This window comes from Acinetobacter sp. YH12201, from assembly GCF_013418145.1.
GTDB lineage: Bacteria > Pseudomonadota > Gammaproteobacteria > Pseudomonadales > Moraxellaceae > Acinetobacter.
In genome coordinates, this window is the sequence record NZ_VPCP01000004.1 from 1 (window position 1) to 57,671 (window position 57,671).

Sequence of the window (57,671 nt, forward strand, 5' to 3'; positions counted from 1 at the left end):
GAAAATGTATATCGTTGGCAGAAGAAATTATTTAGACCAATGATCAAAAACTTCATTGATGACTTTATTCTCGATAAAAATCATCTGCTACCACAGAGAATCTATAAATAATACTGCGTAAGTCCTAATATATTTGGCGACTGCAGTAAGCTCTGTCATGGCAACCAGAACGTACAAAATCCAGTAATTCCAGCCCGCCAGGAAGCCCGGGAATTTGCCCCAATATTTATTGGCAAAGTGGCTAAATGATCCTGCTACAGGCTCATGAACAATCATTTCACCCAGTTGGCGCATGATTAAAAAGGCGATTAAACCACCAATGGCGTAACCCAAGATGATGGAAGGACCAGCAGATTGGATGACCTGTGCGGAACCTAAGAATAAGCCTGTCCCAATTGCACCGCCCATGGCGATCAGTTGGATATGACGGTTCTTTAAGCCACGCTGAAGTTTGGAAGACTCGTTGTTCAAAGTATTCAGCCCGACAATGTGTAAGGAAAGGATTGAAATGGATTGTAATAGATTGAAATGTATAAGCCTAGTACGGGCTCTAGAGAGGGATTGTTAAAAAATAATCATATAAAAAATATTTTATATATTCCTATTTTGAATCAATAAATTAATTTTATTTTTTAATACATAAAATAAAATGATGTAAATGATGAAAAAAAGTTTGGTATTCGTTTTTTATACTTAAGTCAAGAAAGCATCTATTTCATAAAAAATCGCTATGATACTTTTTAGCATTTTGCTGACGGCGATGTACAACAATGATAAATGAAAGGATAAAAGAGAAATGAGTTTTGCTCCACAAATCAAGATTCCAGCAACTTATATGCGTGGCGGTACCAGTAAAGGGGTGTTCTTTAAACTGGATGACTTGCCACAAGCTGCACAGCAGGCTGGAAAAGTGCGTGATCAGTTATTGCTGCGAGTGATTGGAAGCCCTGATCCATATGGCAAGCAGATTGATGGCATGGGTGGAGCAACTTCAAGTACCAGTAAAACCGTGATTTTGGCCAAAAGTGCCCAGCCAGATCATGATGTCGATTATTTATTTGGACAGGTTTCGATTGATCAGCCTTTTGTGGACTGGAGTGGCAACTGCGGTAACTTAACGGCTGCAGTCGGCTCATTTGCCATTTCCAATGGCCTGGTCAGTGCAGAACGTATTCCTGAAAATGGCATTTGTACAGTCCGTATCTGGCAAGCCAATATCCAAAAAACCATTATTGCCCATGTGCCGATCACCAATGGACAGGTGCAGGAAACAGGTGATTTTGAGCTGGATGGGGTGACTTTCCCGGCAGCTGAAGTTGCCATTGAATTTCTGGACCCGGCTGATGATGGTGAAGAGGGCGGAGCCATGTTCCCAACGGGGAATGTCGTAGATACCCTGGAAGTGCCAGAAATCGGAACTTTCCAGGCGACCTTTATTAATGCTGGTATTCCGACCATCTTTTTAAATGCTGAAGATATTGGCTATGAGGGTACAGAATTACAGGATGCTATCAATAGCGATGCTCAGGCACTGGCACGTTTTGAAACTATCCGTGCTTATGGCGCAAAACAGATGGGTCTGATTCAGGACATTTCTGAAGCGGAAAAGCGCCAGCATACCCCGAAAATTGCCTTTGTATCGAAACCTAAAGCCTACACATCTTCAAGCGGTAAAGACATTCAAACCACTGATGTTGATTTGCTGGTTCGTGCCTTGTCGATGGGCAAACTGCATCATGCCATGATGGGAACGGCTGCAGTGGCGATCGGTACAGCTGCTGCGATTCCTGGAACTTTGGTTAATCTGGCAGCAGGTGGCGGAGTACGTGAAGCGGTACGCTTTGGACATCCATCAGGTACCTTAAGAGTCGGCGCACAAGCTGTGCAGGAAAATGGACAATGGGTGGTCAAAAAAGCTGTCATGAGCCGCAGTGCGCGGGTACTGATGGAAGGCTGGGTTCGAATTCCGAAAGATAGCTTGAAATAGCAAACAAGATAGAGAATCTTGCGAGAAAGCAGTATCATGCTGCTTGTCATTGATCAATAAGTTAGCCTGATTAAAGCTTAAACGATGATGACGGTTCAATTCTCATGTAGATGAGGAATCGCAAGTTCTCTGTCGAAGGTGACAAGAGCGTTGTATATTAGATCGGGGTCATTTTTAATTTTCCCGATCTATTCCCAAAGCAAAGTATTCGAGGCGAATGTGTCATCTTTAACTGACGTGCAAGCAAATGCATTAACTCAAGCACAGCAACGTATTCAACAAGATTTATTAACGGCATTAGACGCATTTTCCATTCCGGAGCCGCTTAAAGGGGCTGTGTATCATGCGGTCATGCTGGGTGGAAAACGGGTACGTCCTGCACTTTGTTATGCCACCGCTGCTTTAAAACCGAATGCAAATTTTGCTGCCGTACGCCGTGCTGCAGTCGCCATTGAAATGATTCACTGTTATTCACTGGCCCACGATGATTTACCCTGTATGGATAATGATTCCTTGCGTCGTGGTCAACCAACCTGTCATGTCGCTTTTGGGGAAGATACGGCATTATTGGCAGGGGATATTTTGCAGTCGATGGCCTTTGAAATCTTGGGCAGTCGCCTGTTTGATCAGGGCCCGGCAGTTGCTCCGACCATTGTTTTAAAACAGATGCAAATTCTGGCGACTGCCAGCTCGAAAATGGTCTGTGGTCAGGTGCTGGATTTACAGGCTGAAGGCAAGCGTGTGGATCAGGATGCTCTGGAAAATATTCACCGCAATAAAACCGGTGCCCTGATTTCTGCAGCCGTGATGATGACAGCCGTGACCGTATTTGAAGGCACAGATCCTGCTATTCCTAAACTGCGTGAATATGCGCAAGCGATTGGACTGGCCTTTCAGGTGCAGGATGATATTCTGGATATTATTTCCGATACGGCAGTACTGGGGAAAACTGCGGGTAAGGATGAGCAAGTAGATAAATCAACTTATCCTGCACTCATGGGGCTGGAAAAAGCTCAAGCCTATGCCAAAGAGCTGCATGATCAGGCCTTTAATGCTTTGGAGATGTTTGCTGAAAATGCAGTTGAATTGAACCAGATTTCAGAATTTTTATTGGCGCGTAAAAGTTAATTTGATTCAAATACAGCAGCCAAGACTAAAAAAAGAGGATCATAAATCCTCTTTTTTTATAAGCTTAGACTGTAAAAATTATTTAGATGCTTTATATAGGCGGTCACCTTCATCGAAACGGGTGGTGACTTCAGCAGAAGGGGCTTTACCCAGCAGGCTGACCACGACAATGGCAATGATTGAAGCAATGAAGCCGGGAATAATTTCATAAACACCGGTATTGCCCAACAGGTTTTTCCATAGAATCACCACCACAGCGCCGACCAGCATACCTGCAAGTGCGCCATTTAAAGTCATACGACGCCAGAACAAAGACAGAATAATCAGTGGACCAAAGGCTGCACCAAAACCTGCCCATGCATAAGCCACCAAACCTAAAACTTTGGATTCAGGGTTTCCAGCCATCCAGATGGCAAGCAGGGCAATCAGTAACACCATGAGGCGGCCAATCCAGACCAGTTCTTTTTGTGTGGCATTTTTACGCAAGAAGGATTTGTAAAAGTCTTCGGTCAAGGTACTTGAGCAGACCAGTAACTGACAACTCAGGGTACTCATCACCGCGGCTAAAATGGCAGCCAGTACAATACCTGCAATCCACGGATTAAACAGAATTTTGGTCAGTTCCATAAATACAGTTTCAGGATTGGCCGTCACAGCACCAGCCAGTTCCGGATGCTGCTGGAAGTAGGCAATCCCAAAGAAGCCTGCTGCCACCGCACCACCTAGACATAACGTCATCCAGGTCATACCGATACGGCGTGCATTGGGAATGGATTTCACCGAATCTGCTGCCATAAAGCGCACCAGAATATGTGGTTGACCAAAGTAGCCTAAGCCCCAGGCAAGTAAGGACATAATCGCCACAAAGCTTAGATCACCCATGATATCCATCGCTTGTGGACGTGCAGCTTCAAGTGCCAGAGTCATTTGCGACAGGTCGGAGAAGCTCAGAATGGTCACAATAGGGGTGAGCAACAAAGCAAAAATCATCAATGACGCTTGAATGGTGTCGGTCCAGCTGACCGCGAGGAAGCCACCGATAAATACATAACTGATGGTGGCAATCGCACTGATCCACAGTGCCGTGCTATAGGACAGGTCAAACATGTTTTCAAACAGGCGCGCACCAGCCACCATGCCGGAAGCACAATAAATGGCAAAGAAAATCAGAATAATGAAAGCCGATGCCACACGTAAAATTTTCTTCTGGTCATTAAAACGGTTGGAAAAATAGTCCGGCAAGGTCAGGGCATTGTGCTGTACTTCGGTGTGTACACGTAAACGTCCGGCCACCAGCAGCCAGTTGAGCCATGCACCAATAATCAGGCCAATTGCAATCCACATTTCAGATAAACCTGAAAGATAAATTGCGCCGGGAAGGCCCATCAGCAACCAGCCACTCATATCTGAAGCACCGGCAGAGAGCGCTGTCACGAAACTACCTAAACGACGACCCCCTAAAATGTAATCAGAGAAATTGGCTGTCGCGCGATAAGCCATAAGGCCAATCGCGATCATGGCGACAATATAAAAAAGAAAGGTAATCAGGGTCGGATTCAGGGAGTTCATACGGTATCCATTTACAAGGTGGACAGTAGATCGAAATACAGGCTTTTAAATAAAAAGCACAAATCATTTCAAAAAATAACGCGAAATTTAACCATAGATTAAAAAAAATTGCAGAGTTTTTCTCAATGTAAATAAAAATAGACAGCAAAGGCTGTCTATTTTTTAATATAAAAGAGTAGCTTACTGGTTGCGTCCCATTACTCCACGGATGGTGTTCAGGATGTCGGCAGGTAAGACTACAGTTTTGGCATTGTTGGACTTCGACATGTCCTGCATGGCTTTGACATATTGTTCACCAAGCAAATAAGCAACTGGAATTTCCTTATCACCCACGGCTGAAGTCACCATCTCAATGGCTTTTTGTGAGGCTTCAGCCAAGACGACTTGTGCTTCTGCATCACGGCGTGAAGCTTCCAGACGACCATCGGCCTCTAAAATGGCGGCCTGTTTTTCACCATCTGCCTTGGTCACGGTAGCGCGACGCTGACGCTCGGCAGCCGCTTGTGCTTCCATTGCAGCCTGCATGGTAGATGAGGGTTGAATATCCTGAATTTCCACAGTTTTCAGGGTAATGCCCCAATCGGAAATATCATCGGAAATGGCGGCTTTCAGTTTTGCTTTAATGTGATCACGTGAGGATAGCGCATCATCCAGATCCATTTCACCGACAATTGAACGAAGTGAAGTTTGCACCAGGTTCTGAATGGCCCAAGTATAGTTTTCAATGCCGTAAACCGCTTTTTCCGGGGTAGTGATATTAATGTACGCCACTGCATTCATCAGCAGTACCGCATTGTCACGGGTAATTACTTCCTGTGAAGGAATATCCAGCACGATATCTTTGGTGGTGACTTTATAAGCCACTTCATCAATATACGGAATGACAAAACTGAGTCCCGGTCCCAAAGTGGTATGGTATTTACCCAGACGTTGCACGATCCATTTATAACCCTGCGGGACAATGCGCACCCCTTTAAAAATGGTCACGCCGGCAAAAACCAGCAGTGCTAAAACAATAATTGTTCCACCAGACATGTTATTTCCTCACTTATATATTTTCGTTATTGGGATGGTGTGGTTTAACCACCAGATCATTGCCGAGAATATCGACCACGCGAACTCGATCACCCACTTCTACCGGAGACAGAGTCCGACAGTTCCACTCATCTGACCCCAAAACCGGCATGGGAAAACGCACCGTGATCAGTTCATGTTGCATATGAGTCTGAATGACCATGCCCACCTGACCAATAGTCGCTTCACGAGATAATCCGGCTTTGGTTTTATCAATAGAAAGTGGTTTGATAAATTTGAACCACAACAAGGTGCATAGCACAGATAGGATAATCCAGGTGACAATCTGGGTGGTTAAGCCCATCATCGGAAACATCCAGAATAAAACACCGACCATGATGGCTGCGATGCCAAACCATAGTGCAGCAAAAGCGGGGATTACCAATTCAGAAAGCATCAGTAATACCCCGAGTACAAACCAATGCCAAGGTTCGAATGCAAATTCCATACATCTACTCGTGTATTGTCAAAATAAAGAGAGACTATAAGGCCTCCATATCAATTTAGCAGATGAATAAGTCTTTGAATATTAAAAAAGCATATTTTTTAGATTCTGGATTTTGGCGCGGATTTAAAGGCTGCGGGTGATTTTTTAAAGTCGCTGATTGCCTTTTTAATGGCGATGATTTTCAGCTGGGTCGCTTTTTCGCCTTCTAGAATGGATGCATTGCTGGCTTTTAAATCCAGCGTGCCTAAATGTCCTACTTTAGGCTGAATGATCACATTGGCCTGATTCAGTTCTTCATGAATGCTTTGTTGACCCATAATATTAATGGTCTGGTCCAGCAGGCCCCACATATTCATCGGTTGATTGCCACTCGGTCGTGCAGAAATGTCGACGGCAATAACAATATCTGCACCCATCGCTTTCGCTGTTTTCACCGGAATCGGGCTGACCAGCCCCCCATCGACATACTGTTTCCCACCGATGGTAGCGGGAACAAAGACATTGGGGATACTGCAGGAAGCACGCACGGCCTGACCGGCATTGCCTTTAATAAATTCAGCTTTAGTGCCGGTGTCCAGACGGGTCGCAACCGCTGCAAAGCGAATCGGGAATTGCTCAATCGGTTTATTAGCAATATGCTGGTTCACATAATTCTGCAATTTTTGACCTTGTACAACACCTTGACTGTTTAGGGTTAAATCACGGATATCTGATTCTTTTAAAGTCAGTGCTATTTGCTGTAGTTGATAGGGCGTTTTACCACTGGCATAAATACTGCCGACAAAACTTCCGGCACTGGTTCCGGTAACGATTTTTGGCTTAATGCCGTGCGATTCTAAAACTTTTAGCACACCAATATGGGCAAATCCTTTAGCCCCACCACCCCCAAGCGCAATGGCAATGACAGGTTCACGGGCCTTGATGGCTGTGGTTTGCGGTGGGGTTTTGGTGGTTTTATCACAGCCAATCAGTCCAAGACCTAGTAGAGCAATGAAAGAATATTGCACAAGCTTCATGGTTGAATTTGTATATCAATTTGATGAAAAGTTGCGCACATGACAGCAGATAATTGCTATTTTGACTAGCTGTTTTTTAAACGTTTTTGTAATGGCTTGGCTAACCAGTCCGGATTTTTGGCTGAAAATTTGCCGGTATAGTGATCCAAAATCTGTTCTACATCCTGCGCGTAATTTCTTGTTGGCTGAAACACGCCCAGACAGTGTATCGCCTTGTTTTTATAATCCAGTGAAAACATCACAATCGGGATATGCGCACCCACGGCAATGCGGTAAAAACCACTTCTAAACGATTCAGCCTGTTTGCGTGTTCCTTCCGGTGCCATACCGACCCAGATCTGCTGTTGCGTATTAATGAAGTCGATAATTTGCTGAGTGGTACCTTGTTGGATACTGCGATTGACCGGAATCACCCCAATCCATTCAAGTATGGGTTTCAGCGGTGTGTTAAATAGGGTGTGTTTGCCAAAAACCGTGATCTTGATGCCCAGTCCAAGCAGTGCGGCAAAACCGTGCCAGGCATCGATATTCGAGGTATGTGGAGAAATAATGGCGACCGCTTTCGGTAGGTTGGGAAAATCACCCTCAAAACTCCAGCCTTGGGCAAGAAATAATTTTTTGAAAATATTTCGGCTTAAGTGACCACTACGGGCAGGCACCTGATCGGGTAAGATCGGAAAGTGTTGAGTCATGGTGTCTGATTGCACTCCCGGATAAATTTATCGGCTTTTAAACATGTTAAGCTTTTGTAAAATAAGATTCATTGGCAAAATATCAACTGTCATTCAGCTTGCCTGATCAAAACAGTCAATCCGGTTTTGACCCGAAGGGCCCACTATGCCGAGTACACGTAACATCTATCTCTTGTTGTTCTCTTTATATTGGGCCCAAGGTTTACCGGTTGGTTTTATGACCCATGCCTTACCCGTTATTTTACGTGCCCAAGGGGTATCGCTGGCACAGATTGGCGGTTTTGGCTTATTGATGTTGCCCTGGTCAATCAAAATTTTCTGGGCACCATGGGTTGACCATTTTGGCTATGCAGCATTTGGACATTACCGTAGCTGGATTATTCCGACCCAGTTATTGAGTGTGGTGGTATTGACTGGCTTATCTTTTCTGCCGATTCAGGCTTTAAACCAGCCTGAATATTTGCTGGCTTTTTTTGTGGCTTTACTGAGCATGAATCTGGTCGGTGCAACGCAGGATATTGCTACCGATGGTCTGGCAGTCAATATGCTGAACAGTCAGCAGCAACATTGGGGTAATACCTTTCAGGTCATTGGCTCACGACTAGGCTTTATTGTCGGTGGAGGGGCTATTTTATGGGCACTGGACTGGCTGGATTGGCAAAGCACATTTTTAATCTTGGCGGGACTGGTGCTGTTGAATACTTTACCGATTTTATGGCTGAAAGAACCGCAACGATTAAAGCATATGCCGTCCAGTACCGAAGCAGGAACATTTCGCTGGCAAAAAATAAAAGATTATCTGGCTTATTTTTATCGAGAGCAAAATCTTGCTGCATGGTTAGCGGTGCTCATCACCTTTAAAATTGCCGATGGTTTAGCTGGGCCTTTGCTGAAACCCTTAATGGTGGATTTAGGACTGACATTTTCCCAAATTGGCATTTATGTGACCATGCTTGGCGCTGTGGCTGCACTCATCGGTGCAGGGCTTGCAGGGTTCAGCCTGAAGTATGTGTCCCGTGAGCATGCTTTACTCGGTTTTTCTATTCTGAAAATTTTCACTTTGGCTGCCTACGCATGGCTAGCTGTTCAATATGAGACCCAAGGTCCTATTGAAACTTGGATGATCTATCTGATTAATGCTGCTGAAGACATGATTTCCGCCATGCTGTTGGTGGTGATGCTGACTCTGGTCATGCAATACAGCCGCAAACATTTGGCAGGAACAGATTTCACTTTCCAGGTGGCGTTGATGGCAACCGTGAGCGGTGGACTGTATAGCCTAAGCGGGATTTTAGGCGATCTCCTGGGTTATGCGAGTTATTTAAGCTTGATTACTGTGTTGGCATTGCTCTGTATTTTCCCGATTATGAGATGGAAAAACAGTTTGCTTTAAACCCTAAAAGCTTTTTAATTCAATTCAATATACATTTAAAACCTAAGGATTAAATAAGATAACTAAATAAAAATTAAATCATTTTTTTAAATATTTCTGAATTGTAACATCTGTTACAGAATAACTTAGGGGTATTTATAGATGAAAACCAAATTAGCAGCAGCGATTGCATTAAGCCTACTGGCAGCACCAACTTTTGCAGCGCCAACTCTTTATGGGGAAATTGATGCAAGTATCGATTACTTACCAGAAGATAATGCGTCACCTGTTTCTGATCGTGACGTTGTTGAGGTAAGTTCTAACAGCTCTTTCATTGGTTTAAAGGGTGAAGAAAAACTGAACGATCGTCTAAATGCAGTTTATGCGATTGAATGGGGGCTCAGCGCAGATGGAGATAGTACAGACTGGACTACGCGTAACCGTTTTGTCGGTTTAAAAGATGCTCAGCTCGGTACTTTAAAAGTGGGTGCACATGACACGCCATTGAAGCAACTCTCAAGTCCAGTTGATACATTTAACAACTACGTTGCTAACAAAGCAGATGTAAACGGTATTTTCACTGGCGAAGCCCGTATATCGAATGCAGTCATTTATGAATCTCCAGCAATTAAATTGCCTACAGGTGCCATTAAAGTGAATGCGTTGTTGGCCTCTGGTGAAGATTCAGGCATTGCGAAAGGTAATGGCTCGTCTAAAACTGCTGGTCGTGGTTTAGGCGACGCATGGTCTGCATCTGTAGTCTATGACAGCCCAGTCGTTGTGGCGGGTATTGCTTATGATAAAGCTATTCCAAGTAATTTTGCAGGACGTGGTTTTGTCAATGCATCTACTCCCGAAGTAACTGCTGGTGCTGCAGGCAGTGCGTTTGCCGCAGCAAATACACTACGTGCCATTGGTCGTGTAAACATTGATGGTGGTTTGGCATTAAAAGCACTTTATCAGACTTCTGAAGTAGAAGATGCAGCCGGAAATGAACTACCAGCAGCAGATATCGACGATTCACAAGGCTGGTTGTTGGGCGCAGAATATAATCTTCCAACTGCGAAGGCCTGGACTGTAAAAGCGCAATATAGCCAAAATACCACCAGCTTTAAATCAGCAAAATCAGACTTTGATGCGCAACAAATTTTTGTCGGTGCAGATTATGCATTTAACAAACAGGTGAAAGCTTATGGTTATGCCGGTTATCTGACTCTTGAACAAGGTTCGAATGAAACTAAACAACCTGTAGTCGGTACAGGATTAGAATATAAGTTCTAATCTGTCCATTGTTTTTTTCTAAAAGGCGATGTTTTACATCGCCTTTTTTATTACTGTTTCTTATATTAACCCGAATCCTGCTTAAGCCAATGATTTCATAATTTGAATTGTTGGCTTATTTCGATGGGTTAATTGGTATGCACATAAAGAAGCATAAATCCCACTTAGAAATCCATGAATACTACGAGCTTTACTCGTCACTAAATTAATTGTCCTTTCAATAAACTGAATAACGTTTCTATTTTATTGCGCTGTCTTAAGTGATATTCATCTGATGCACAAAGTTGAACAGACTGCATGTTCTTTCGATGATAGGTAATCAAATCAATACCTTGGTCTTTTAATTTACTTTTTAATTCCTGGCTGATATAGCCACGATCACCATAAAGCTTTGCTTCGAAACCCTCAATCAAATGTTCAACCATTTTTATGTCAGCAATATGCCCATTGGAGAAAGCAGAACGAACGATTTCACCGAATTGATTCATAACAATATGTAACTTACAGCCATAGAACCAGCCCATTGAGCTTTTACCACGGGATGCAATTTTGGCTAATGATTTATGACATTGAATACGTTGATTTTTACAGACTGGTAGAGTCGTTGAATCAATCCATAAATATTGTTTATATTGACCTTTCATTACAGATACATGTAAAGCATGTAGTGCTAATTGATGCATATTGATCAGGTGAATCATCCTTTGGTAACAGGGTAAGCTTTTAAATAAATGACTTTTATCCTGCTTCAACCATGAGAAGAATGCTTTGAAATTAATGAAGTGGGAGCACTTATACCAAATAGCAATAAATATAATTTCAGAAAGTGTAAGTTGTGCAGTTCTGACTCTTAACGAATGACGGCTTTGTTTGAGAAATTTCCAATAAGTTGCTTCAAATTTCAGAAAGAAATCATCAATTACGCAGAATAATTCGGTACTATTGAACATCAGGACTAGGGCTTTAGGTTTTGTGTGGTAACTCAACTGATGGCTCTAGTCCTCTTATTTTTCAAGTCATTTTCTTATCCGCGATTCGGGTTATATTAAGTGAATTTTAAGTTTGGTATTCTACATTAAGACAACAGTAGAAAGATTAACCAATAGTCATGTCAAATATCATCAGTCCTATACGTGATAAAATAAAGCCCATTTCGTTAAGCCTGTTTAATTTATTGCTGGCAATATGGTTGGGCTTGGTGCTGAATTTTGCCTTTTTTCAAAAAATACAAAGTTTGACCCCTTATCAGGGCAGCAAAGCCTATTTATTTTTAATCGCGACCGTATTGGTGATCGTGGCGGCCTATAACCTGATTTTTCAGCTGCTGCAATGGCGCTGGAATGCAAAAATACTGGCTTCAATTTTTTTAGTAATTGGGGGCTTTACGGCCTATTTTGTCAATAGTTTGGGCGTGGTGATTTCACCTGAACAAGTTCAGAATATGATGCAAACCGATGCCCGTGAAGTCCGCGGATTGATGTCCTTACGCTTTGGGCTTTGGACGCTGGTATTTGTCATTTTCCCACTCATTCTTGTGGCGCTCGTTCGGATTAAGCCTGAAGCTTTTTTACCTAAACTTGGCAAAAAAATGTTAAGCAGTATCGCTTCATTGTTATTGGTTGGCGCCTTGCTGTTTACCTTTTATGTAGATTATGCTGCGATTTTCCGGGAACATCGTGATTTGAAAGGCATGATTTCTCCACAAAATGCCATAGCATCGACCTTATCGTATTACCGTAAATCTGCACCTAAAAAGAATTTACCTTTAGTTCGTTATGGTGAAGATGCTCATTTGCTTCAGCCAGTCAATAAGCAGGCTAAACCTAAGCTTATGGTGTTGGTAGTAGGTGAAACAGCCCGTGCAGAAAGTTTTTCATTGAATGGTTATGCCAAAAATACCAATCCTGAACTGTCTAAACTGGACATCATCAATTTTAGTCAGGTGAGTTCATGTGGTACTGCAACCGCTGTATCCGTACCTTGCATGTTCTCCGGCATGCCTCGAAAAGATTATGATGAACAGCTGGCCAGTCACCGTGAAGGACTACTCGATATTGCACAACGTGCAGGCTATAAAGTGACCTGGATGGATAATAACTCTGGTTGTAAAGGTGCCTGTAACCGGGTTGAACAGTATCAGATTCCGCAACAGCTCAAAGATAAATGGTGTGCCAAAAATGGCGACTGCTATGATGAAATTTTGGTGGATAGTCTAAAAACTTATCTGGCTACAATTCCTGAAACCGATAAGACTCCACGTTTAATTGTATTACATCAGATGGGTAGTCACGGACCTGCTTATTATCAGCGTTCCAAAGCACCCTTCCAGCCTTTTAAACCAAGTTGCGATAGCAATGCAATTCAAGGTTGCAGCCGTACAGAATTGTTGAATAGTTATGATAATTCCATTGTATATACTGACCATGTTTTAAGTTCACTCATTCAGGTGTTAAAAGGCAACAGCACTTATCAAAGTGGGTTCTGGTATCTGTCTGATCATGGTGAATCGACAGGAGAACATGGTTTATATTTACATGGCTCACCTTATGCGATTGCGCCTAGCCAACAAACTCATGTTCCAATGTTGATGTGGTTTTCTCCTGAATGGACTGCACAAAATTCTGCCCAAATCACTTGCTTAGCCCAGCAAAAAAGCAAACAATTAAGTCAGGATAATCTGTTCCCAAGTCTGTTAAGTTTGCTGGATGTCAAAACCCAAACCATTGATGAACAAAATAATATGTTGCAGAACTGTCAGTCAAAACAGAAAGTATGAGTTTAAAATATGGCTAAAATATTGATCATTGAAGATGATTTCATGATTGCTGAATCCAGCATCACTTTGCTGAAATATCAGCAATTTGATGTGGAATGGGTCAATAATGGCATTGACGGTTTAAAGAAACTCATACAGGAAAAGTTTGATATCGTCCTACTCGATCTAGGCTTGCCGATGATGGACGGGATGCAGGTATTAAAACAGATTCGCCAGCAGTGGCCTGCTTTACCTGTGCTGATTATTTCAGCACGGGATCAACTGCAAAACCGGGTGGATGGATTGAACAGTGGGGCAGATGATTATCTGGTCAAACCCTATGAATTTGATGAACTGTTGGCCCGCATCCATGCTCTATTACGTCGTAGCGGGGTAGAATCTGCGCTTCAGGACAGCCCGCAAATTTTAAGTTATGGCGAACTCACGCTGGATGTTGAACAGCACATTGCCAAGTTTAAGGGGCAATATATTGACCTGTCCAATCGTGAATGGGCGATTTTGATTCCCTTGGTGAGTCATCCCAACAAGATATTTTCTAAAGCCAATTTAGAAGATAAATTGTATGATCTGGATAGCGAAGTAAGCAGCAATACCATTGAAGTGTATGTGCATCACTTACGCGCCAAACTTGGCAAAGATTTTATTTGCACCATTCGTGGTTTAGGTTATCGACTGGGACAATTATAAATCAGACAACGATAAAATCAGCTAGAAGGTCAGCCACAGGTGCAGTCACAGTATTCATTAAAAAAACACCTGATTATTTATGTTTCTGTTTTTAGTATTGCCTTGGGCTGCTTGCTGATTTTTTCTGCTTACCGTATTGCCCTGCAAGAAATTAATGAAGTGTTAGATGCCCAGATGCAGAATCTGGCAGAACGCGTCGCGCAGCATGATCCTGAACCGGTGCAAAGCAAGTTTGATCAAGCCAGGCATTATCACGAAGAAGACCTGTTTGTCGATGTCTGGTCTTATGCAAATGAAAAACATAAAAGCCATGCCATGAATTTATTGGTTCATCCTGTGAAAAAAGCAGGATTTTATACCCATAAAACCGCACAAGGGGTTTGGCATACTTACATCCTGCCTTTAGAACATTATCAGATTCAGGTGAGCCAGCAACAATCGACACGGCAGCATCTAGCATTGGAACTTGCCGGCAGTATGTTTATTCCTTATTTACTGTTTATGCCTTTTGTGATTTGGGGACTGAGCTGGATTATTAGCCGCAGCCTGCAGCCTTTGGATGATTTTAAAGCGGAATTGGCACAACGTGATTCGGAGGAATTAAGTGCCATTGAATCAGATAATTATCCGCTTGAAATTGTGCCGACCATTACCGAAATGAATCATTTGTTTGAGCGGATTTCCTCTGCACAGCAGGAGCAGCGGCAGTTTATTGCCGATGCAGCACATGAGCTTCGTACGCCTATCACTGCATTGAATTTACAGATGCAGATTCTGTTAAAACAGTTTCCTGATGCTCAGGAGCTACAGAATTTAAGTAAAGGATTAATCCGGATTCAGCATTTGGTCAGCCAATTACTCAGTCTGGCAAAACAGGATGCTTCAATTCTGGAGGTCGAGACCAAACAGCAGTTTTTACTGAATCAGGTCGCGGTGAATTGTGTAGAACAGCTCGTTCATCTGGCCATGCAGAAAGAAATTGATTTGGGTATGGAACGTCAGGAAGATGTGGTGCTGTATTGTCAGGAATCAGCAGTACATTCCATTATTTATAACCTGATTGATAACGCGATTAAATACACGCCCAATCAGGGAGTGATTAATGTGTCTGTATTTGAACAGGCAGGTTTTGCCATGATTCAGGTCGAAGATAGTGGACCTGGAATTTCCCCCGAACTGTATGAAAAAATTCTTAAGCGCTTTTATCGTATCCATCATCATCTGGAAATAGGCAGTGGTCTGGGGCTTTCTATTGTGGATAAAGCCACAGAAAGGCTCGGCGGCAAGATTTCTTTTTCCAAGAGTGCCAGCTTAGGTGGCTTGCAGGTCAATGTGCAATTGCCACTCTAGCCGATCACTTCTCTTAGATGATGGGTTCTAGCAGATAGGTGTGAGCAGTTAAACTGTCTCAGCTGTTTTATCCATGCTTTGGCTTGGTGCAAATCTTTTATAATTGAGTAGATAAAAACTCACGTTAATGAGCCAGATAATCCATGCAGTCCATAAGTTATGGCTGAGAAAATGTGCTCCACGCATCATTTGCGCCCAGCCCATCGCGAAACCTAAAATAAGCCCTGAGACCAGAAAAAAATAGGCACGCTTTTTATTGGAAAGCCTAAATACAAAAAAACCAGCCATCAGTGCAAAGCCGGTAGATGCATGTCCCCCCGGGAAACAGTGCCCTTTGGTGGCAGAAAAATCCCAGAAAAAACCTTGATGGGTAGGAATGGTGATATTCCAGGGGCAGGCATGGGCAGACTGTGATTTCAACAAGCCAATAATCGAGGTGGAAAGGAGGATCAGCCCAAAGAAATAACCATAGGTCCAGCGTAAAGCTTTAACTTTCTCAAACTTGAACGATGCTAGCCAGATTAAAAAAAAGCCGGCATATACCGCAATAATCAGATTTTTGACATAACGATGGTTCAGTTCAGCTAAATACCAATTGTCACGTAACAGGAATTTCCCGGATTCACTGACCCAGGGATGAATCAGCGCCAGATCCAGTGCCCCCCCAATCGGGAAACAAACCAAAAGCAGGCAAAAACTGATAATGAGAAAACAGCCCTGATAGAGCATGAAGCGTTGCTTATCGTGCATAGTAAAGATCAATTGATTTTAGTGCTGCGATTACAGCAATAAAAACTTAATCCAGACTTAAGCGAGCTTGAATCGGTGGGGAAAATCGCCGTAAAAGTATCGTGTTAAGTATGATGTTGTGTTAAATGCTGATAAGCATATCCAGGAAAGAGCATAACCGGATCAAGCTTTAATGCTACATTAACGGCAAGATTGCTATAGGTATTCAAATGAAGATTCGTGCTGTTCTATTCGACCTGGATAATACCTTAACCCATCGTGATCGAAGTATTCTGGCGTATAGTCAATATCTGGTACAAGTCTATCAACATCAGTTACCGCATGATGCAATTGGGAAAATTCAGGCGATTATCCGTCGCATTGATAATGGTGGCTACCCTAAAAAAGAATTGCTCACCCATCCCAGTATTGCTGCGTCTGTGGCTTATGCCTTGCAGCAGGAATTAATCTGGAAAAGCATGCCACATTTGGATGAACTTACCCAGTTCTGGTTTCAGCAATTTGGCTTATCTGCAGTGGCCATGCAGGGTGCCAGTCAGCTCTTAACCGAACTAAAACAGGACGGTTATCAGCTGGCGGTCATTTCAAATGGTGGACATGCGACCCGACTCACCATTTTACAGGGTTTGGGTTTTAGTCATTATTTTGATGAAATTGTCAGTTCTGAACTGGTCGGCATCAGTAAACCGAATCCGGAAATTTTTCTCTATACCAGCCAGAGATTGGGCGTTGCACCAGAACATTGCCTTTTTGTCGGTGATCATCCCGTCAATGATGTACAAGGGGCAATGGATGCCGGTATGCAGGCTGTCTGGTTACAGGGTTTTCATGAAGTTCAAGATCAGCCCATAAATCGCATTCAATCTCTGGCTGAAATTAAGCAGTTTTTATAATTACTTTTACGCATTCATTGTGTCAGGCTACTAAAGTCCAGATAGAAAAAAGCGACTCTTTTGAGCCGCTCTGAAAATCGAAATGTCGTTTAGATAGTCAGTTTAAAGCATCAGCTTTAAAAAATGGTTTCTTCCGAATTGGCTGAAATTTTATGAATAGACAAATCGGCACCACGGAATTCATCTTCCTGTGATAAACGAATGCCCATAATCAGTTTAAGTACGCCGTAAACGAAAAAGCCACCAGCCAGTGCAATGGAGATGGCCAGTAAAGTACCAATCAGTTGAGAGAGGATTGAAACACCGCCCAAACCGCCGAGCCATTGCTGTCCGAAAATCCCTACGGCTAAACCGCCAAAGCTGCCGCATACGCCGTGTAATGGCCAAACACCGAGTACATCATCCACTTTCAGTTTGTTTTGGGTATAAGTGAATAGTTTGACAAAAATGACCCCAGCCACCATGCCAATGATTAATGCACCTACGGGGTGAACTACATCGGAACCTGCACAGATGGCAACCAGACCAGCCAAAGGACCGTTGTGCAGGAAGCCCGGGTCATTTTTGCCGATGAAGTTGGCCGCAATAGTACCACCAACCATCGCCATCAGTGAGTTAATGGCAACCAGTCCAGAAATGGCATCCAGACGTTGTGCACTCATCACGTTAAAACCAAACCAGCCGACAATTAGAATCCATGAACCAAGTGCCAGAAAAGGAATGGAAGAAGGGGGATGTGCACTGACACGACCATCTTTTTTATAACGGCCATGACGTGCGCCCAGTAAAATGACTGCTGCGAGTGCAATCCAGCCACCCATAGCATGCACCACGACTGAACCGGCAAAATCGTGGAAAGCTGCACCAAAAGTTTTGGTTAGCCAGCCTTGTAATCCTAAATTGCCATTCCAGGCAATGCCTTCAAAGAAAGGGTAAACCAGTGCCACCAATAATAATGTGGCAATTGCTTGAGAACGCATTTTGGCCCGTTCTGCAATACCGCCGGAAATAATGGCAGGAATGGCGGCAGCAAAGGTCAGCAGAAAGAAGCAGCGCATCAGGTTGTAGCCATGATCTGCGGCTAAGGTTGTACCGATATGAAAAAAGTGTTGTCCATAAGCAATATAGTAGCCGACAAAAAAGTAGGCGATGGCAGAAATGGAGAAATCTGTCAAAATTTTACTTAGGGCATTGACCTGATTTTTATGTCGTACTGTGCCCAGTTCCAGGAATGCAAAACCTGCATGCATGGCTAAAACTAAAACTGCACCAAGAAGGAGAAAGAGTAAATCTGTATTTTGCATTTTATGGCTCCATTTTAGTGCTTAAAATCACAAAAAGAAGATCAGTATAACCATGAGATTATTTTCGTGAAGATGGTCGAAATGGGGAAATTTTGATTAAGGCTGAGAAAAAGACTACAAGACTCGATATAAAGCAATTACTTGCTGAAGTATGAATGATTTGCGTTATTATGGTGCAATATTGTTTAATTTAAATTATAAATAAATATATGAAAATTGAATAAAATTTAACTTTTTTAAAGAAGTTGGTTTTATATATTTTTTATAGCACTGAATAGTAGCAAGTTTAGCCCGATAAAAATGTAAACGGGTTTCTCGCTCATCATAAAGAAAAAATGAAAAATATATTTAAAGAGATTCTAATTTGGTTCAGTTTTAGAAATTGAGCACAAAAAAACCAAGCCAAAAACTCTGGACTTGGTTAAAGTACTCACTCTTTTAGTGCAAAATTTTATTTAGGAACTGCTGCGTGCGCTCACCTCGTTGGGTGTTAAAGAATTCATCTTTGCTGCAGTCTTCCACAATTTTTCCCTGATCCATAAAAATCACCCGGTTGGCCACCTGGCGGGCGAAGCCCATTTCATGGGTCACACACATCATGGTCATGCCTTCTTTGGCCAGTTCGACCATCACGTCCAGCACTTCATTGATCATTTCCGGATCGAGTGCCGAAGTCGGTTCATCAAACAGCATCGCAATCGGGTCCATGCTTAAGGCACGGGCAATCGCCACACGTTGCTGCTGGCCACCGGACAGTTGTGCCGGGAACTTGTTGGCGTGAGCACTGAGTCCGACCCGCTCCAGATAGGCCAGGCCTTTTTTCTTGGCTTCAGCTTCAGAACGGCCCAGTACTTTAATTTGGGCAATGGTCAGATTTTCGGTAATGCTCAAATGCGGGAACAGTTCAAAATGCTGGAACACCATACCCACACGGCTGCGCAGTTTGGTCAGGTCAGTTTTGGGGTCCGTATGTGATGTAGGCAAAGAGCGAGAGAAATTACCCGAATTTTCAGCTTATAAAGGATTATGTTTTGAGATTCAGGTTAGAACAGCATTGGAACATGCATGGGCTGAAATAGAACATGATCGTGGGTATAAACTTATCGGTAAATTGCCTTCTTATTTAAATCGAAGATTTAAACTTTTATCTGGGTTACTAGAATCTGCTGATATGGAATTTAATAGATTAACAGTAGAAATTGAAGATTATAAAAATAATTTAAATAATGATATTGAAGAAAATAAATTAGATTATGAATTGACTACTGTCGGAATTAATCAACTTATTAATAATAAATATAAAGAATATTTGTCTTTATCATCATCTTTAAATATTGAGAGCGAGAAAAAGTTGATTCAAGAATTGGAGAGTTTCGGGATTGAGACTTTAAATGATTTAGATAAACTAATTAATCGTGTTATTCAAAATTATAAAATACTTAAAAATAATACCATCCTTGGTTTATGTCGTGATGTAATGATGTTGGATGATATCAATAAATATTTTCAATTATCTTTTTTAGGGGCGACTAATTCATGGGGGGTTACTAACCCAGAAACTTATACTATGTTAAAACAAAAATATGAAGAGCATGAAATTGATTCTATTTTCAGTACAAATGAAATTGATATTATTGAAGAAGGCGAAGAATAAAAAATCCCCTCATTTGAGGGGATTTTTTGAATCAAACTACAGCATTAAAGCGCCGCAATTTGCTCCATATTCGCTTTAATCTTCGCTAACTGGTCAGCAAACTCAGCAAGTTTCACTTTTTCGCCTTCAACCACAGCAGCAGGTGCTTTTGCCACAAAACCTTCGTTAGAAAGTTTATTGGCAATTTGGTCATGTTGCTTTTGAACCTTGTCTAAGTCTTTTTGTAGACGACCCAATTCCGCTTTAGGATCAATCAAGCCCTTCATTGGAACGTATACAGATACATGACCTACAACAGAAGATGATGACAAAGGTGGTTGTTCGCCATCAGCCAAGAAGGTGATGCTTTCAACTTTCGCCAGTGCTTTGAACAGCGCTTCAATACGAGTGATCTGTGCTTTTTCAGCTTCAGTGGTATTTTGCAGAAGAACAGGCAACAAACGTGCATTACCTAAGCCCATCTCACCACGGATGTTACGAACCGCACCAATCAAACCTTGTAGCCATTGCATATCTGCTTCAGCCTGGTCATTCATCAACGACTTATCCGCAGTCGGGTACTGCGCAAGCATAATCGTTTCGCCAGTGATGCCAAGTTTAGGTGCAAGCGTTTGCCAAATTTCTTCAGTCAGGTAAGGCATTAATGGATGTGCAAGACGTAAAGATGCTTCCATCACCGCAAGCAATACACGACGAACTTCCGCTTTACGCTCTTCAGATACATTTTCATCGTTCAGAACAGGTTTAGTCAGTTCTACATACCAGTCACAGTATTCATTCCAGATGAACTCGTAAATCGCTTGTGCAGCTAAGTCTAAACGATAGGTTGCAAATGCAGTTTGTACCGCAGCAGTCGCTTTTTGCAGACGGCTGATGATCCACTGTTCAGGCAATTCCCAAAGATCAGGACGAGCCGTTTGACCTACCGTTTGACCTTCCACGTTCATCATAACGAAACGCGTACCGTTCCAGATTTTGTTGGCAAAGTTACGGTAACCTTCAACACGTTTCATGTCGAACTTGATGTCACGACCGGTGTTGGCCAGTGCGCAGAAGGTGAAACGAACCGCATCCGTACCATACGCCTGAATACCTTCAGGGAACTCTTTACGGGTTGATTTTTCAATCTTCGAAGCCTGTTTCGGGTTCATCAAACCAGTGGTACGTTTTTGTACTAGAGTTTCTAGATCAACACCATCAATCAAATCTAATGGGTCAAGCACGTTCCCCTTAGATTTAGACATCTTCTGGCCTTCGCCATCACGTACCAGACCGTGTACATACACAGTTTTGAACGGCACTTGTGGCGTACCATCTTCATTCTTCATGAAGTGCATGGTCATCATGATCATGCGGGCTACCCAGAAGAAGATGATGTCAAAGCCAGTCACCAATACATCAGTCGGGTGGAACGTATTTAAGAAGTAGTTTTCTGCATCTTTCTTGGCATCGCCAGTCCAACCTAAGGTTGAGAATGTCCAAAGACCTGAAGAGAACCATGTATCCAATACATCTTCGTCTTGGTTCAATTCAACATCGGCAGGAATGTTGTTTTTCGAACGAACTTCAGCTTCGTCACGACCAACATATACATTACCTTCTGCATCGTACCAAGCCGGGATACGATGACCCCACCACAATTGACGAGAGATACACCAGTCTTGGATATTGTTCATCCATGCCATGTACATGTTGCTGTACTGTTCAGGTACGAACTTAATACGACCGTCTTGAACCGCTTCAATCGCAGGTTTCGCAAGCGGCGCAATCTTCACATACCATTGGTCTGTCAATAGAGGCTCAACGATCACGCCCGAACGGTCACCACGAGGTGGTTTAAGCGTATATGGTTGGATTTGGTCTAACCAGCCTTCCGCTTCAGCTTGTTCTACTAACTTTTTACGTGCTTCAAAACGTTCTAAACCAATGTAGTCCGCAGGGGCAGGAATGGTTTTAGAAATTTGCTTACCCGCTTTCGCGATGTATTCAAATTCAGCCAATACTTCAGCATTTTTGTTGAAGATGTTGATGATTGGCAATTCGCAGCGTTTACCCACTTCATAGTCATTGAAGTCATGCGCAGGGGTGATTTTTACACAGCCGGTTCCGAATTCTTTGTCGACATATTCATCTTTAACAATAGGAACCGCACGACCGGTAATTGGCAGGATGATGTTTTTACCCACTAGGTCTGCATAGCGTTCATCATCCAGCGCAACTGCAACTGCTGTATCACCCAGCAAGGTTTCAGGACGCGTTGTTGCTACTACGATGTAATCTTTACCATCATGCGTGCGCAGTGATTTGTCTTCAAAGAAATATTTGAAGTGCCACAGTGAACCTGCTTCTTCTTTATCTGATTCTACTTCCAGATCAGACAGTGCAGTTTGTAATTTTGGATCCCAGTTTACCAAACGTTTGCCGCGGTAGATCAAACCTTCTTCATGCAGTTTTACAAACACTTCTTTCACCGCATTGGATAAACCTTCATCCATGGTGAAGCGTTCACGAGACCAGTCTACAGAAGAGCCCAGGCGACGGATTTGACGGGTAATGTTACCGCCAGACTGTTCTTTCCATTCCCAGACTTTTTCGATGAACTTTTCACGGCCCAGGTCATGACGGCTAATACCTTCTGCACCCAACTGACGCTCTACCACCATTTGCGTTGCAATACCGGCGTGGTCCGTACCCGGTTGCCATAAGGTATTTTTGCCTGACATACGGTTAAAACGGGTCAGTGCATCCATGATGGCATTGTTAAAACCATGACCCATGTGCAAGCTACCGGTGACGTTTGGTGGCGGAATCATGATACAGAATGATTCGCCTTTTTCAGACGGCTTGAAGTAACCGCGCTCTTCCCAAGTTTGGTACCATTTTTTCTCGATCTCGGTAGGATCGTATGTCGTAGCAATATTTTGCGCAGAATCAGTCATAGTGAAAACAGATCAAAAGTGAATAAAAAATTGCAGTTATTGTAGCAAAAAAAATGACAGATGAGACAGCTAAAGAAAATGCAAAAATAAGCGATTGGCACATACACAATTCGGTTCTATGATGAGAGTATTATAAAAACAGCGCAGATGATCGCAGAACAATACTAAAAAGGAGATGATCACCATGAATTATATGATTTCTTTAAAATTAAAATCAGAAACACATCAACGGTTCCAGCAGATTCACCAGCAACTCAATCAGGGCAAAAGCGAAAGTCTGGCGAAACCGCTGGGTGAAGTCCTGGCGGATATCTCTTGTGAAATTGTGGATCAGGTGTTTGGTGAAATTGCCCGTTTATCTACCTCCAGTGACCGGGAATCTGAAAAAGTGGTGCAACAGATTTTAGATACGGTACGTAAATATATGCCGTGGTCGGTGTCATTTTTTGGTAATGACCGCCTCACTCCAATGGTTAATTATTTGATTGAAATGGCACATGAAAAAAATGACCAATACTATATTTCCTATCAGGTTGATCATGTGCTGGTGGTGGAACTGTTAGGTTGTGTGGAACAAGTCAAGAGTGGAAATAGCCAATATGTTTCGCCTGCCTTGAAAGCTTTTACCGAAATGGTCGATCAAGGCGTGACCTATTTGCTACGTGAGCCTAAAAAAATGTTGAAATTCAATTTGGTGGTTGATAAAACCCTGAATGGGGTGATTCATTTGACCACGCAAATGGGCTATAAACGTTTGGAAAAAATTGGAACTTATTATGATGCTCAAGATACTCATCGTTATCTTGATCATTTTCTGATGTTTTTGAACCCAGAGCCCAAAAATGATAGATCAAACCATTCTGAAATGTAATTTAAAACAGGAAGCATAACATGGCGCAGCAGGACAGTTTAAACAACAAAGTGGTATGGATTACCGGTGCATCTTCAGGTTTAGGCAAGGCTCTTGCTCAGGAGTGTGCTTTGCAGGGTGCACAGGTGGTACTGACTGCACGCCGTATCGATGAACTGGAAAACGTCCGTTTAAGCTTACCTCATCCTGATCAGCATATTTGTGTCGCTGCCGATATTACTGATGAAAATCAGGTTCGTCATGCTTATGAGCAAGTGCTAAGTCAGAAAGGGCGTATCGACTGGTTAATCAATAATGCTGGTTTAAGCCAGCGTGCCCTGATTGCCGACACCACCATGCAAACTGAACGTGCCATTATGGAAGTGGATTATTTCTCACAAGTATTTCTGACCAAAACGGTTTTACCGACTTTCCTGCAACAAAAGTCGGGCCGGATTATCTTCGTTTCTAGCGTGGCGGGTTTATTGGGTACCCAGTACCGTGCTTCATATTCAGCGGCAAAAGCGGCCATCCACATGTGGGCCAATAGCTTGCGCGCAGAGGTGGCACAAGAGGGTGTTCATGTCAGTGTGGTGTTTCCGGGTTTTGTCAAAACCAATGTGTCTTTCAACGCCTTAAATGGAGAAGGCAAACCGCAGGGGCATCAGGATGAAGCGATTGAAAATGGTCTGGAGCCAGAAGCGTTTGCCAAAACCGTGCTGAGTGCTTTGCTGAACGGTGAAGAATATATTGTGGTGGGTGGAACCAAAGAAAAACTGGGGGTATGGATGTCACGCTTATCGCCAAGTACCCTGTATAAAATGATCCGCAAGGCTAAGGTAAAATAATTAAAGCTCTTTCTATTTTAAAAGAAGAAGCTTTAAAGTCCCCCTTTGCAAAAGGGGGACTTAGGGGGATTCTAAATAGTAAAATGTTAGTCACGATATAATCCCTCCCTTGAGCACTTGAAATATATTTCGAATCTGCAACCGGAGATTTATCAATAATCTCCCTAAATCCCTCTTTAATAAAGAGGGACTTTGCTTTTATCGGGGGAGGATTAGGCTTATAGTTGAATCGCCGTTCCATAGGCAAACACTTCCACCATTCCGCCTTGCATGCCCATCTCTGTGGTACTGAGGCGTAAGCCCATAATCTGGGTTGCACCGATTTTCTCGGCTTCCAGTTTCAAGCGGACAATCGCTTCACGTCGGGCACGTTCCACCACACTTTCATAACTGGTCAGACGACCACCGAAAAAGTTCTGGATATTGGCAATCACATATTTAAAGTAATCATGCGAAATTACTACATTGCTGCTCACCAGTTGCCCCGGATATGAAGATATTTTAAAACGGCTATTATCCAGGGTGATATAAGCCAAACGCTGTTCATTTTCCGCCAGTGAATCCAGGTGCTTGCGTTCATTGTATCTGCCGAAACCAAAACCGAGTGCAAATAAAATGGCAAAAACAACTATCTGGAGAATTAACCCATCCATCACTTAGACCTGCGCTTGAAATGGATCGGGAAGTTTAGGAATGTTTGGCTCCACCACAACTGCTGTGCCATACACAAAAAGTTCCGAAGCACCTTGGGCAATATTGGAGGTTGAAAAACGGATGCCAACCACGGCATTGGCGCCCATTAATCTGGCCTTTTCAATCATGCGGTTCATGGCTTCCTGCCGCGACTCTTCCAGCAGTTCAGTATAGGCCGTCAGTTCACCACCGACAATATTTTTTAAGCCTGCAAGCAGGTCACGTCCGACATGCTTACTGCGTACAGTGCTGCCATAGACCACATCGAGTTGACGAATAACGGTATGACCCGGAACAGATTCTAAATTACTCAGCAGCATGTTTTGATATTCAAATGAAATGGGATTTATTGAAGATAGGAAATCATGTTTAAAAAAGCAATAAAAAAGCCTGCATGGCGCAGGCTTTTTTATCATATTGGAATATTACTGAGCACTGTTTGCCGCTTTGCGTTCAGCCGAAGAAGGTACCTGTTGAACGGCATCACCGGTGTTGGCTTTAATACCGCCACCCAGGGTCTTATACAATTCAACCTGGTTATTCATGTTGGCTTGTTCAAGCAACAATAAACCCTGTTCGGCTGCATATGATGCACGTTGTGCATCCAGTACCGTCAGGTAGCTGTCAATACCGGCGCGGAAGCGGGCATTTGACAATCGGTAAGTGGTATTGGTTGCATCCACCAGACGGCGCTGTGCTGCCAGACGGTCACCAATATTTTGACGTACCGCCAGGGCATCATTCACTTCACGGAAAGCGGATTGAATCGATTTTTCATAGTCAGATAAGGCAATTTGCTGATCTGTTTCTGAAATCTTGATGTTGGCTTTACGCGTACCCCAATCGAAGATTGGCAGGTCGATGCTCGGACCCACTGACCAGACAAATCCACCTGATTTAAACAGGTCGCTCAAGCTGGTTGAGGCATAGCCTGCGTTGCCGGTCAGACTGATAGTCGGGAACATGCGTGCTTTGGCTGCACCAATATTAGCACCCGCCGCAGACAGTTTATATTCCGCAGCACGAATGTCAGGACGATTATTTAACAAGTCACTTGGTAAACCGGCACCAATGGCATTGCTTTGACTGATACGTGTGACACGTTGAGTCGGCAGCAAATTGGCAGGAACCGCTTGACCGACAAGCAGGTTCAGCAGGTTTTGTGCCTGGGCAATTTGGGTCTTGTAATTGGCCACATCGTTACGGGCCGTTTCTACAGAAATTTGTGCCTGACGCACAGGAACTTCACTGTCGATACCGACATCGAAACGTTTTTTATTGAGGTTATAAGACTCAAGCTGGGCTTTCAGCGTTTGCTCGGCAAGTTTTAAATTGGCATTGGCAAACGAATAATTCAACCAGGCTTGTGCAACCTGACCTATCAATGCAATTTGAGTCGCATCACGCGCACTTGAAGTCGCTAAATACGTATCTAAAGCATTGTCTTTCAAGCTGCGCACGCGGCCCCAAAAATCCAGCTCATAGGCAGTCACACCTAAGCCGACATTGTAGCTGGTCATCGCACCCTTGGTGTTCATTGTATCCTGACGCAGTACACTGCCACTGGCACCAATGGTTGGCAGCTGGTTGTTCTGGGTAATTTGGTACTGCTGCTGTGCACGCTGAATATTCAACGTTGAAGTACGCAAATCACGGTTATTAGCCAATGCCAGATCAAGCACTTGAAGCAAGCGTGGATCGGCAAAAAAGTCTTTATAACCTTTTTCAGCAATTGAAGGTCCAGAACTTGCGGTTAAATAACCCTGTTCTGGAATATTTGCTTGAGCTACGGGCTCTGGGCCACGCATGCTTTGACAGGCTGTCAAAGCAAGCGCAAGTGCAGATACCGCAATGCTACGACCTGAAATAGACCATACCTTTTGCATCACGATGCTTGCTCCTGATTATTTTGGTTTTTAGGTTTGTATTTAAAGATACTTCGAATCCAGACGTAGAACACCGGAATAAAGAAGATACCCAATAAAGTCGAACTGATTACGCCACCCAGTACACCATATCCGACTGAATGTTGGCTACCTGCACCTGCACCTGCAGCCAGTGCAAGCGGAAGTACACCAAAACCGAAGGCAAGGGTGGTCATAATAATGGGACGTAAACGCATTTTCGCTGCATGAAGCGTCGCTTCAAGCAAAGGCTCGCCTTTATCCTCCTGCAGCTCCTTGGCGAATTCTACAATCAGGATCGCATTCTTCGCAGCCAAACCAATGACGGCAATAATCGCGACCTGGAAGTAAATGTTATTCGACAAGTTTGGATCTTTCAGTACGATCATGCCAAGGAACGTTAAGCCAATTGCACCGACAATACCTAAAGGAATCACCAACAGTACCGAGAATGGAATAGACCAGCTTTCATACAATGCAGCAAGACACAGGAACACGATTAACATAGAAAGCCCGTATAGACCCGCAGTTTGCGAACCTGCTTCACGTTCTTCTAAAGATAAACCTGTCCATTCATAGTCAAAACCGCTCATGCCCATTTGTGGCAGTTTGGCAATGATTTCTTCCATGGCGAGCATTGCATCACCAGAGCTGACGCCCGGTGCAGGGGTACCCTGAATATTCACCGATGCAATACCGTTATAACGTTCAAGACGTGGCGAACCATAGGTCCATTCACCGGTTGCAAAGGCAGAGAACGGCACCATTTGTCCCAGGTTGTTACGTACGTACCACTTGTTTAAATCTTCCGGCATCATACGCGCATCGGGTACGGCCTGAACATAGACTTTTTTCACGCGACCGCGGTCAATAAAGTCATTAATGTATGAACCACCCCAAGCAATACTCATGGTGCTGTTGATTTCAGAAATACTGACGCCCATAGCGCTGGCTTTTTCATTATCAACATAAATTTTGTATTGCGGCGTATCTTCTTGGCCGTTCGGACGCACACCGACAAGACGTTTATCTTGTGCTGCCATACCCAGAATCATGTTACGGGCAGTAATCAGTTTTTCGTGACCACTACCTGCAGCATCTTTCAACTGCAAGTTAAAGCCAGCAGAAACACCCAGTTCCGGCATTGCAGGAAGCTGCAAAGGCATCACGTAAGAGGCATCTTTGGCAATCACGTTCAGGGCCATACCACGCTGGATGATGGCACCGATTTGAGATTCAGGTGTTGTACGCTCACTCCAGTCTTTTAACTTAATGAAGGCTAAACCGGCATTCTGACCGATACCCGTGAATGAGAAGCCCGCAACGCTGAAGATAGAATCGACATTGGCCTTTTCACCTTCCATAAAGAAACCGTTCATTTGATCAATCACTTTTTCGGTACGATCAAGTGTGGCATTCGGTGGAAGCTGAACCAGCGTCATTACTACACCCTGGTCTTCATTCGGCAGGAATGAACTTGGCAGGTTCTTGAACATGAACAGCAAGCCAGCGATGACCACGGCATAAATGGCACCCGCAATGATTTTATGAATCAGCAGTTTGCCTACCCATTTCTGGTAACCGACTGATAAGCGGTCAAAGCCATGGTTAAACCAGCGGAAGAAGCGTGCGAACACACCATTGCTTTCCGGCTTGTCTTTATCATGCTGTTTCAGCAAGGTTGCACAAAGCGCAGGAGTGAAGGTCAGGGCAATGGCCAGGGATAAAATCATCGCGGTCACAAGCGTGATCGAGAACTGGCGATAAATTACACCGGTCGTACCACTGAAGAATGCCATCGGTACGAATACTGCGGTTAATACTGTCGTAATACCGATCAGGGCACCCGAAATCTGTTGCATCGACTTTTCAGTCGCCGTAACCGGATCGAGATGTTCTTCCTGCATCACTCGTTCTACGTTCTCGACCACAACAATCGCATCATCCACCAGCAAACCAATTGCAAGGACCATGGCAAACATGGTGAGGGTGTTAATCGAGAAGCCAAACAGGTTGATGATGGCAAAAGTACCCAACACCACTACAGGCACGGCCATGGTTGGAATCAGGGTGGCACGCCAGTTCTGCAAGAACAGGAACATCACCAGGAATACCAGCACAATCGCTTCAATTAAGGTGTGAACCACACTTTCAATCGAAAGTTTGATAAACGGCGTGGTATCAAACGCCAACTGGTCTTTCAAACCACTTGGATAGTTTTTGCGCAGTTGTTGCAAGCGCTCTTCTACTGCAGTTGCCGTGTCGAGTGCATTTGCACCGGTAGCCAGTTTAATTGCTACACCGCCAGCAGGTTTACCGTTGAATTTAGACCGGAACTGATAGGTGTCAGAGCCTAATTCAACTTTAGCCACATCACCCACAGTCACTTTTGCACCAGAACCGGCATTTTTCAAGAAAATGGCACGGAACTGTTCAGGTGTTTGCAACAGGCTTTGTGCATTTACAGTGGCATTTAGTACCTGGCCTTCAACAGCAGGCGCACCACCGAGTTGACCTACTGCAACCTGTGCATTCTGGGTGCGCAGTGCGGTCACAACATCACTTGGGGTCAGCTGGTAACTGCTGAGTTTTGCTGGGTCCAGCCAGATACGCATGGCATAAGAACCACCAAAGACCTGAACTTCACCTACACCAGCTACACGGCTTAGCGGTTCAGAAATATTCGAGTTGACGTAGTCTTTGATGTCGGCATCAGAGAGTGAACCATCTGGCGAGTAGAATGCAACTACCTGCAGGAAGCTGGCACCCGATTTGGTCACCTTGAGGCCCTGACGCTGTACATCTTCAGGCAGCAGGGCAGTTGCGGACTGTAATTTGTTTTGCACCTGAACTTGTGCAATATCAGGATCAATGCCTTGTTCAAAGTTCAATGCAATAGATGCCTGACCGTTACCGGCACTGTTGGACGAAATATAGCGTAAGCCATCCAGACCGTTCATTTGCTGTTCAATGATCTGGGTGACTGTATTTTCTACAGTTTCAGCAGATGCACCTGGATAGGTCGCAGCAATGGTTACCGTTGGCGGTGCAATGGTCGGATATTGTGCAATGGGCATTTTGCTGAGGGTTAAAATACCCGCCAGCATAATCACCAATGCAATCACCCAAGCAAAAATCGGGCGATGAATAAAAAAGTGAGCCATTCAGTCTACCCCTTATGCATTTGAAGTAGCTTTTTGTTCAGTTTTAGGTTGTGCTTGGCCAGCAGGTTGGCCTGCTTTATTTGCATCTGCCGCAGGCTGACCTGCACCCTGAGGTGCTGCAGCTTGAGGCTGGTAAGGTTTGGCAACCACGGTTGCGCCTTCTTTCACCTTGGCAATACCATCAACAATGACTTTTTCACCCGTTTGCAAGCCTTTGGTCACAATCCAGTCTTTGCCTTGCACACCGGCAGTTTCAACCGGACGTGTTTCAACCACACCTTTGGCATTCACGATCATGGCAATCGCCTGACCTGTTGGGGTACGGGTAATCGCTGCCTGAGGAATCAGCATGGCATTCGGAATAACACCTTGCACGATTTGAGCAGTTGCATACATGCCTGGAAGCAGTAAATGGTTCGGGTTCTGGAACACAGCACGCAGCGTTACCGTACCGGTTTCCGGATTCACACTGGCATCGGAAAATGCAAGACGACCTTCAATTGGGTAATAACTGCCATCTTCAAGCTTAAGCTTCACTTTAGTATTGTTGCTGCTACCCAAATTGCCTTGGCTCAACTGTTGACGTAAACGCAGCAGCTCGGCACTCGACTGGTTAATGTCAACATAGATTGGATCCAGGCGTTGCACTGTCACTAAAGGTGCTTCCTGGCTTGCGGTAACCAGGGCACCTACAGTGACGCTTGAACGGTTGGTTTGACCTGAAATAGGTGAACGAACGGTAGAATAACCGAGGTTGATTTCTGCATTTTTAAGTTCGGCCTGGGTTGCCGCGACATCCGCTTCAGCCAGTTTTACTTGTGCAGCAATATCATCATATTCTTGTTTTGAAATGGCATTGGTGCCGACAAGTTGACGGTAACGTCCTTCTTTCACGCGTAATAGGTTTAAGTTGGCCTGCTGACGGTTGAGCGCAGCACGTGCACTGGCGACAGTTTCACGGTTGGTTCGCGAGTCAATTTCATACAGTGCCTGTCCTTGACGGACATAACTTCCTTCAGTAAACAGACGTTTAAGAATGACACCACTGGTTTGTGGACGGACTTCAGAAATTTCAAATGCCGTCATACGACCAGAAAGTTCTACCGATTGCTCTACGCTTTGGGGTTGAGCAACAATGACACCGACTTCAGCCGGTGGCATTTTTTGGGCTGCTGCAGCTTGCTGCGCATCCTTGGGATCTTTGCTACAACCAACAAGTGCAATACTTGTTGCTAATGCGCAAGCGGTAAGGGCGGGTGCCCATAGCTTTGCAGACATCATTGTTCCACCTCGATTAGATTCTTCTCTAAAACTAATTTCTTTTTTCTCTACTTAATTTGGCATACAGCAGATAAAGTAGTGTGATCCAAATAAAACTTATGCTCCAACCCGCCAAGACATCAGAGGGGAAATGCACGCCCAGATAAACCCTGGAAATTCCCATAACAAACAGCCAGATAAAAGCACATATACAAACCAGTATGTGCTGGGGATGTTTTTGACTGAGATAAATTGCAAGACAACCCAAAGTTGCGGCATAAAGGCTATGCGCACTGGGAAATGCAGCACCATAGCTTGCAACCAGATGATACATTTCGGGTGGGCGAGGTCTTGAAATTACATATTTAAGTAGCCAAACCGTGGCAGTACTTCCGATCAGCCCCATGCCAATAAAAACAACATTTGTAAATTTTTTATACCATGCCTGCTGTAAACACCAGACTGTGGTTAAAAATAACACAAATGGCATACCGCCTATAGTCGAAAGTGTGATGAATATTCTATTTAGTGGCACGCTACGATGCTGGCTCAACCATTCAATCATCACCCAGTCGAAGTGATTCAAGAATGGCGTAACCAACATTAATATGCTGAAAATAAATAAGAAAAATCCTACACCAAGCAACAGATAAGGCATGTAAGCAACCTTTGTTATCTTAGTCGATTGAAGCATGACTAATGAATGGTTAAAGTGTACTCATCAGTACACTTTATTTCAAGTATGTGTAAATTATGCTTTTCTTTTTACCGATTTTTTAACATGAAGTAAAACAAAAATAGCAAATTACTTGAGTGCCGATTTTTGCGGTGTTGAAAATTCATCTACTTCTAATGGAGTTTTTGGCGGCCAAAAAAAGTCACTGGGGCGAGTCAGGAAGTGGGTGAGTACCAGTTTGGCCAATGGCTTCCATTGTTCAAAGCGAACGCGGCGAGCACGTAACGCGACAATAATCGTTAAAGTAAAACTCACAAACAGGTTGGTCAAACCAATTAACAATACACCTAAAAATGACACAATAATCAAGCCAATTTCAGGGCTGCCATTAATACAAATCAAACCCTGAATAAAGTTGGCTGAAGCAAAGGCAATGTGGCGAATATCCAGAGGTAGCCCTAAAATAAAACCGATGGTGCCCATACTGCCAAGCATGATTCCGAACAGGAAGTTCCCCGCTAATGCGCCTAAATTGCGTTCGATATAGGCGGCAAATTTATTCAGGCGTTCTTGCCCCAATAACTGTTTTAAGTTTGCATGGGCCTGTAAACGTGGACCCACCTTACGGTACACCGCCATGTTGTCAAAATAGCCGGCAATCAGTCCTGAAAAGAATAGACACACCCCGGCAATCGCTGCATGAGGAATGGCCAGTGAGGTAAATGGATTGAGGGAATGTAAGGTTTTGGTGGCTTTGACATGAGTTAAAAGCGGTTCATCCATGCCGTACTGCCAGAGCAGGGTGATGACGGCCGCAGTAGGAATGGCAATGGAAATATTACCTAGAATGGCAATGAACTGGGTGCGGATGATGTTAATGATCAGTGCGGCAAGTTCAGCAATCTGTGCGGTTTTAGAGCCTTTGGTCTGTTGTACCGTTGCTGCAAGTGCTGCGGCAGTCATGGCGGGCTGTTTGGTGGCAACGGTAAAATGCAAGACATGAATCAGCATAAACCCGAATGAATAATTCATGCTAAAGACCAAGGCCTGCATGATGGGTGCCATGGCCATTCGCGCAGCCAATATTTTCAAGCTGGCCATGGTGGCAATAATGACACCGGCACCTGCAGCCGATTTATACATCGACCAAAAACCTTGCTTGTCGGTACTTACATAGTGTTCACCGGTTTTACTGGCATTCTCGGTGACCTGTAATGCAATCAGTTCGCTATTGGCGGCTAAAAGTGACCGGACACTGCGCTCGCTATAAATGGCATGGGTGATATCGACCAGCAACAAGCCTAAAGATTCATAGCGAAGCTGGTCTTCATCCATAATCAGATTAAGTAACAGTTCAATACGGTCCAGACATTGTTCCAGTAATGACAGCAGATAGGTCAGGCTTAAACTCACACCAATTCTTTTGGTGGCACGACGAATTTTTAATACCACATCCCGACATTGCTCAATCATGACCAAAGCTTGAGATGCGTCTGGAGGAACAATTAAGGCCATCGGATCGGTGTTTTGATGCAGTGCCTTGTAATGCTGGATAAATTCATTGATTTCCCGGTTTTGTACCAAGAACGGCGATTCATATTCGGTAAGTTCCGGATGGGCGTTAATAAATTCCGGATACAGCCCAATGCCACTAATCCGGTAAGATAAAACGGTAATGGCCTTGATCAGCTCACTTTTAATTTTAAGCTTGTCTTGCTGATTGCTGTGACCCTGATTGATCAAAGCAAAGAGTTTTTGCCAGTCTGCATCGACAATGCTATCCAGCCAGTATTTGTCACTACGCTGATAAAAAACACGCCGTACCAAATCTTGCAGTTGGCTTTGATCATTAATCAGGGGAAGAAAATGCGCCCCCAGGCGCTGAGCGAGCTGATTCCAGAAACCATCCAAAGACAAAATGCCAGTATCGGCATATAAACTGGTTTGCTTGTATTGGTTAATAAGTTTTAAGATAAAATTCTGAAAGGTAGTAACTGCATGGGGTGTAAGCAGCAGTGCCTGGATAAAAGCCTGGAATTTATGGTTAATTTCGTCAAGATTGGTCGAGTCATCTGGGCGAATCCGGTTCACCAGCTCAATCAGCAGTGAATCATCAAGAACAGCCTGACTGGATTCAAGCTGTTTTTGCATTTTTAAAAATAGATCATTAAAATTTATATGCATAGGCGAGGGTTAAAACTATATTTTTCAAATCCCGTTATTGAATCCGGTTGAGGGCAAGCTGCGCCAAATTAATCAGTGCCTGGCGATATTCACTCTCAGGAAGTGCATCTAATGCGTTCAGTGCAAATTGTGTTTCTTCAGTGGCACGTTGGCGGCAATAATCCAGAGCACCACAGCTTTGCACAATCTCGATTACCCGTTCCAACTGGTTAAGACCGCCGGTGGCAATACTACGACGAACAATTTCATGTTCTTCATCGGTGGTTTTTTGCAAGGCAGAGATTAATGGCAAAGTCGGTTTACCTTCCATTAAATCATCACCAATATTTTTACCTAATGTTTCCGCATCGGAAGTATAGTCTAAAATATCATCAATAATCTGAAAGGCATTGCCAAAGTGACCGGCAAAGACGCGCAGGGGTTCACGGTATTGTGGCGTGCCCGATAAAATGGCAGCACCTTCAGTGGCCAGTTCAAATAGGCGCGAAGTTTTACCATGAATAATGTCGAGATACGTCTTTTCGGTGGTTTCAGGCTGATGCTGTGCTTGCAGTTGCAACACCTCACCTTCGGCAATTTCACAGGTACCGGTAGAAAAGTCCTTTAGCAGGGTCATGTCATTCAGGTCGACCAGTAAATCGAAAGCACGGGAAATCAGAAAGTCACCGACCAGAACCGCAGTTTGGTTGTTCCATGTAGCATTGGCTGTAGGACGACCGCGGCGCAAGCCTGATTCATCCACTACATCATCATGGACCAGCGTTGCGGTATGCAGCATTTCAATAATCGCTGCCAGTTTACGCTGGCGTTCGATATCTTCTGCGCCGCAGGCTTTGGCTGCCAATAGGCACATGATTGGGCGCATACGTTTGCCGCCTGCTTCAACCACGTGTTTACTTACCGCCATCACCAAGGCAACTTTTGAAGTGATTCCTTCATTGATAAATGTGTCCATCGCAGCAAAGTCTGAAGCAACAGGAGCGAGAATGTCTTGCTTAAAATCGATGGCCATATGAAGAGAAACCTCTAAAAATTGAATTGCTTATTTATAGTTTAACAACTATAGCTGATATAAGGCGAAGATCTTAATATAGTTGTTTAAAACCTGACTAGGCAAATGGTTTTAAATTTAACCGCATTATTATTATCCAGCCAGATGTGTGATGGAACTGGCACTCGGGTTTTTATACTAGCGAATTGAGTTTAAAAATCTATTACATTGACAAAACGTCAGCTCTACATACATAGCTAAAGGGTCATTTTTTAATACGCTTTGATCGTTTATAAAATAAACTGCGGACAAAGTGCAAAAAAACGCTTAAATGGCTTGTTGTTTGATTTATTATCACTTAATATGTTTGCCCTTATATATCCCCCCAGTGGCGTTCGTATTAAGATCGATATATTCCTTTATCGGCACGACGACACGGGCATGTTTGGAGTACATTATGTACGCAGTAATCCAAAGCGGTGGTAAACAACACCGTGTGGTTGAGGGTGAAACCCTTAAAGTAGAATTGTTGAAAGCTGAAACTGGTACAACTATTACGTTTGATGACGTATTAATGCTTGTAAACGGCGAAAGCATTCAAATTGGTGCTCCAGTTGTTGCTGGTGCGACAGTAACTGCTGAAGTAGTTAGCCACGGTCGTCACGACAAAATCCGTATTGTTAAAATGCGTCGTCGTAAACATTACCGTAAACAACAAGGTCACCGTCAATGGTTTACCGAGTTGAAAATTACTGCTATTTCAGGCTAATTACGAGGATTATGAAACATGGCTACTAAAAAGGCTGGTGGATCGACACGTAACGGTCGTGACTCGAACCCTAAAATGCTAGGTGTTAAAATGTACGGTGGTCAATCTGTGACTGCGGGTAACATTATCGTTCGTCAACGTGGTACAGAATTCCACGCTGGTGCAAACGTAGGTATGGGCCGTGACCATACTTTATTTGCTACCGCTGATGGCGTGATCAAATTCGAAGTGAAAGGTCAGTTTGGCCGTCGCTACGTATCTGTTGAAACTGCATAAGTTTTAATGGTGCGAAAAACCCACATTTGATGTGGGTTTTTTTATGGCTGAAATTCGCCAAAAACATCTAGGGGTCTCCATCATGATGTAGAAATGGCTACATTGGCTATTAATAACAATACAAAACTTCTTATTTTCTCAATTATTAGAAATAAAAATTGGTTTAAGATGGACGCATTGAACAAATTGCGATACTGCAAATAAAAAAAGGTGATGATATGAAAATGCTTCGTAAAACTCTGTGTGCGATGACCTTGGGGGCTGCAACGCTTGCACCGGTAATGAGTACAACTGTTTTTGCTGCCCCTGTAGCAGCATCGGAGCAGCAAGCAACCAACAATCTGGTCAAGCAGTTAAGTAATATTCGCACATTGTCTGCTAACTTTGAACAAACCACAAAAGCGACTTCTGCTGGTAAAGCCCCGCAGAAAAAAGGCTTGACTGGACAACACATGAATCAAACCTTTAAAGGGGTGATGAAAGTTGCGCGTCCGGGTAAATTCTTCTGGGAAACCACCAGTCCATCCAAACAGACCATTGTGACTTCGGGTAAAACCGTATGGATTTATGACCCTGATTTACAACAAGCCGTCCGTCAAAGTTTAGATGAACAGGTGGCAAATACGCCTGCGTTATTATTGTCGGGGAATACCAGTCAGATTATGAAGTCTTATCGAGTGACTCAGCCCGATAAAGGCAAGACCTATTACACTTTGTACCCTAAAGTGAAAGACAGTGCATTCCAAAGCCTGACCATTAGTTTTGGCGCGAACAAGGCCCCAAGTTTGATGATTTTGCAGGATTCATTAGGGCAAACCACCTATGTGCGCTTTAATAATGTGAAATTGAATCCATCGATTGCTTCTTCAACCTTCAATTTTACACCGCCAAAAGGTACCGATATTATTGATCAATAATATATTGATTTATAATATTTAATTATGAGTTCGTCATAAATTGAAAAGCAGTCCTGTGTGGCTGCTTTTTTATTGGATATGCTGTTTAAAATGAGGGAAATTTTTATTCACCCAGCACCACCCTACAAGAATATGTTCAAGCTTGAACTTAAACATCGTAATACACAATATTTCAAAATCTGCGGATGCGCAGAAGGCGAGGGCTATCTGTTATCTTATCTCTATCATATCTATACAGAATCTTCCTAAGTGGTGATTCTCAATGTGTAAGATTTAACACTTCAGTCTTAGGGAGGAATTATTCCGGGTGTGCATGTACCCTTGGGTTTTCACGATAATTGGGTTGAGCTATCTTAAAATCAGGCAATTTTTTATACAAATGCCTCGTTATTCGGCTAAAAAGAGTTAAAGATACATATTTTAAATGTTATTCAGGGATCTGGCTTTGTATAGTGAAGCCGCATGATCAAAGGCACTAGGTTGTTAAGATAAGATGAAAATACGCACGAATCAACAATGGCTCTGGGCTGTTCCGGTTTCTTTGGCAGCACTCGTTATGGCGGGTTGTCAGGAGCGACCTGCACCGCAAAAGGAACAGGTTAAGGTAGAAAAACAGGAAGCTTCTTCTACAATTCCATTAATTCAAGCCAAGGTTGTTTCTGTGAAATTAAGCAAACCGGAAGCCTGTGATGCAGAAGGTTGTACCCAGTATGAGATTCAGACGGTAAAGAGCAACTTGAAATGGGTGGATGACTATTTTATCGATCGGGTGAAAAAAGCCGATCCGATTGCATTTTCTACCACGCCCAATGAAAAGATCAATACTGCCGAAGGAGCGAGTCCCAATTTAAGTCAAAGCTCGACCTATATCCGTTTTGTCAATCAGCAGTATGACCGGGCAACCTTTGCCATTCAAACTTATACTTATTCATCCGGTGCTGCGCATGGCATGTATCATCAGGAATTTGTCAATTTTGACTTGAAAAATAAAAAGCGTCTGGCACTGCAAGATATTATGGTCAAAGGTTCAGAACAGCAATTATTGAATACTTTATATGATTCAAATAGCATCTGGCTGGAACAGCACAGTATAAACAGAGAAAAACTGAAATTAAGTGATAATTTTTACTATGGTGCCAATGGCATTGTCTTTGTTTATCCCTTGTATGAGCTGGCTTCCTATGCAGAAGGCATGACTGAACTGACCTTGCCTTATTCGGCACTCACTAAACTGATTAAAGCGGAATATCTGCCAGCTTTACCCAAGTATCCATCGTCTTAATTTTTCAGCTTAATTCGGGTAAATTTGCTCTAATAAGCCACAGCTGTCCGCTCGATCACTGTCTTTTTTAGTGTTTAGCGCTTACACTATAGCCAGTTTTTTTCTTTGCAAAAGATTGGCTATGATCGACCCGAAATTAATCCGAAATAATATTGAGGCTGTAAATTTAGCCTTGGCAAAACGTGGTGTACAGCTGAATGTAGAAGAGTGGGCTTCACTTGAAGCTCGCCGTAAAGAGCTTCAATCGAAAACTGAAGCTTTACAAGCAGAACGTAATTCGGGTGCTAAACAAGTTGGCCAAATTAAAAAATCTGGTGGCGATGCATCTGAAATCATGGCGCGTATGGCAGCCATTGGTGATGAAATTAAAGCCGCTGAAGTTGCACTTGCAGAATTGCAAACTGAAATTGAAACCAAGTCTTTAAGCATTCCAAACATGCCGCATGAATCTGTACCTGAGGGTAAAGATGAAGACGACAACGTTGAAATTTTAAAATGGGGCACTCCGCGTCAATTTGATTTTGAAATCAAGGATCATACTGATCTGGGTGAATGGATGGGCGGTTTGGAGTTTGAAACTGCAACCAAATTGACCGGTACACGTTTCAGTGTTCTGAAAGGTCCATTGGCGCGTTTACAGCGTGCGCTGACCCAGTTCATGCTGGACACCCATACCCTGAAAAATGGTTATACTGAAGCCTATGTGCCTTATCTGGTCAATGCAGATTCATTGCGCGGTACAGGTCAATTGCCTAAATTTGAAGAAGATTTGTTCAAATTGCAGGGTGAAAAAGAATATTACCTGATTCCGACCGCTGAAGTGCCAGTGACCAATTTCGTGCGTGACGAAATTATTGATCCTGAACGTTTGCCATTGAAATATGCTGCACATACGCCATGTTTCCGCAGCGAAGCAGGTTCCTATGGCCGTGATACCCGTGGCCTGATTCGTCAACATCAGTTCGACAAAGTCGAGATGGTGCAAATTGTAAAACCTGAAGATTCGATGCAGGCTTTGGAAGAACTGACCGGGCATGCTGAAGGCATTTTGCAGGCACTAGGTCTGCCATACCGTAAAATCATTCTGTGTGGTGGCGATATGGGCTTTGGTTCAACCAAGACCTATGACCTTGAAGTCTGGGTACCGAGCCAAAATACCTACCGTGAAATCTCTTCATGTTCAAACATGGGCGATTTCCAGGCCCGCCGTATGAAAGCACGTTACCGTGTTGACCAGAAGAAAACCGAATTTGTGCATACCCTGAACGGTTCTGGTTTGGCTGTTGGCCGTACCTTGCTTGCGGTGATGGAAAACTATCAACGTGCAGACGGTTCGATTGAGGTTCCTGAAGTGCTTCGTCCTTATATGGGCGGTGCGGAATTTATTGATTGATCTTCGGATTGATCAATAAATTTATGAATAGCACAATTTTGTGCATGAAAATTGCTTAAGACAGTCAGATTTAAAATATTGAGGTCATTCGTGGATATCTTTCCAATCTCTTTAAAGTTGCAGCAGCAACCTTGTCTGATTGTCGGTGGTGGGCGCATTGCTTACCGTAAGGCCGTACTTTTGGCAAAAGCAGGAGCAGTCATTGATGTGATTGCGCCTGAAATCGAAAATGATTTAGTTGAGATTGTTCGTGCCAGCCAGGGGCAATATGTCCAAGCGCCTTTTAGTCCAGATATTCCGTTGCGTGATTACCGTCTGGTGATTGCGGCAACCAATGATAAAGCCACCAATGTTCAGGTTTTTGAAGCTTGCGAAGCTGAAAAAATTCTGGTGAATAGTGTCGATGATCTACCGCATTGCCGTTTTATGGTGCCTGCCATTATCGACCGTTCTCCTTTAGTGGTTTCAATTGCCACCAATGGCAAATCACCAGTTTTATCCCGTCAAATCCGTACCCAGCTGGAAGCGAGCATTCCGCATGGCATGGGAAAACTTGCCGATTTTTCAGGTAAATGGCGAGCTGCGGTCAAAGCCAAAATTGAAAATCCGGATGAACGCCGTATTTTTTGGGAAGACTTATATGCCAGTCCACTCAAAGAACAGGTGTTTAATGACAATCTTGCTGAAGCCGACCGTTTGATTGAGCAAGCCTTAATGGAATGGAAAGCGCCGAAAGGTGAAGTCTATCTGGTGGGTGCGGGGCCAGGCGATCCTGAACTGTTGACCTTAAAAGCATTGCGTTTGATGCAACAGGCAGATGTTGTTATTTACGACCGTCTAGTGTCGCCTGCGATTATGGACTTGTGCCGCCGTGATGCGGAAAAGGTCTATGTGGGTAAAGCCCGTTCCAATCATAGTGTGCCGCAAGAAGGCATTAATGCGTTATTGGTGGAATACGCTGCTCAAGGTAAGCGCGTCTGCCGTTTGAAAGGCGGTGATCCGTTTATTTTTGGCCGTGGTGGCGAAGAGATTCAGGAACTGTTTGCTGCAGGCGTGGCTTTTCAGGTGGTACCTGGAATTACTGCAGCTTCGGGCTGTTCCGCTTATGCCGGTATTCCTTTAACCCATCGTGATTATGCTCAAAGTGTGCGCTTCTTGACCGGGCATTTAAAGGAAGGCTCGCCAGAGTTGCCATGGAATGAGCTGGTGTATGAAAACCAGACCCTAGTATTGTATATGGGCTTGGTGGGGCTGGAAAAAATCTGTGCCCAGCTGATTGCCCATGGCCAGCGTCCAGACATGCCGGTTGCCCTGATTTCCAAAGGGACTACACCTGACCAGAAAGTGGTGGTGGGAACCTTAGCCGATATCGCATCGAAAGTGACGGAGCATCAGATTCAAGCGCCAACGCTCACCATTATTGGTGAAGTGGTAAAACTGCGTGAACAATTGCAGTGGGTATGAGCGAGGATAAGCAACACTTCGTGTTGCCCGAGCGCAAGACGAAGGCTGTGCCTGAGTAAAGAGGATAAGCAACACTTCGTTTGCCCGAGCGCAAGATGAAGGCTGTGCCTGAGTAAAGAGGATAAGCAGCGAATTTTTGCTGTTGTTCAATTGCAAACGGAACGCGGTACTTGGCCAAGAAATCCTCTATCGAGTTCCCGGCTTGATCAGTAAAGTCCAAACATTGCCTAAATAAAATTAGAGTGAGTAAAAAGTGATCCACGTTGTTTTGTACGAGCCAGAAATTCCTGCCAACACCGGGAATATCATCCGTTTATGTGCCAATACCGGTGCGCAACTTCATTTGGTTAAACCGCTGGGTTTTGAGCTCGACGATAAAAAGCTGCGACGTGCAGGTCTGGATTATCATGAATGGGCACACATGAAAGTGTGGGAAAACTTTGCAGAATGCTTAGCTCATTTAGAAGAGCAAGGCATTGATCAGGATGCTATTTATCCTTTAACCACCAAAGGTTCTGAAACTCCGCATACCTCAAATTTAAACCGTCCTGTGGCGTTGTTGATGGGCCCTGAAACACGCGGTCTGCCTGAAAATGTACGCATGATGTTCCCGGAAAAACACTGGATTCGTTTACCCATGGCAGCAAACTCTCGTAGTTTGAACCTGTCTAATGCTACAGCAGTTATTCTGTATGAAGCATGGCGTCAGCAAGGTTTTAAAGAACTGGTCTAATTTCAGATCATAAAAAAAGACGCATTGAGCGTCTTTTTTTATGCATGGAATCAAGGCATTAATGCGTATCATCAAACTCGTTGTGCTGTGGAGCAGGGTGTTTGAAACCTTTGGTTTTATAACCCAGGTACAAAATACCGAACATTGCCCACCATAAACCGAATTTCAATGCGGTATCTTCAATTTCTAGCCACATGGCAAAAATACTTAAGAAGCCGAGTAAAGGAATGACGACAAAGCTAATAATGTCTTTGATATTTTTGGTACGGCCATCACGTAATGCATAACGTGAAATTACAGACAGATTCACAAAGGTAAAAGCAGTGAGGGCACCGAAACTGATCATTGAAATCACGATGTCCAGATCCATGAAACCAGCAGTTAAAGCCACGCCACCGACAATCAGAATGTTGTAAACCGGTGTGTAGCTTTTCGGACTGATATGACCAAAAATCTTTTTGTTGATCACGCCATCACGGCCCATCACATACATTAGGCGTGAAACGCCCGCATGTGCAGAAATACCGGATGCCATCACCGTAACGATTGCGAAATAAAGCACCACAGTTTTGAATGCTACTCCACCAACGGCTTGAAGAATGTCCGGCTGGGTTGCAGCAACATCTTCAAAATATGTCTTTGGATCGTTCGGGAAGTAAATTTGCATGAAATAGGTACTGATAATGAAGATAATACCTGCGATGAGTGCCGTAAGGAAAATCGCTTTAGGTAGAGTCTTTTCAGTCTCTTTGGTTTCTTCTGCCAGTGAGCTGAGTGAGTCAAAACCAGTAAAAGAGAAACAAAGCAATGTTGCACCGGTAATTAACGGACCCAAAGCCGTCATTTCATTCCAGAACGGTTCCAGACTCCATAACTGGTATTTGGCATTCGCTAATGTACCATCGGCATTGATCCCACCTGCGAGTAGAGAGTAAACCATCCAGGTGAAGTATGCGATGACAGCCAGCTGAATCAATACAATCAAGCCGTTGAAGTTGGCAACAAATCTGGCACCACGCAAGTTTACGCCAGTCATAAATGCGGTCAGTGCAACAACCCAAACCCAATGGTTAACCTCAGGGAATAGGGCTTCCAGATAAATGACTGCCAAAATGATGTTGACCATGGGTGACAGTAGATAATCCAGCCATGATGACCAGCCCACCATAAAACCGACATTAGGGTGAATCGATTTTTGTGCATAAGTATATGCCGACCCTGATGATGGATAACGACGGATCATGTGTCCATAACTAATAGATGTAAATAGTATTGCAATCAGGGCAATAATGTACGAAGTTGGCACGTGGTAATGGCTTTCTTCAGCAACCAGACCGAAGGTATCAAATAATGTCATTGGCTGAATATAAGCTAAACCAATAATAATGATGTGCCAGAGTCCAAGCGTTTTTTGCAGTTTAGCTGTCGATTGAGTCCCAGAGATAGTTGTCAACGGCGTTATCCTCTTATCGTTGATCAAGGATCAGTCATGTTTACAAGGATCGTTTGAGACGAACGATCCCCCCTAAATGAATAAAACAAAAGTGCGCCAATCTACTCTAGTTTGGTACGTTTTGCCAATATCTTTGTGAGTTTTTAATGCAGAAAATATGCCACTTGATATAAAAAACTAACTTTAATTTTCTATAAAGTAAAAGCCTGATGCTTAAAAAAACATCAGGCTAATTTTTAGCTATATTCGCTTAATTTTCAATGTTTACCAAGCTTTTTCTAAAATCGCTTTTAAATCATTCAAGGTGGCTTCTTTCGGATTGTAAATAATGGAACCATCATTTAATGCTTTGTCTGCGACTTCATCCAATTGTGCTTCTGAAATCTTGTCGGTTTCACGTAAAGTACGTGGCAATTTCGTCAGTGCATACAAGCGATCACGCATGGTCAGAATCGTAGCAATGGTTTTATCGGCACGTAAATGGGCAGGGGTTTGCGCATAAATGTCTGGACCTGCTAAAGGTAGCAATAATTCTGCAAGCTTGTCGCCATTCACCTCTTTATTGTACTCAAGCACATAAGGCAGGAACAGGTTCATGCACAGGCCATGTGGCAAATGTGCAACTGCACCTAAAGCATGTCCAAGGGAATGCACCAGGCCTACCATGGAGTTGGAGAACGCAATTCCGGCCATGGTGGACGCTTGTGCCAGTTCCAGACGGCCAAACTCATCAGCTGGATTATCTAACACATTGAACAGGCTGTTGCTCACTTTTTTGATGGCAGCTGTCGCATAAGCATCACTGATCGGATTGGCAGCCATGCAAGTATAGGCTTCAACTGCATGGGTTAGTGCATCCATGGCTGTCATGGCAGTTAAATGTGGTGGCAAAGTCTGGGTCATGCGCGGATCCAGAATTGCCGCATGCGGCATCAGATAATAGGATGCAAAGGGCATTTTGACATTTTTTTCAAGATCGGATACCACAGCCACCATGGTCACTTCTGAACCCGTACCCGATGTGGTAGGAATCACAAAAAATGGTTTTAACGGTTTTGGCAGGTTATGTGCACCTGAATATTTAAGCAGGTCATCGCCACCTTCGGTCACCAGAATATTGGTTGCCTTGGAAGTATCAATCACTGAACCGCCACCGACAGCAATAATCGCATCACAACCATTATCACGATAAGCTTTCGCTGCATTTCGGACGGTTTGTACGCTTGAATCAGGTGGAACATCATCAAAAATATAACCAATGACTGCATCGGTAGATTCAAAAGCTGCTTCAATTGGTGCAAGCAGATTGTTGCTGCGTACACCTTTGTCAGTAATGATCAGAGGACGTTTGGCACCTAAAGTAGCAAGTTCAAACGGAATATGTTCTAAGGCAGCATGACCTGCAATGACTTTGACCGGACAGAAAAATTCGTAATAAGGCTTAGCCATGTTATGCACTCCGTTTAAAATAGGATTGAGCTACTTTCAAATAAATATTTGCAGCTCCAGTCAGTTTTTCTTTTAGGCTTAATTCGGTCGGATATTGTTTTACAGCAAGCTCCGCAAGGAGTTTAGGTAAAATAAGCGCTTCCATTTTGTTTAAGCAGCGGACCAGACGAATGGCAAATGCAATATCTCCATCGGCTATCATACGGTCATGGGCAAAGGCCTGTGCGGTACTTTCCTGAAAGGAAAATACTAAAAAGGCATGGCTTAAGTGCTTAAAAGTAATGGTGAGGTCAGGTTTGCTGTCTACAGATTGCAGTAATTGTAATTGATGGTCTTGCGTGACTTTTGCAATAAAAGCCGGGCCATGGGGAAATACTTTCATTGATAGAACGAAACCCACCGGGAATTTTGCAACTTCCTGTTTGACTTCGGCGTCGACTTGACTCGCCATTACCAGACCTCTGCCAATCACATCCATCATGAGTTTGACATAGGTCAGTTGTAAAGCGGGCTTAACGGATTTGGTTGAAATCACTTGTGTATCCCTTATCTAAAGAATATTTTATTAGTTTAGAGTAAATACTCTAATTTATTTTTATGTCAAAAGCAAAATTATTGTTGCATGATTTGAACTTCACTAAAGTAACCGCTGTTGTTTACAGTTTCAATGATATCGAAGCATAAGTTCTCGAATTTTGGATAATCTTGAACTAAATCCTGAATGCGTACCATCTCCAGGCCAGCATAACCACAGGGGTTAATGGTGTGGAAACCAGACAGGTCACAATCAATATTTAGAGCCAGTCCGTGATAGCTGCGTCCTTTGCGGATTTTAAAACCCAGCGAACCAATCTTGCGCTCATTGACATAAACGCCCGGCGCATCCGGTTTGGCATAGGCTTCAATGCCATATTTGTTCAGCAGTCCAATCATTAAATTTTCAGCATAAGATACCAGCGTGCGTACATTCCAGCCCAAGCGGTTTAGGTCAAACATAAAGTAGGCTACCAGTTGGCCTGGGCCATGCCAGGTGACTTGTCCACCGCGATCCGTTTGTACCACCGGAATATTGCTGGGTATCAGAATATGTTCCGGTTTGCCAGCTTGACCTTGGGTCAGCACATCATGATGCTGCAAAATCCACAGTTCATCTGGCGTATTCTCATTGCGGTTTTCAGTCAGCTGTTTCATATCCTGAAAACGGTCGAGATAAGGTGTGAGCTGGTTAAATTGACGAATAATCAGTTTGGGTTTTAGAACAGCATCAGTCATGTGAAGTGCGTCCTTAAAAATTTTCAACAGGATGCAAGGATTATAATGAAATCATGCCAAGATAGGGGATGATCACTGCACGATTTAGAGTTTTTCGTAGTATTGATAATATTTTTATTGGCTTATAAATAAAAAAACACGCATGACGCGTGTTTTTTGCTCTTAAAGTGCAGTTTTAATCAATGGGCAGGCTGCCAAGTCAGCATATAAAGCATGTACCTGTTCCAGTTCGACAAAAACGATTTGGGCAGTTAAAGAGTGATATTTTCCAGTACGTGAAGGTTGTACCTTGATGCTGTTACCATCAAATTCCGGAAAATGTTTTACCAAAATATCTACAACAGCAATATGTAATTCTTCACAGGCTTCACCAATCAGTTTGATCGGATAATCCATAGGGAAAACCCATAGATGTTCCTGAAGTTCGCGAGATGGTGTACGGTCTAACATGGTCATAGTAGTCCCACTTATATATCAAACGCCTGCATAGAGGCAGGCGTTATGTGTTGCTGAATACTAGATGGGGGTGTTGGATAATTTTTCAATCCCCATCCGTATCACTATGTCTTAGTCATTTTCCAGGAATGAACGTAAGTGTTCAGAACGGGAAGGATGACGTAATTTGCGTAGTGCTTTGGCTTCAATCTGACGGATACGTTCACGGGTAACGTCAAACTGTTTACCGACTTCTTCCAGAGTGTGGTCAGTCGGCATGTCGATACCAAAACGCATTTTCAAGACTTTCGCTTCACGTTCAGTCAGGTTTTCCAGTACTTCACGGGTTGCTTCTTTCAGGCCTTCTGAAGTTGCCGCATCAATTGGAGAAGTGATGTTGCCATCTTCAATGAAGTCACCCAAATGTGAATCTTCATCATCACCAATTGGCGTTTCCATGGAAATCGGCTCTTTGGCAATTTTAAGTACTTTACGGACTTTAACTTCATCCATTTCCAGACGTTCGCCCAATTCTTCCGGGGTTGGTTCACGGCCCATTTCCTGAAGTAATTGACGAGATACACGGTTGATCTTGTTGATGGTTTCAATCATGTGTACCGGGATACGAATGGTACGTGCCTGATCGGCAATCGAACGGGTAATTGCCTGACGAATCCACCAGGTGGCATAAGTCGAGAATTTATAACCGCGACGGTATTCAAACTTGTCTACCGCTTTCATCAAGCCGATGTTCCCTTCTTGAATCAGGTCAAGGAATTGTAAACCACGGTTGGTATATTTTTTCGCAATTGAAATTACCAGACGCAAGTTGGCTTCGACCATTTCCTTTTTCGCACGACGGGCTTTTGCTTCACCTACTGCCATACGTTTAGAAATATCTTTGATTTCCTTAACATTCAAACCCAATTCTTTTTCGATGTCGGCAATTTTTTGCTGGAATGCCAGTACATCGGGACGTACTTTTTCTAAATAAGTTTTTTGTTCAGCTGGCGCTTTGGCAATTTGCTCATCTAACCAGGCTGGATTTGATTCCTGCCCCGGGAAAGACGTACGGAATTGAGTACGGTCCATACGGCCACGGCGGACTGCATAACGCATTACTTCACGTTCAGACGTGCGGATCTGTTCATGGGTGCCACGAATCATTTCAGAAATGATGTCAAATAGACGCGGAGTGAATTTGAACATCATAAACACGGTTGCCAGTGCTTGAAGCGCTTCATCTGCCTGTTTGCTGTTACGACCGTATTTTTCAATGGTCGCTTTGGTTACTTTCCAGGCTTCTTCCAGTTCAGCAAAACGCACACGTGCAATTTCTGGATCAGGACCGGATTCACCTTCAGAATCATCCTCAGTTTCAGCTTCTTCTTCTTCGTCATCGTCCAGTTTTACATCTTTGGTCGATTTAGATGTTGATTCTTCATCCTCATCGATATCCGCTTCATCTTCTAAAACTTCTGGGATTTCTTCATCAGATTCCGGGTCTAAATAGCCCGATAAAATATCAGCAAGACGACGTTCACCTTCAGTAACATCGTTATATTCTTTTAATACAACTTCAACGGCATTTGGCCAGTAGGCAATCGAGTGCAGAACGTCACGGATACCTTCTTCAATGCGTTTAGCAATGCTAATTTCGCCTTCACGTGTTAAGAGTTCAACCGTTCCCATTTCACGCATGTACATACGTACGGGATCTGTGGTGCGACCAGGTTCGTTTTCAACAGAAGCAAGTACGGCTGCCGCTTCTTCTTCGGCAACTTCATCGGTCGCTTCTGCACTAGTGCCATCGAACATGGTGTCATCAGATTCAGGCGCACGTTCATGAACAGGAATACCGACATCCTGAAGCATCTGAATGATGTCTTCAATCTGTTCGCTTTCCGTGATCGAGTCTGGGAGATGATCGTTAACCTCAGCGTAAGTTAAGTAACCTTGCTCTTTGCCTCGGCTAATCAGAGCCGCTACTTGCGAAGTAGGGGAAGTCATATCGCTCATCTTTGCTTACTCTTCGTTGAATCTGTGGCAGTGAAAAACCGTGCATGATAGCACAATTTGCTTAAAATTGTTTTGAATATTGATTGCTCAAGTTTCATTTAAAAATATAAATTTGATTTAACAGCTGTTTTCAATATTGGGCTGAAACTTTTTTTTTCAAGTCCATAGGGTGGATCACTCAAATTATGTTGAGTTTTTATTGGTCCATGCTGGAAATTCCAGGAACTAATAAATACACAATTTTTAGGGAGAAAAACAAGATTAAACCCGGTTTGCGGGAGAAAAAAATAAAAATACTTGACAAGAGTGCGTAAGCAGGATAAATAGCGCCTAGACCCATTCACTTTTTTCACCTTGAGGTAGTTTTAGTGTCTTCTACAGATTTTGAACTAGATGATAGCTACAGTGATGATGATGTTAGTTTTGATGAAGTATCAAGCAAAATTAGTGCTAAAGAGTCGTTAGAAAAACGTCGTCTGATTGATGACCTTCTTGCACAGCGTCGTTTAGAGCGTGAGCTGAAAGATTTTGATTATGATCTGGATGATGACGACGATTTTGATGATGAAGAAGACTAAAATAGGATTCTGCATAGCAGGCTAAAATGCTATGCTATGTCGCAGTTATTTTACAAACCTGGATTTTAAATGAGTGCTTTAGATTTAGACCTTTTGAGCGAATATCTAGATGGCGACCAGAATGAATATGGTCTAGATTTTCCGGCTACTCATGGCTTTTTATGTGCAATTGCGGTTGGTCCGAAATTCGATAAATGGCTGGACGAACTTTTTGATAACAATCATAAGAAAGTGCCTGCTGAAATCATTGCTCAAGTAAAAGCCTGGTTAGAATCAATTCGTCAAAGCCTGGCGAATGAAGAAGGAATCGAGTTTCCTTTTGAAATTGAAGAAGCAGAAGTGGATTCAAGTTTAGGTGACTGGAGTGTCGGCTTTGTCGATGCCATGTTCTTAAACGAAGATGCCTGGTTCACTCCTGAACATGAAGAACAATTAGTTGATTTAACTTTGCCAATGATGGTCTTTAGTGGTGTGGATGAAGAAGATCCGCAAATGGAATCTTTCCGTCGCAATGGCCAGTTGATGGATGAAATTGCTGAAGAAATTCCGGATAATTTAAATGAATTATATTTGATGTACCATACGCCAGCATGATGGTACGCCTTGCGCTGCTATAATCGCCGCGCATAGATCACACACCAGCGTGATGTGACATCTTGTGCTGTTCTAATCGCAGCTTATGTATATATTTAGCTCAGATTAATTTGTTAATAAAAAAGCACCATAAGGTGCTTTTTTATTTGTTCAATTGGCTATTTTCTGGATTTTAATTTCAAGAAGAGCGGACTCATCCACTGATAGGCAATAAAGAATAAAGCAAAATGTATTGCAACGATGAGCAACATAAATACGGCATAACCTGCTAGACCCATTTTTTCAGCAGATTGAATAATTTGTTCTGCATTCGGGTTCATCATGACCAAAAAGAATATAATAAAACACTCCAAAGTAATGGCAATTGCGGTATTTCCCCAGACCAAGATATTGCGTTCTTGAGCAGTCGGCAAGCGTTGTTCTTTTTGCAGGAATTTAACCACATGACGAATCATGGTAACCAAAAAAATAGCGACGAAGAGCATCAAGCCAGGATTAGTGACAAACAATAAAAACAAAACACTGAGAATTAAAACCACGCCATAATCGATAGCAAAACTTTTTAGATATTGTTGCATTTAAGCCCCTGATAAAATCACAATTAGTTCTTCATTTTGCGTAGCTGTCTACGGTATAGGAGGATAGCAACAATCACTAGGATAATGAGGATAATACTATGGCTGACTTGGCTAAATATTTGCTGCATGAGCGGTTGGTTTTCACCAAAGTAAAAACCCACACAAGCCAGAAATGTAGTCCAGATGATGGTGCCTAATCCGCTGTAAAACATAAATTTCCAGAATGGCATTCGGCTCATGCCAGCAGGAATGCTGATGAGCGAACGTACTGCAGGAATCATGCGACCAAAGAATACAATGCGATGTCCATAATGCTCAAACCAGTCCAGAGACTTTTTAACATCACTAGATTTTATAAACATATATCTGCCATAATGGTCAACGAAATGGAAAATACTGTCATGGTTAAACTTATAGCCAATCCAATACAGTAAGGCAGCTGCAAGCAATGAACCGAAACAGCCAGAAATAATTACCCCAAATAGTGTGAGTTGACCTTGTGACGCAGAGTAGCCAGCGGAAGGCATGATGATTTCAGAAGGAATAGGAGGAAATACATTGTCAAGGAACATCAGTAGGGCAATACCTAGATAGCCCAATTGTTCCATAATGGAAATAATCCATTCTGTCAGAGTCATAAAGTTATAAAAATATTCGTGATATTTACACCATCCTAAATATTATTTGTTGCGGGGTAAAGTATAGCCAAGCAATTATTCCTGGCTATGGATCAGGGTATAGATATAAACTTTTCTTAAGCTATAGGCGAGTGCAAATGGAATTACACCGAGCAAAGTATATTCCAGCAGATTAGGGGTGAGATGATAAGCAATAAACAGGGAAAAAATACTGCCAATAACAGCACCCATTATCACAATAAAAAGATGTGATTCTTGCTCTAAAGTTTGTTTAATTTGTTCTACTTTTTGCAGATTTCTTTCGCGCACAAGATAAAAGCGTCGAGTATCCTGGGCTGAACGGCTAATTGTTCTTGACATAATTTAACTCCTTTTTCACGTTACTTTTTAATGTTATATATTAAATATTTCACGTTAAAAATTAATGGGTTATAGATTTATTATAATTTTTATCCCAGATTACCATATTATTTGTGACTTGATATACATTAATGGTGAAAATTGGTGATATTTTTTTATTTATTGTTAATTTTAGGTAAATAAAAAGCCCTCGAGTGAGGGCTTTTTTGAGGGAGATTAATTACAGGCGTTTACGCTTGGCAGCTGCAATTTGTGACTGACGCATACGGAAACCGGCTTTTTGCTTCTCGCTGGTTTTGTCGATGCAGTATTTACATGATACGCCATGTTCATAGCTTGGAAGTTCTACTTCTCCAGGAAGCAAAGGCCAGCCACAAGCATGACACTTGGTGTTCTGGCCTTCTTCTACACCATGAGTAACAGCTGTACGGCCATCAAACACGAAACATTCACCTTCCCACATACTTTCATCAGCAGGAGTTTCTTCCAGGTATTTTAAAATACCGCCTTTCAAATGATAGACCTCATTAAAGCCTTCTTGCAGCAATAATGATGTTGATTTTTCACAGCGAATACCACCCGTACAGAACATGGCAATTTTCTTGTCTTTATGCTGTTCCAGCTGTTTTTTTACATATTCCGGGAATTCACGGAAGGTTTCAGTTTTAGGATCAATTGCGCCTTTAAATGTACCGGCTTTATATTCATAGTCGTTACGGGTATCAATCAAGATCACGTCATCACGTGCAATCAGTTCATTCCATTCTTTTGGATCAAGATAGTGACCGACTAAATCGCGCGGTTTGACTTCAACGCCTAAAGTCACAATTTCTTTTTTTAGTTTAATTTTCATTTTACGGAATGGCTTGTCAGAGCTGTGTGACTCTTTATATTCCATTGCGTTAAAACCTTCATCCAGAAGAAACTGGTGGATGGTATCAATTGCTGCACGGTCACCTGCTACAGTACCGTTAATGCCTTCTCCTGCAACAATAAGAGTTCCACAAAGATTGATGGTTTTTACCAAATCAAGAAGACGTTGCTGCAGATCGGCAGGATTTTGAACTTCTTTAAATTGATATAGTGCCGCAACAACCCAGTCAGTGGTCGCTTGCTGTTCTACAGGTGCAAGCTGTTCTACAGTAGCGTTCATGGAAAACTCCAAATGTATTAAGGTAAGACAAAATTTAAGCCGCATATTCTAACGTGAATTGGCGCAATTAGCGATAAAACCTAGTATGAAATATGGTTTTTCATTTGCTGTTGGGGGATGTATGATGCCTGTGCTGATGGTTTATCAAATCAGAAAAGCGGTCTGAATTTTCCAGATGTGAACATTGTTGAATTTCGGAGTTTATTTTGAATACTGATCGTCGAATTGCTTCTTTGACCCCATGTGCAGGGCGTTGCTCTACGGTGTTTGGTGATTCGGTCTGTCGGGGGTGCCGTCGTTTTAATCATGAAGTGATTAAATGGAATACCTATACAGCAGAGCAGCATACAGCCATTTGGCGTCGATTAGATTCGCAACTTGATCAGATTTTGATTCCAATGTTGCCTATGGCGGATATCACCCATGTTGAAGGTTTTGTTTTATCCAAGCGTGTGCGGTTGCGTCCGGATGCGAGCAAAGGGCGCAAGCTATACCATGCATTAAAATTATGTGAGAAAAATCGTCATTTTACTGATGATAGTGGGTTAGGTATTCACTATAAAGATGTTCGTCCTTTGTGGGATGAATTTGAGCGACGAGTATTGGCACTTGCCACAGCCAGTTATGATTTGGCCTTTTTACGCGCTGATGGCATCAGTATGCATTTGTTGCAAAGTCTGGAAGAAGAGGATTAAATCCTCTTTTTTAACTTAAAATTTATAAAAAAATTTCTTATTCTCGTGTGCACTGAAATCATTTTGCATTAAAAAATCATCAGGCTTAATCAGGAAGCCTGATGATTTTAATTTTTTTGTGGCAAGTTTTGTTGTCTCGTTTAAAGATTATGCTGCAAACGGTACTGTACAATTTCTTCAATGGTAATCACGGTTAAATGATGAGTCTGTGCATAAGACAGAACCTGAATACCAGATGCCATCGTACCGTCAGGATTGGTCAGTTCACATAATACACCAGCGGGTTTCAAGCCAGCCAAACGTGCCAGATCAATGGTGCCTTCAGTATGGCCACGACGCGTCAGTACCCCACCTTCGCGCGCGCGTAAAGGGAAGACATGACCTGGTCGGTTGAGATCACTTGCCACAGCACCATCTTTAATTGCCGCTTTTACTGTGGTGGTACGGTCTTTTGCCGAAACGCCTGTAGTGACACCTTCTGCTGCTTCAATGGTCACGGTAAAAGCTGTTTTAAAATGGCTGGAGTTATCTGTCACCATTGGGGGAAGTTCCAGATGGTTAGCGAGTTCATCAGTCAAACAAAGACAGACAATGCCTGAGCCATCGCGAATCATACGGGCCATAGTGTCTACAGTTAAGGTTTCTGCAGCCACGATCAGGTCGGCTTCATTTTCACGGTCAAAGTCATCCATGACTAAAACGGGTTTGCCTTGGCGGATATCTTCTAAAGCTTTCTGGATGCGTTGTTTAGCAGGAGGAAGGGCAGAAAAGAAAATTTCGGGTTGAATCAAACTAGACATTGAAACGCTCTCGTAAAATAAACATACGGTTGAACATTTCAGGACTGATGCAGAAATGGGGTCGCAGCGATATATCACATATCAATATCGGTTACGTCGTCTTCTTTCATCCGGACTATACCGTCGGCTTTGGTTTTTCACCAAATCTGCGAGTAAACTTTAACCAGTTTACAGGCTCGTGGGCTGATTAAATCCTACAAGAATGTAGTTTTAATTTACCACCGGTGGGGAATTGCACCCCGCCCTGAAGCGATGTGTCATAAGTATAGTCCTGTTTTTAACAGTGGGTACAAATTTCTATAGATGAATCAGTCATATCCATAGTCAAACCAAGAATAACTTTAGAATAAGCTTATAATTATGAATATGTAGGGTATAAAAAAGCCCGCAGAAGCGAGCTTTTTGAATGTTTTGATCTGAACTGATCAGTTTAGGCAACCTGTACAGGAATACAGTTGGCGGTATGGTTCACTGTATTGTCCGGATTGGCATATACCAGACGAGGTTTATGGGCATTCGCTTCAGCTTCGGTGAAATCGCCAAATGTGGCGATAATCATTAAATCGCCCACATCAGCCTGCAGGGCAGCACCACCATTGACTGAAATAATGCCAGAATTTTCTTCACCACGGATGGCATAAGTGGTAAAACGCTTACCATTAGTCACGTTCCACATATGAATTTCTTCATATTCACGGATACCGGCTAAATCCATTAACACGCCGTCAATTGCACAAGAACCTTCATAATGTAATTCTGCTTGTGTCACGACACAACGGTGGATTTTAGCTTTTAATAAACGAGAAAGCATGGCTAGCGTCTCCTTAGTCGACCTAAGATTTTATCTTAGTTAAATCAAATCACTTCTTACTGGATCAGTAATCCGCAGAAAGCGCATTTTGCTCCGAAAAAAGCAACATGGCAAGAAGGAAAATTCAATTATTTGTAGAATGATCAGTTCGGTTTATACGCGTTAATTTGATTCATGGCTGTCTGAATGTCACCGTTTACCAGCAATTTAATGCGAGATAAAGCATGTGCAATGGCATCATCCATTAAACCTTGTTCGCTGCTTGGAGCTTTGCTCAGGACATGACCCGATACGCGTTCTTTGGAACCTGGGTGACCGATACCGATACGTAAGCGATGGAAATTGGGACCTGTATGCGGAACGATATCACGTAAACCGTTATGCCCACCATGACCACCACCTGTTTTCAGGCGAATGACACCGGGATTCATATCCAGTTCGTCATGTGCGATGAGCATGGCTTCAGGAGCAACTTGATAGAATTTGGCGAAGGGTACAACGCTTTTGCCAGAGGCATTCATAAAGGTTGTGGGTAACAGCAGACGAACGTCTTGACCTTCGATGTTACCTCGACCACTGATTCCGTGGAATTTAGGATCGGCTTTGAGAGAGATGCCATATTGTTCTGCAAGGCGTTCAACGAACCAGAAGCCTGCATTATGGCGGGTTTGGGCATATTCCTTACCAGGATTGCCCAAACCAACAATTAGCGAAAGTTTTGACACTAATTTACACCGTTAACACTTATGCGCGTTTAAAGTCAGCGTGCATTGGAGTGTTTTTAGCTGGGTGACGTTGTAAAGCTTGGATTTTAACGCTTTCAACTTTGTCACCAACTTTGATTTCAACAACTTCTTCAAAGAAAGCGTTGTCTTCAAGTGCTTTAACAAGTTCACGAAGTTCTAAAGTAACCGCTACAGGTTCAGCAGCACCACCGTAGATGATTGCTGGTACTTTGCTTTGAAGACGAAGGCGGCGGCTCGAACCTTTCCCTTGTACTGCTTCTTCACGTGCTGCTGCGTTTAATACGAAGTTTGCCATGATAGACATTCCTAATTTAAGTTTAATTAAGCTGAGTTTTCGACCAGCTCAGCGATAGAAAACCCTGCTAAAGGCAGGGTTTTGAAAATTTAGCGCTATATTATAGATAAGAATCAAACATTGCGCTAATAGATTCTTCGTTGTTAATACGACGAATTGTTTCAGCAACCATGCTGGCGACTGAAACTTGGCGAATCTTACCAAGTTCTTGAGCTTCTTGAGAAAGAGGAATGGTATCCGTAACAACGAGCTCGTCGATTACAGAGTTTTTCAAGTTCTCAATTGCTTTACCAGAAAGTACTGGGTGAGTTGCATAGGCAACTACACGGCGCGCACCAAACTGTTTCAGTGCATCAGCAGCTTTACATAAAGTACCTGCTGTATCCACCATGTCATCCACGATGACGCAGTCACGATCTTTTACATCACCAATCAAATGCATCACTTGTGATTCATTGGCTTTTTGACGACGTTTATCGATGATTGCAAGATCGATATCACCCATTTGTTTCGCTACAGCACGTGCACGAACTACACCACCAACGTCTGGAGAAACAACCATTAGGTTATGGTGTTGCTGTTGACGAAGATCAGCAAGTAATGCAGGAGTACCGTAGATGTTGTCTACAGGGATATCGAAGAAACCTTGAATCTGGTCAGCATGAAGGTCGATCATTACTACGCGGTCAATACCAACAGTTGTCAGCATGTCTGCGACAACTTTTGCGGTGATTGGCACACGGCTTGAACGAGGACGACGGTCTTGACGAGCATATCCGAAGTAAGGGATGACAGCAGTAATACGACCTGCACTTGCACGACGCAAAGCATCAGCCATAACAAGGACTTCCATCAGGTTGTCATTCGTTGGGGCGCAAGTAGGCTGTACTAGGAATACGTCTTTACCACGAACATTTTCAGTAATTTCGACAGCGATTTCACCGTCAGAAAATTGACCTACAGATGCTGCACCTAAAGGGATGTGCAGATGGCTTACGACTTTTTGGGCGAATTGTGGATGTGCAGTTCCACTAAAAACGACAAGATTGGGCATGAAGCACCCTTGGCGGTTGGAATGTTTGAAAATAGATGGCAGGGGCGGCTGGATTCGAACCAACGGATGCCGAGATCAAAACCCGGTGCCTTACCACTTGGCGACGCCCCTAATGCGGCAGAACTTTAATATTTTTGCGGTTCTGTGTCAAGGTGAATTAACAAATGAACATGCAAATTCTGTTCTGTCTTTTTTGAGAAAATGGCAGGGGCGGCTGGATTCGAACCAACGGATGCCGAGATCAAAACCCGGTGCCTTACCACTTGGCGACGCCCCTAAATTTGATTGCTGTATTGTGATTTAAACCATAAGTTTAAATGGCAGGGGCGGCTGGATTCGAACCAACGGATGCCGAGATCAAAACCCGGTGCCTTACCACTTGGCGACGCCCCTAATACAGTAATCTACAGATGAATA

At 43.2% G+C, this 57,671-nt stretch carries 52 protein-coding genes, 3 tRNA genes, 4 pseudogenes and 1 riboswitch; of the genes and pseudogenes, 22 read left to right on the forward strand and 37 right to left on the reverse strand.

All coding sequences use genetic code 11. The features are described from left to right. A pseudogene (locus FTU91_RS01665) lies at window positions 1-111 on the forward strand (IS701 family transposase); the annotation flags it as partial. Between the two features lie 15 nt (window positions 112-126). Here FTU91_RS01665 and FTU91_RS01670 read toward each other — a convergent pair. After that, window positions 127-471: pseudogene (locus tag FTU91_RS01670) on the reverse strand (amino acid permease); the annotation flags it as partial. Window positions 472-796: 325 nt separating this feature from the next. Between FTU91_RS01670 and prpF the strand changes: the two are divergent. Both prpF and FTU91_RS01680 read left to right on the forward strand, forming a co-directional pair. Continuing rightward, complete coding sequence (gene prpF / locus FTU91_RS01675; RefSeq protein ID WP_180080622.1) at window positions 797-1,987, forward strand: 2-methylaconitate cis-trans isomerase PrpF; 1,191 nt, start codon at window positions 797-799, stop codon at window positions 1,985-1,987. Between the two features lie 219 nt (window positions 1,988-2,206). Then, window positions 2,207-3,115, forward strand: a complete 909-nt coding sequence (locus FTU91_RS01680; RefSeq protein WP_180080623.1) for a farnesyl diphosphate synthase — start codon at window positions 2,207-2,209, stop codon at window positions 3,113-3,115. A gap of 78 nt (window positions 3,116-3,193) precedes the next feature. On the opposite strand, the gene putP is transcribed toward FTU91_RS01680, so the two are convergent. The 5 genes from putP to FTU91_RS01705 form a co-directional block, all read right to left on the reverse strand. Continuing rightward, entirely contained in the window at window positions 3,194-4,684 is a 1,491-nt protein-coding gene (putP, locus tag FTU91_RS01685; RefSeq protein ID WP_180080625.1) for a sodium/proline symporter PutP, read from the reverse strand. 180 nt (window positions 4,685-4,864) lie between these two features. Continuing rightward, window positions 4,865-5,719 carry an SPFH domain-containing protein gene (locus FTU91_RS01690; protein ID WP_180080627.1) on the reverse strand — a complete coding sequence of 285 codons (855 nt, stop codon included), beginning with the start codon at window positions 5,717-5,719 and terminating at the stop codon, window positions 4,865-4,867. A 13-nt stretch (window positions 5,720-5,732) separates the two neighbouring features. Then, on the reverse strand, window positions 5,733-6,206 hold the full coding sequence (locus tag FTU91_RS01695; RefSeq protein ID WP_180043221.1) for an NfeD family protein: 474 nt from the start codon (window positions 6,204-6,206) through the stop codon (window positions 5,733-5,735). Window positions 6,207-6,304: 98 nt separating this feature from the next. Then, complete coding sequence (locus FTU91_RS01700; protein WP_180080629.1) at window positions 6,305-7,222, reverse strand: patatin-like phospholipase family protein; 918 nt, start codon at window positions 7,220-7,222, stop codon at window positions 6,305-6,307. A gap of 65 nt (window positions 7,223-7,287) precedes the next feature. After that, window positions 7,288-7,914, reverse strand: coding sequence for a 1-acyl-sn-glycerol-3-phosphate acyltransferase (locus tag FTU91_RS01705; RefSeq protein ID WP_180080631.1), 627 nt, complete (start codon window positions 7,912-7,914; stop codon window positions 7,288-7,290). A gap of 145 nt (window positions 7,915-8,059) precedes the next feature. Here FTU91_RS01705 and FTU91_RS01710 point away from each other — a divergent pair, with 145 nt between their 5' ends. Both FTU91_RS01710 and FTU91_RS01715 read left to right on the forward strand, forming a co-directional pair. After that, complete coding sequence (locus tag FTU91_RS01710) at window positions 8,060-9,307, forward strand: MFS transporter (protein ID WP_180080633.1); 1,248 nt, start codon at window positions 8,060-8,062, stop codon at window positions 9,305-9,307. Window positions 9,308-9,448: 141 nt separating this feature from the next. Then, window positions 9,449-10,567: a porin gene (locus tag FTU91_RS01715; RefSeq protein ID WP_180080635.1), complete on the forward strand. Its 1,119-nt coding sequence runs from the start codon at window positions 9,449-9,451 to the stop codon at window positions 10,565-10,567. An 81-nt stretch (window positions 10,568-10,648) separates the two neighbouring features. On the opposite strand, the pseudogene FTU91_RS01720 reads toward FTU91_RS01715, so the two are convergent. Then, window positions 10,649-11,517: pseudogene (locus FTU91_RS01720) on the reverse strand (IS982 family transposase). A gap of 158 nt (window positions 11,518-11,675) precedes the next feature. Between FTU91_RS01720 and FTU91_RS01725 the strand changes: the two are divergent. Genes FTU91_RS01725 through FTU91_RS01735 form a run of 3 tightly spaced genes read left to right on the forward strand, consistent with a single transcriptional unit; the run spans window position 11,676 to window position 15,380 of the window. Then, window positions 11,676-13,343 carry a phosphoethanolamine transferase gene (locus tag FTU91_RS01725; RefSeq protein WP_180080637.1) on the forward strand — a complete coding sequence of 556 codons (1,668 nt, stop codon included), beginning with the start codon at window positions 11,676-11,678 and terminating at the stop codon, window positions 13,341-13,343. A gap of 9 nt (window positions 13,344-13,352) precedes the next feature. Then, complete coding sequence (locus FTU91_RS01730) at window positions 13,353-14,030, forward strand: response regulator transcription factor (RefSeq protein ID WP_166170465.1); 678 nt, start codon at window positions 13,353-13,355, stop codon at window positions 14,028-14,030. Window positions 14,031-14,069: 39 nt separating this feature from the next. After that, window positions 14,070-15,380: an ATP-binding protein gene (locus FTU91_RS01735; protein ID WP_180080639.1), complete on the forward strand. Its 1,311-nt coding sequence runs from the start codon at window positions 14,070-14,072 to the stop codon at window positions 15,378-15,380. A gap of 48 nt (window positions 15,381-15,428) precedes the next feature. On the opposite strand, the gene FTU91_RS01740 is transcribed toward FTU91_RS01735, so the two are convergent. Then, entirely contained in the window at window positions 15,429-16,130 is a 702-nt protein-coding gene (locus tag FTU91_RS01740; RefSeq protein ID WP_180043215.1) for a phosphatase PAP2 family protein, read from the reverse strand. 209 nt (window positions 16,131-16,339) lie between these two features. Here FTU91_RS01740 and FTU91_RS01745 point away from each other — a divergent pair, with 209 nt between their 5' ends. Then, window positions 16,340-17,023, forward strand: coding sequence for an HAD family hydrolase (locus FTU91_RS01745; protein WP_180043214.1), 684 nt, complete (start codon window positions 16,340-16,342; stop codon window positions 17,021-17,023). A 116-nt stretch (window positions 17,024-17,139) separates the two neighbouring features. On the opposite strand, the gene FTU91_RS01750 is transcribed toward FTU91_RS01745, so the two are convergent. Together FTU91_RS01750 and FTU91_RS01755 are read right to left on the reverse strand one after the other, a co-directional pair. After that, window positions 17,140-18,327 carry an ammonium transporter gene (locus FTU91_RS01750; protein WP_180043213.1) on the reverse strand — a complete coding sequence of 396 codons (1,188 nt, stop codon included), beginning with the start codon at window positions 18,325-18,327 and terminating at the stop codon, window positions 17,140-17,142. A gap of 438 nt (window positions 18,328-18,765) precedes the next feature. Further along, window positions 18,766-19,293: pseudogene (locus FTU91_RS01755) on the reverse strand (amino acid ABC transporter ATP-binding protein); the annotation flags it as partial. On the opposite strand from FTU91_RS01755, the gene FTU91_RS16765 reads away from it, so the two are divergent. Continuing rightward, complete coding sequence (locus FTU91_RS16765; RefSeq protein ID WP_306669531.1) at window positions 19,286-19,981, forward strand: hypothetical protein; 696 nt, start codon at window positions 19,286-19,288, stop codon at window positions 19,979-19,981. The pseudogene FTU91_RS01755 and the gene FTU91_RS16765 overlap by 8 nt on opposite strands. 44 nt (window positions 19,982-20,025) lie before the next feature. Here the strand turns inward: FTU91_RS16765 and FTU91_RS01765 are convergent, their stop codons facing one another. Continuing rightward, window positions 20,026-22,920, reverse strand: coding sequence for a valine--tRNA ligase (locus FTU91_RS01765; RefSeq protein WP_180080647.1), 2,895 nt, complete (start codon window positions 22,918-22,920; stop codon window positions 20,026-20,028). 184 nt (window positions 22,921-23,104) lie between these two features. Between FTU91_RS01765 and FTU91_RS01770 the strand changes: the two genes are divergently transcribed. Then, window positions 23,105-23,791, forward strand: coding sequence for a hypothetical protein (locus FTU91_RS01770; protein ID WP_180043204.1), 687 nt, complete (start codon window positions 23,105-23,107; stop codon window positions 23,789-23,791). Between the two features lie 20 nt (window positions 23,792-23,811). After that, entirely contained in the window at window positions 23,812-24,618 is an 807-nt protein-coding gene (locus tag FTU91_RS01775; protein WP_180080649.1) for an SDR family oxidoreductase, read from the forward strand. A 218-nt stretch (window positions 24,619-24,836) separates the two neighbouring features. Here the strand turns inward: FTU91_RS01775 and FTU91_RS01780 are convergent, their stop codons facing one another. The 8 genes from FTU91_RS01780 to sdsA all read right to left on the reverse strand — a co-directional run bounded on the left by FTU91_RS01780 (window position 24,837) and on the right by sdsA (window position 35,511). Next, complete coding sequence (locus tag FTU91_RS01780) at window positions 24,837-25,271, reverse strand: YbjQ family protein (RefSeq protein WP_180043202.1); 435 nt, start codon at window positions 25,269-25,271, stop codon at window positions 24,837-24,839. 3 nt (window positions 25,272-25,274) lie between these two features. After that, window positions 25,275-25,631 carry a YbjQ family protein gene (locus tag FTU91_RS01785; protein WP_180080651.1) on the reverse strand — a complete coding sequence of 119 codons (357 nt, stop codon included), beginning with the start codon at window positions 25,629-25,631 and terminating at the stop codon, window positions 25,275-25,277. 105 nt (window positions 25,632-25,736) lie between these two features. Next, on the reverse strand, window positions 25,737-27,197 hold the full coding sequence (gene adeK, locus FTU91_RS01790; RefSeq protein WP_180080681.1) for a multidrug efflux RND transporter AdeIJK outer membrane channel subunit AdeK: 1,461 nt from the start codon (window positions 27,195-27,197) through the stop codon (window positions 25,737-25,739). Beyond that, window positions 27,197-30,379, reverse strand: coding sequence for an efflux RND transporter permease subunit (locus tag FTU91_RS01795; RefSeq protein ID WP_086196868.1), 3,183 nt, complete (start codon window positions 30,377-30,379; stop codon window positions 27,197-27,199). Before FTU91_RS01795 ends, adeK begins: the two co-directional genes overlap by 1 nt. A 12-nt stretch (window positions 30,380-30,391) precedes the next feature. After that, window positions 30,392-31,660 (reverse strand): efflux RND transporter periplasmic adaptor subunit, encoded by a 1,269-nt coding sequence (locus FTU91_RS01800; protein WP_180043201.1) that lies wholly within the window; start codon window positions 31,658-31,660, stop codon window positions 30,392-30,394. 31 nt (window positions 31,661-31,691) lie between these two features. Beyond that, window positions 31,692-32,297 carry a phosphatase PAP2 family protein gene (locus FTU91_RS01805; RefSeq protein WP_180080653.1) on the reverse strand — a complete coding sequence of 202 codons (606 nt, stop codon included), beginning with the start codon at window positions 32,295-32,297 and terminating at the stop codon, window positions 31,692-31,694. A gap of 147 nt (window positions 32,298-32,444) precedes the next feature. Then, a complete protein-coding gene (locus FTU91_RS01810) occupies window positions 32,445-34,499 on the reverse strand; it encodes a site-specific recombinase (RefSeq protein WP_180043200.1) in 2,055 nt (684 codons plus the stop codon). Window positions 34,500-34,533: 34 nt separating this feature from the next. After that, a complete protein-coding gene (sdsA, locus tag FTU91_RS01815; RefSeq protein WP_086196865.1) occupies window positions 34,534-35,511 on the reverse strand; it encodes an All-trans-nonaprenyl-diphosphate synthase in 978 nt (325 codons plus the stop codon). A 436-nt stretch (window positions 35,512-35,947) separates the two neighbouring features. Between sdsA and rplU the strand changes: the two genes are divergently transcribed. The 7 genes from rplU (at window position 35,948) to FTU91_RS01850 (ending at window position 42,324) form a co-directional block, all read left to right on the forward strand. Next, window positions 35,948-36,259 carry a 50S ribosomal protein L21 gene (rplU, locus tag FTU91_RS01820; protein WP_086196864.1) on the forward strand — a complete coding sequence of 104 codons (312 nt, stop codon included), beginning with the start codon at window positions 35,948-35,950 and terminating at the stop codon, window positions 36,257-36,259. 18 nt (window positions 36,260-36,277) lie between these two features. Then, the gene (rpmA, locus tag FTU91_RS01825; RefSeq protein ID WP_086196863.1) at window positions 36,278-36,535 is read left to right on the forward strand and encodes a 50S ribosomal protein L27; all 258 of its coding nucleotides are present in this window, start codon (window positions 36,278-36,280) and stop codon (window positions 36,533-36,535) included. 218 nt (window positions 36,536-36,753) lie between these two features. After that, on the forward strand, window positions 36,754-37,452 hold the full coding sequence (lolA, locus tag FTU91_RS01830) for an outer membrane lipoprotein chaperone LolA (RefSeq protein WP_131274099.1): 699 nt from the start codon (window positions 36,754-36,756) through the stop codon (window positions 37,450-37,452). A 493-nt stretch (window positions 37,453-37,945) separates the two neighbouring features. Beyond that, a complete protein-coding gene (locus FTU91_RS01835) occupies window positions 37,946-38,734 on the forward strand; it encodes an RsiV family protein (protein WP_180080655.1) in 789 nt (262 codons plus the stop codon). A gap of 121 nt (window positions 38,735-38,855) precedes the next feature. Continuing rightward, entirely contained in the window at window positions 38,856-40,127 is a 1,272-nt protein-coding gene (serS, locus tag FTU91_RS01840) for a serine--tRNA ligase (RefSeq protein WP_092819745.1), read from the forward strand. Between the two features lie 90 nt (window positions 40,128-40,217). Next, window positions 40,218-41,591, forward strand: coding sequence for a siroheme synthase CysG (cysG, locus tag FTU91_RS01845; RefSeq protein WP_180080657.1), 1,374 nt, complete (start codon window positions 40,218-40,220; stop codon window positions 41,589-41,591). A gap of 253 nt (window positions 41,592-41,844) precedes the next feature. After that, window positions 41,845-42,324, forward strand: a complete 480-nt coding sequence (locus FTU91_RS01850) for a tRNA (cytidine(34)-2'-O)-methyltransferase (protein ID WP_131274096.1) — start codon at window positions 41,845-41,847, stop codon at window positions 42,322-42,324. A gap of 58 nt (window positions 42,325-42,382) precedes the next feature. Here FTU91_RS01850 and FTU91_RS01855 read toward each other — a convergent pair whose 3' ends face one another. From FTU91_RS01855 to rpoD, 6 genes are all read right to left on the reverse strand, one after another. Further along, window positions 42,383-43,777, reverse strand: coding sequence for an APC family permease (locus FTU91_RS01855; protein ID WP_180080659.1), 1,395 nt, complete (start codon window positions 43,775-43,777; stop codon window positions 42,383-42,385). Between the two features lie 264 nt (window positions 43,778-44,041). Next, window positions 44,042-45,226, reverse strand: coding sequence for an iron-containing alcohol dehydrogenase (locus FTU91_RS01860; protein ID WP_180042407.1), 1,185 nt, complete (start codon window positions 45,224-45,226; stop codon window positions 44,042-44,044). A gap of 1 nt (window position 45,227) precedes the next feature. Further along, window positions 45,228-45,761, reverse strand: a complete 534-nt coding sequence (locus FTU91_RS01865) for a hypothetical protein (protein ID WP_166170413.1) — start codon at window positions 45,759-45,761, stop codon at window positions 45,228-45,230. Window positions 45,762-45,838: 77 nt separating this feature from the next. Beyond that, window positions 45,839-46,498: a lipoyl(octanoyl) transferase LipB gene (gene lipB, locus FTU91_RS01870; RefSeq protein ID WP_180080661.1), complete on the reverse strand. Its 660-nt coding sequence runs from the start codon at window positions 46,496-46,498 to the stop codon at window positions 45,839-45,841. A 162-nt stretch (window positions 46,499-46,660) separates the two neighbouring features. Beyond that, complete coding sequence (locus FTU91_RS01875) at window positions 46,661-46,948, reverse strand: YbeD family protein (protein WP_086196931.1); 288 nt, start codon at window positions 46,946-46,948, stop codon at window positions 46,661-46,663. A gap of 117 nt (window positions 46,949-47,065) precedes the next feature. Further along, window positions 47,066-48,952 carry an RNA polymerase sigma factor RpoD gene (gene rpoD / locus FTU91_RS01880; RefSeq protein WP_180042403.1) on the reverse strand — a complete coding sequence of 629 codons (1,887 nt, stop codon included), beginning with the start codon at window positions 48,950-48,952 and terminating at the stop codon, window positions 47,066-47,068. Window positions 48,953-49,320: 368 nt separating this feature from the next. Between rpoD and FTU91_RS01885 the strand changes: the two genes are divergently transcribed. Next, a complete protein-coding gene (locus FTU91_RS01885; protein ID WP_086176283.1) occupies window positions 49,321-49,530 on the forward strand; it encodes a PA3496 family putative envelope integrity protein in 210 nt (69 codons plus the stop codon). Between the two features lie 69 nt (window positions 49,531-49,599). Then, complete coding sequence (locus FTU91_RS01890) at window positions 49,600-50,124, forward strand: YecA family protein (RefSeq protein ID WP_166170407.1); 525 nt, start codon at window positions 49,600-49,602, stop codon at window positions 50,122-50,124. 158 nt (window positions 50,125-50,282) lie between these two features. Here FTU91_RS01890 and FTU91_RS01895 read toward each other — a convergent pair whose 3' ends face one another. The 4 genes from FTU91_RS01895 to FTU91_RS01910 all read right to left on the reverse strand — a co-directional run bounded on the left by FTU91_RS01895 (window position 50,283) and on the right by FTU91_RS01910 (window position 52,853). Further along, window positions 50,283-50,702 carry an ABZJ_00895 family protein gene (locus FTU91_RS01895; RefSeq protein WP_180080663.1) on the reverse strand — a complete coding sequence of 140 codons (420 nt, stop codon included), beginning with the start codon at window positions 50,700-50,702 and terminating at the stop codon, window positions 50,283-50,285. 23 nt (window positions 50,703-50,725) lie between these two features. Beyond that, a complete protein-coding gene (locus tag FTU91_RS01900) occupies window positions 50,726-51,340 on the reverse strand; it encodes a DedA family protein (RefSeq protein WP_180080665.1) in 615 nt (204 codons plus the stop codon). Between the two features lie 75 nt (window positions 51,341-51,415). Beyond that, on the reverse strand, window positions 51,416-51,700 hold the full coding sequence (locus tag FTU91_RS01905) for an FUSC family protein (RefSeq protein ID WP_086196847.1): 285 nt from the start codon (window positions 51,698-51,700) through the stop codon (window positions 51,416-51,418). 220 nt (window positions 51,701-51,920) lie between these two features. Beyond that, on the reverse strand, window positions 51,921-52,853 hold the full coding sequence (locus FTU91_RS01910) for a rhodanese-related sulfurtransferase (protein ID WP_180042395.1): 933 nt from the start codon (window positions 52,851-52,853) through the stop codon (window positions 51,921-51,923). 206 nt (window positions 52,854-53,059) lie between these two features. Here FTU91_RS01910 and FTU91_RS01915 point away from each other — a divergent pair, with 206 nt between their 5' ends. After that, a complete protein-coding gene (locus FTU91_RS01915; RefSeq protein ID WP_180042393.1) occupies window positions 53,060-53,548 on the forward strand; it encodes a DUF1289 domain-containing protein in 489 nt (162 codons plus the stop codon). Between the two features lie 140 nt (window positions 53,549-53,688). Here the strand turns inward: FTU91_RS01915 and ribB are convergent, their stop codons facing one another. From ribB to FTU91_RS01955, 8 genes are all read right to left on the reverse strand, one after another. Beyond that, window positions 53,689-54,348 (reverse strand): 3,4-dihydroxy-2-butanone-4-phosphate synthase, encoded by a 660-nt coding sequence (ribB, locus tag FTU91_RS01920; RefSeq protein ID WP_086196844.1) that lies wholly within the window; start codon window positions 54,346-54,348, stop codon window positions 53,689-53,691. Between the two features lie 94 nt (window positions 54,349-54,442). Next, window positions 54,443-54,603: riboswitch (FMN riboswitch) on the reverse strand. Between the two features lie 175 nt (window positions 54,604-54,778). After that, complete coding sequence (panD, locus tag FTU91_RS01925) at window positions 54,779-55,159, reverse strand: aspartate 1-decarboxylase (protein ID WP_086196843.1); 381 nt, start codon at window positions 55,157-55,159, stop codon at window positions 54,779-54,781. 143 nt (window positions 55,160-55,302) lie between these two features. Further along, window positions 55,303-55,884 (reverse strand): aminoacyl-tRNA hydrolase, encoded by a 582-nt coding sequence (gene pth / locus FTU91_RS01930; protein ID WP_180042391.1) that lies wholly within the window; start codon window positions 55,882-55,884, stop codon window positions 55,303-55,305. Window positions 55,885-55,903: 19 nt separating this feature from the next. Beyond that, the gene (gene rplY, locus FTU91_RS01935; RefSeq protein ID WP_086196841.1) at window positions 55,904-56,200 is read right to left on the reverse strand and encodes a 50S ribosomal protein L25; all 297 of its coding nucleotides are present in this window, start codon (window positions 56,198-56,200) and stop codon (window positions 55,904-55,906) included. A 100-nt stretch (window positions 56,201-56,300) separates the two neighbouring features. Continuing rightward, complete coding sequence (locus FTU91_RS01940) at window positions 56,301-57,254, reverse strand: ribose-phosphate pyrophosphokinase (protein WP_086196840.1); 954 nt, start codon at window positions 57,252-57,254, stop codon at window positions 56,301-56,303. Between the two features lie 36 nt (window positions 57,255-57,290). Then, window positions 57,291-57,365: transfer RNA gene (locus tag FTU91_RS01945), tRNA-Gln, on the reverse strand. Window positions 57,366-57,456: 91 nt separating this feature from the next. Continuing rightward, window positions 57,457-57,531 (reverse strand) — tRNA-Gln (locus FTU91_RS01950). Between the two features lie 41 nt (window positions 57,532-57,572). Then, window positions 57,573-57,647, reverse strand: a tRNA-Gln gene (locus tag FTU91_RS01955). Window positions 57,648-57,671: the final 24 nt, after the last annotated feature.

Bases quoted from the DNA above. Each gene is read 5' to 3' on its own strand.
- FTU91_RS01690 (WP_180080627.1), bottom strand. From the start codon at position 5,719: ATGTCTGGTGGAACAATTATTGTTTTAGCACTGCTGGTTTTTGCCGGC.
- FTU91_RS01860 (WP_180042407.1), bottom strand. From the start codon at position 45,226: ATGGCTAAGCCTTATTACGAATTTTTCTGTCCGGTCAAAGTCATTGCA.
- rpoD (WP_180042403.1), bottom strand. From the start codon at position 48,952: ATGAGCGATATGACTTCCCCTACTTCGCAAGTAGCGGCTCTGATTAGC.
- rplY (WP_086196841.1), bottom strand. From the start codon at position 56,200: ATGGCAAACTTCGTATTAAACGCAGCAGCACGTGAAGAAGCAGTACAA.
- lipB (WP_180080661.1), bottom strand. From the start codon at position 46,498: ATGACTGATGCTGTTCTAAAACCCAAACTGATTATTCGTCAATTTAAC.
- rpmA (WP_086196863.1), top strand. From the start codon at position 36,278: ATGGCTACTAAAAAGGCTGGTGGATCGACACGTAACGGTCGTGACTCG.
- FTU91_RS01725 (WP_180080637.1), top strand. From the start codon at position 11,676: ATGTCAAATATCATCAGTCCTATACGTGATAAAATAAAGCCCATTTCG.
- FTU91_RS01905 (WP_086196847.1), bottom strand. From the start codon at position 51,700: ATGTCAAGAACAATTAGCCGTTCAGCCCAGGATACTCGACGCTTTTAT.
- FTU91_RS01835 (WP_180080655.1), top strand. From the start codon at position 37,946: ATGAAAATACGCACGAATCAACAATGGCTCTGGGCTGTTCCGGTTTCT.
- panD (WP_086196843.1), bottom strand. From the start codon at position 55,159: ATGCTTTCTCGTTTATTAAAAGCTAAAATCCACCGTTGTGTCGTGACA.
- FTU91_RS01745 (WP_180043214.1), top strand. From the start codon at position 16,340: ATGAAGATTCGTGCTGTTCTATTCGACCTGGATAATACCTTAACCCAT.
- adeK (WP_180080681.1), bottom strand. From the start codon at position 27,197: ATGCAAAAGGTATGGTCTATTTCAGGTCGTAGCATTGCGGTATCTGCA.
- FTU91_RS01710 (WP_180080633.1), top strand. From the start codon at position 8,060: ATGCCGAGTACACGTAACATCTATCTCTTGTTGTTCTCTTTATATTGG.
- FTU91_RS01805 (WP_180080653.1), bottom strand. From the start codon at position 32,297: ATGCCTTATCTGTTGCTTGGTGTAGGATTTTTCTTATTTATTTTCAGC.
- FTU91_RS01940 (WP_086196840.1), bottom strand. From the start codon at position 57,254: ATGCCCAATCTTGTCGTTTTTAGTGGAACTGCACATCCACAATTCGCC.
- FTU91_RS01765 (WP_180080647.1), bottom strand. From the start codon at position 22,920: ATGACTGATTCTGCGCAAAATATTGCTACGACATACGATCCTACCGAG.
- FTU91_RS01810 (WP_180043200.1), bottom strand. From the start codon at position 34,499: ATGCATATAAATTTTAATGATCTATTTTTAAAAATGCAAAAACAGCTT.
- FTU91_RS01895 (WP_180080663.1), bottom strand. From the start codon at position 50,702: ATGCAACAATATCTAAAAAGTTTTGCTATCGATTATGGCGTGGTTTTA.
- FTU91_RS01875 (WP_086196931.1), bottom strand. From the start codon at position 46,948: ATGTTAGACCGTACACCATCTCGCGAACTTCAGGAACATCTATGGGTT.
- FTU91_RS01770 (WP_180043204.1), top strand. From the start codon at position 23,105: ATGAATTATATGATTTCTTTAAAATTAAAATCAGAAACACATCAACGG.
- FTU91_RS01910 (WP_180042395.1), bottom strand. From the start codon at position 52,853: ATGAACGCTACTGTAGAACAGCTTGCACCTGTAGAACAGCAAGCGACC.
- FTU91_RS01705 (WP_180080631.1), bottom strand. From the start codon at position 7,914: ATGACTCAACACTTTCCGATCTTACCCGATCAGGTGCCTGCCCGTAGT.
- FTU91_RS01700 (WP_180080629.1), bottom strand. From the start codon at position 7,222: ATGAAGCTTGTGCAATATTCTTTCATTGCTCTACTAGGTCTTGGACTG.
- prpF (WP_180080622.1), top strand. From the start codon at position 797: ATGAGTTTTGCTCCACAAATCAAGATTCCAGCAACTTATATGCGTGGC.
- FTU91_RS01780 (WP_180043202.1), bottom strand. From the start codon at position 25,271: ATGGATGGGTTAATTCTCCAGATAGTTGTTTTTGCCATTTTATTTGCA.
- rplU (WP_086196864.1), top strand. From the start codon at position 35,948: ATGTACGCAGTAATCCAAAGCGGTGGTAAACAACACCGTGTGGTTGAG.
- FTU91_RS01800 (WP_180043201.1), bottom strand. From the start codon at position 31,660: ATGATGTCTGCAAAGCTATGGGCACCCGCCCTTACCGCTTGCGCATTA.
- FTU91_RS01775 (WP_180080649.1), top strand. From the start codon at position 23,812: ATGGCGCAGCAGGACAGTTTAAACAACAAAGTGGTATGGATTACCGGT.
- FTU91_RS01715 (WP_180080635.1), top strand. From the start codon at position 9,449: ATGAAAACCAAATTAGCAGCAGCGATTGCATTAAGCCTACTGGCAGCA.
- FTU91_RS01890 (WP_166170407.1), top strand. From the start codon at position 49,600: ATGAGTGCTTTAGATTTAGACCTTTTGAGCGAATATCTAGATGGCGAC.
- putP (WP_180080625.1), bottom strand. From the start codon at position 4,684: ATGAACTCCCTGAATCCGACCCTGATTACCTTTCTTTTTTATATTGTC.
- FTU91_RS01730 (WP_166170465.1), top strand. From the start codon at position 13,353: ATGGCTAAAATATTGATCATTGAAGATGATTTCATGATTGCTGAATCC.
- FTU91_RS01695 (WP_180043221.1), bottom strand. From the start codon at position 6,206: ATGGAATTTGCATTCGAACCTTGGCATTGGTTTGTACTCGGGGTATTA.
- FTU91_RS01785 (WP_180080651.1), bottom strand. From the start codon at position 25,631: ATGCTGCTGAGTAATTTAGAATCTGTTCCGGGTCATACCGTTATTCGT.
- FTU91_RS01750 (WP_180043213.1), bottom strand. From the start codon at position 18,327: ATGCAAAATACAGATTTACTCTTTCTCCTTCTTGGTGCAGTTTTAGTT.
- lolA (WP_131274099.1), top strand. From the start codon at position 36,754: ATGAAAATGCTTCGTAAAACTCTGTGTGCGATGACCTTGGGGGCTGCA.
- sdsA (WP_086196865.1), bottom strand. From the start codon at position 35,511: ATGGCCATCGATTTTAAGCAAGACATTCTCGCTCCTGTTGCTTCAGAC.
- ribB (WP_086196844.1), bottom strand. From the start codon at position 54,348: ATGTCTAGTTTGATTCAACCCGAAATTTTCTTTTCTGCCCTTCCTCCT.
- serS (WP_092819745.1), top strand. From the start codon at position 38,856: ATGATCGACCCGAAATTAATCCGAAATAATATTGAGGCTGTAAATTTA.
- FTU91_RS01900 (WP_180080665.1), bottom strand. From the start codon at position 51,340: ATGACTCTGACAGAATGGATTATTTCCATTATGGAACAATTGGGCTAT.
- FTU91_RS01795 (WP_086196868.1), bottom strand. From the start codon at position 30,379: ATGGCTCACTTTTTTATTCATCGCCCGATTTTTGCTTGGGTGATTGCA.
- FTU91_RS01740 (WP_180043215.1), bottom strand. From the start codon at position 16,130: ATGCACGATAAGCAACGCTTCATGCTCTATCAGGGCTGTTTTCTCATT.